At 53.4% G+C, this 55,642-nt stretch carries 59 protein-coding genes and 1 tRNA gene (1 of these 60 cut by a window edge); 21 read left to right on the top strand and 39 right to left on the bottom strand.

What is annotated here, in order from left to right:
* A protein-coding gene (locus tag NXT01_RS05895) for an N-acetylmuramoyl-L-alanine amidase (protein WP_259078564.1) crosses the window boundary here: on the top strand, positions 1 to 1,474 show its 3' portion. It extends 404 nt beyond the left edge of the window; only the last 1,474 of its 1,878 coding nucleotides appear in the window; its start codon lies off the left edge, out of view; the stop codon is at positions 1,472 to 1,474.
* A 305-nt stretch (positions 1,475 to 1,779) separates the two neighbouring features.
* Here the strand turns inward: NXT01_RS05895 and NXT01_RS05890 are convergent, their stop codons facing one another.
* Genes NXT01_RS05890 through serS form a run of 3 tightly spaced genes read right to left on the bottom strand, consistent with a single transcriptional unit; the run spans position 1,780 to position 4,904 of the window.
* The gene (locus NXT01_RS05890) at positions 1,780 to 2,592 is read right to left on the bottom strand and encodes an HAD family hydrolase (RefSeq protein ID WP_259078562.1); all 813 of its coding nucleotides are present in this window, start codon (positions 2,590 to 2,592) and stop codon (positions 1,780 to 1,782) included.
* 44 nt (positions 2,593 to 2,636) lie between these two features.
* On the bottom strand, positions 2,637 to 3,626 hold the full coding sequence (locus tag NXT01_RS05885; protein WP_259078561.1) for a 1-acyl-sn-glycerol-3-phosphate acyltransferase: 990 nt from the start codon (positions 3,624 to 3,626) through the stop codon (positions 2,637 to 2,639).
* A gap of 18 nt (positions 3,627 to 3,644) precedes the next feature.
* Complete coding sequence (gene serS, locus NXT01_RS05880; protein WP_259078560.1) at positions 3,645 to 4,904, bottom strand: serine--tRNA ligase; 1,260 nt, start codon at positions 4,902 to 4,904, stop codon at positions 3,645 to 3,647.
* Between the two features lie 102 nt (positions 4,905 to 5,006).
* On the opposite strand from serS, the gene NXT01_RS05875 reads away from it, so the two are divergent.
* On the top strand, positions 5,007 to 6,023 hold the full coding sequence (locus tag NXT01_RS05875; protein ID WP_259078558.1) for a septum formation family protein: 1,017 nt from the start codon (positions 5,007 to 5,009) through the stop codon (positions 6,021 to 6,023).
* 16 nt (positions 6,024 to 6,039) lie between these two features.
* A complete protein-coding gene (locus NXT01_RS05870; protein WP_259078557.1) occupies positions 6,040 to 6,384 on the top strand; it encodes a metallopeptidase family protein in 345 nt (114 codons plus the stop codon).
* An 8-nt stretch (positions 6,385 to 6,392) separates the two neighbouring features.
* On the opposite strand, the gene NXT01_RS05865 is transcribed toward NXT01_RS05870, so the two are convergent.
* Entirely contained in the window at positions 6,393 to 7,058 is a 666-nt protein-coding gene (locus NXT01_RS05865) for a histidine phosphatase family protein (protein WP_259078555.1), read from the bottom strand.
* Between the two features lie 52 nt (positions 7,059 to 7,110).
* Positions 7,111 to 8,028: a prephenate dehydratase gene (gene pheA / locus NXT01_RS05860; RefSeq protein WP_396124763.1), complete on the bottom strand. Its 918-nt coding sequence runs from the start codon at positions 8,026 to 8,028 to the stop codon at positions 7,111 to 7,113.
* 82 nt (positions 8,029 to 8,110) lie between these two features.
* Between pheA and NXT01_RS05855 the strand changes: the two genes are divergently transcribed.
* Genes NXT01_RS05855 through NXT01_RS05845 form a run of 3 tightly spaced genes read left to right on the top strand, consistent with a single transcriptional unit; the run spans position 8,111 to position 11,173 of the window.
* The gene (locus NXT01_RS05855) at positions 8,111 to 9,271 is read left to right on the top strand and encodes an amidase (protein ID WP_259078551.1); all 1,161 of its coding nucleotides are present in this window, start codon (positions 8,111 to 8,113) and stop codon (positions 9,269 to 9,271) included.
* Positions 9,268 to 10,008 carry a CPBP family intramembrane glutamic endopeptidase gene (locus tag NXT01_RS05850; RefSeq protein WP_259078549.1) on the top strand — a complete coding sequence of 247 codons (741 nt, stop codon included), beginning with the start codon at positions 9,268 to 9,270 and terminating at the stop codon, positions 10,006 to 10,008. Before NXT01_RS05855 ends, NXT01_RS05850 begins: the two co-directional genes overlap by 4 nt.
* Before the next feature lie 37 nt (positions 10,009 to 10,045).
* Positions 10,046 to 11,173 carry an LCP family protein gene (locus NXT01_RS05845; RefSeq protein WP_259078546.1) on the top strand — a complete coding sequence of 376 codons (1,128 nt, stop codon included), beginning with the start codon at positions 10,046 to 10,048 and terminating at the stop codon, positions 11,171 to 11,173.
* 38 nt (positions 11,174 to 11,211) lie between these two features.
* Here NXT01_RS05845 and NXT01_RS05840 read toward each other — a convergent pair whose 3' ends face one another.
* The 6 genes from NXT01_RS05840 to NXT01_RS05815 all read right to left on the bottom strand — a co-directional run bounded on the left by NXT01_RS05840 (position 11,212) and on the right by NXT01_RS05815 (position 19,381).
* Entirely contained in the window at positions 11,212 to 12,717 is a 1,506-nt protein-coding gene (locus NXT01_RS05840; RefSeq protein ID WP_259078544.1) for a sodium:alanine symporter family protein, read from the bottom strand.
* A 313-nt stretch (positions 12,718 to 13,030) separates the two neighbouring features.
* The gene (locus NXT01_RS05835; RefSeq protein ID WP_259078542.1) at positions 13,031 to 13,936 is read right to left on the bottom strand and encodes a DUF5926 family protein; all 906 of its coding nucleotides are present in this window, start codon (positions 13,934 to 13,936) and stop codon (positions 13,031 to 13,033) included.
* A 5-nt stretch (positions 13,937 to 13,941) separates the two neighbouring features.
* A complete protein-coding gene (locus tag NXT01_RS05830; protein ID WP_259078541.1) occupies positions 13,942 to 14,667 on the bottom strand; it encodes a glycerophosphodiester phosphodiesterase family protein in 726 nt (241 codons plus the stop codon).
* A gap of 64 nt (positions 14,668 to 14,731) precedes the next feature.
* Complete coding sequence (locus NXT01_RS05825) at positions 14,732 to 15,682, bottom strand: L-lactate dehydrogenase (protein ID WP_259078539.1); 951 nt, start codon at positions 15,680 to 15,682, stop codon at positions 14,732 to 14,734.
* A gap of 343 nt (positions 15,683 to 16,025) precedes the next feature.
* The gene (topA, locus tag NXT01_RS05820; RefSeq protein ID WP_259078533.1) at positions 16,026 to 18,947 is read right to left on the bottom strand and encodes a type I DNA topoisomerase; all 2,922 of its coding nucleotides are present in this window, start codon (positions 18,945 to 18,947) and stop codon (positions 16,026 to 16,028) included.
* Positions 18,948 to 19,177: 230 nt separating this feature from the next.
* Positions 19,178 to 19,381 (bottom strand): cold-shock protein, encoded by a 204-nt coding sequence (locus NXT01_RS05815; protein WP_259078531.1) that lies wholly within the window; start codon positions 19,379 to 19,381, stop codon positions 19,178 to 19,180.
* 391 nt (positions 19,382 to 19,772) lie between these two features.
* Between NXT01_RS05815 and NXT01_RS05810 the strand changes: the two genes are divergently transcribed.
* The gene (locus tag NXT01_RS05810; protein WP_259078530.1) at positions 19,773 to 22,118 is read left to right on the top strand and encodes a DEAD/DEAH box helicase; all 2,346 of its coding nucleotides are present in this window, start codon (positions 19,773 to 19,775) and stop codon (positions 22,116 to 22,118) included.
* On the opposite strand, the gene NXT01_RS05805 is transcribed toward NXT01_RS05810, so the two are convergent.
* The 7 genes from NXT01_RS05805 to ssd all read right to left on the bottom strand — a co-directional run bounded on the left by NXT01_RS05805 (position 22,089) and on the right by ssd (position 26,460).
* Complete coding sequence (locus tag NXT01_RS05805) at positions 22,089 to 22,400, bottom strand: Rv3654c family TadE-like protein (protein WP_259078528.1); 312 nt, start codon at positions 22,398 to 22,400, stop codon at positions 22,089 to 22,091. The genes NXT01_RS05810 and NXT01_RS05805 overlap by 30 nt on opposite strands.
* A complete protein-coding gene (locus NXT01_RS05800) occupies positions 22,393 to 22,725 on the bottom strand; it encodes a hypothetical protein (RefSeq protein WP_259078526.1) in 333 nt (110 codons plus the stop codon). The genes NXT01_RS05805 and NXT01_RS05800 overlap by 8 nt, the downstream gene beginning before the upstream one ends.
* Positions 22,700 to 22,882 carry a DUF4244 domain-containing protein gene (locus NXT01_RS05795; RefSeq protein WP_259078524.1) on the bottom strand — a complete coding sequence of 61 codons (183 nt, stop codon included), beginning with the start codon at positions 22,880 to 22,882 and terminating at the stop codon, positions 22,700 to 22,702. The genes NXT01_RS05800 and NXT01_RS05795 overlap by 26 nt, the downstream gene beginning before the upstream one ends.
* A 23-nt stretch (positions 22,883 to 22,905) precedes the next feature.
* Positions 22,906 to 23,475: a type II secretion system F family protein gene (locus tag NXT01_RS05790; RefSeq protein WP_259078522.1), complete on the bottom strand. Its 570-nt coding sequence runs from the start codon at positions 23,473 to 23,475 to the stop codon at positions 22,906 to 22,908.
* Positions 23,472 to 24,107 (bottom strand): type II secretion system F family protein, encoded by a 636-nt coding sequence (locus NXT01_RS05785; protein WP_259078520.1) that lies wholly within the window; start codon positions 24,105 to 24,107, stop codon positions 23,472 to 23,474. Before NXT01_RS05785 ends, NXT01_RS05790 begins: the two co-directional genes overlap by 4 nt.
* 152 nt (positions 24,108 to 24,259) lie before the next feature.
* Positions 24,260 to 25,411 carry a TadA family conjugal transfer-associated ATPase gene (locus NXT01_RS05780; protein ID WP_259078519.1) on the bottom strand — a complete coding sequence of 384 codons (1,152 nt, stop codon included), beginning with the start codon at positions 25,409 to 25,411 and terminating at the stop codon, positions 24,260 to 24,262.
* Positions 25,408 to 26,460, bottom strand: coding sequence for a septum site-determining protein Ssd (gene ssd / locus NXT01_RS05775; RefSeq protein ID WP_259078517.1), 1,053 nt, complete (start codon positions 26,458 to 26,460; stop codon positions 25,408 to 25,410). Before ssd ends, NXT01_RS05780 begins: the two co-directional genes overlap by 4 nt.
* Positions 26,461 to 26,785: 325 nt before the next feature.
* Between ssd and NXT01_RS05770 the strand changes: the two genes are divergently transcribed.
* Positions 26,786 to 27,628, top strand: a complete 843-nt coding sequence (locus NXT01_RS05770) for an HAD family phosphatase (RefSeq protein WP_259078516.1) — start codon at positions 26,786 to 26,788, stop codon at positions 27,626 to 27,628.
* Here NXT01_RS05770 and NXT01_RS05765 read toward each other — a convergent pair.
* Positions 27,625 to 28,263: a hypothetical protein gene (locus NXT01_RS05765; protein ID WP_259078514.1), complete on the bottom strand. Its 639-nt coding sequence runs from the start codon at positions 28,261 to 28,263 to the stop codon at positions 27,625 to 27,627. The two genes, NXT01_RS05770 and NXT01_RS05765, sit on opposite strands and share 4 nt — an antisense overlap.
* Positions 28,264 to 28,489: 226 nt before the next feature.
* Here NXT01_RS05765 and NXT01_RS05760 point away from each other — a divergent pair, with 226 nt between their 5' ends.
* Complete coding sequence (locus NXT01_RS05760) at positions 28,490 to 28,990, top strand: phage holin family protein (protein WP_259078512.1); 501 nt, start codon at positions 28,490 to 28,492, stop codon at positions 28,988 to 28,990.
* An 84-nt stretch (positions 28,991 to 29,074) separates the two neighbouring features.
* Complete coding sequence (locus tag NXT01_RS05755; protein WP_259078511.1) at positions 29,075 to 29,986, top strand: alpha/beta fold hydrolase; 912 nt, start codon at positions 29,075 to 29,077, stop codon at positions 29,984 to 29,986.
* On the opposite strand, the gene NXT01_RS05750 is transcribed toward NXT01_RS05755, so the two are convergent.
* From NXT01_RS05750 to nth, 4 genes are read right to left on the bottom strand one after another with little or no spacing between them, the layout of a single operon-like run.
* Positions 29,983 to 31,194: a MarP family serine protease gene (locus NXT01_RS05750; RefSeq protein ID WP_259078509.1), complete on the bottom strand. Its 1,212-nt coding sequence runs from the start codon at positions 31,192 to 31,194 to the stop codon at positions 29,983 to 29,985. The two genes, NXT01_RS05755 and NXT01_RS05750, sit on opposite strands and share 4 nt — an antisense overlap.
* Positions 31,191 to 31,952: a CoA pyrophosphatase gene (locus tag NXT01_RS05745; protein WP_259078508.1), complete on the bottom strand. Its 762-nt coding sequence runs from the start codon at positions 31,950 to 31,952 to the stop codon at positions 31,191 to 31,193. The genes NXT01_RS05750 and NXT01_RS05745 overlap by 4 nt, the downstream gene beginning before the upstream one ends.
* 6 nt (positions 31,953 to 31,958) lie before the next feature.
* Complete coding sequence (locus NXT01_RS05740) at positions 31,959 to 32,513, bottom strand: TlpA disulfide reductase family protein (RefSeq protein ID WP_259078506.1); 555 nt, start codon at positions 32,511 to 32,513, stop codon at positions 31,959 to 31,961.
* Between the two features lie 2 nt (positions 32,514 to 32,515).
* Positions 32,516 to 33,253, bottom strand: a complete 738-nt coding sequence (gene nth, locus NXT01_RS05735; protein WP_259078505.1) for an endonuclease III — start codon at positions 33,251 to 33,253, stop codon at positions 32,516 to 32,518.
* A gap of 442 nt (positions 33,254 to 33,695) precedes the next feature.
* On the opposite strand from nth, the gene glxR reads away from it, so the two are divergent.
* Positions 33,696 to 34,379, top strand: a complete 684-nt coding sequence (gene glxR, locus NXT01_RS05730; RefSeq protein WP_259078503.1) for a CRP-like cAMP-activated global transcriptional regulator GlxR — start codon at positions 33,696 to 33,698, stop codon at positions 34,377 to 34,379.
* Positions 34,380 to 34,413: 34 nt separating this feature from the next.
* Here the strand turns inward: glxR and NXT01_RS05725 are convergent, their stop codons facing one another.
* The 4 genes from NXT01_RS05725 to NXT01_RS05710 all read right to left on the bottom strand — a co-directional run bounded on the left by NXT01_RS05725 (position 34,414) and on the right by NXT01_RS05710 (position 36,358).
* Positions 34,414 to 35,244 (bottom strand): MBL fold metallo-hydrolase, encoded by an 831-nt coding sequence (locus NXT01_RS05725; RefSeq protein WP_259078502.1) that lies wholly within the window; start codon positions 35,242 to 35,244, stop codon positions 34,414 to 34,416.
* 59 nt (positions 35,245 to 35,303) lie between these two features.
* Positions 35,304 to 35,759 (bottom strand): RidA family protein, encoded by a 456-nt coding sequence (locus tag NXT01_RS05720; RefSeq protein WP_259078500.1) that lies wholly within the window; start codon positions 35,757 to 35,759, stop codon positions 35,304 to 35,306.
* A gap of 3 nt (positions 35,760 to 35,762) precedes the next feature.
* Entirely contained in the window at positions 35,763 to 35,918 is a 156-nt protein-coding gene (locus NXT01_RS05715; protein ID WP_259078499.1) for a DUF4177 domain-containing protein, read from the bottom strand.
* 101 nt (positions 35,919 to 36,019) lie between these two features.
* Positions 36,020 to 36,358 (bottom strand): WhiB family transcriptional regulator, encoded by a 339-nt coding sequence (locus NXT01_RS05710; RefSeq protein WP_259078497.1) that lies wholly within the window; start codon positions 36,356 to 36,358, stop codon positions 36,020 to 36,022.
* Between the two features lie 183 nt (positions 36,359 to 36,541).
* Here NXT01_RS05710 and NXT01_RS05705 point away from each other — a divergent pair, with 183 nt between their 5' ends.
* Positions 36,542 to 38,926, top strand: coding sequence for a transglycosylase domain-containing protein (locus NXT01_RS05705; RefSeq protein WP_259078496.1), 2,385 nt, complete (start codon positions 36,542 to 36,544; stop codon positions 38,924 to 38,926).
* Positions 38,927 to 38,957: 31 nt separating this feature from the next.
* Here NXT01_RS05705 and NXT01_RS05700 read toward each other — a convergent pair whose 3' ends face one another.
* Positions 38,958 to 39,419 carry a GatB/YqeY domain-containing protein gene (locus NXT01_RS05700; protein WP_259078495.1) on the bottom strand — a complete coding sequence of 154 codons (462 nt, stop codon included), beginning with the start codon at positions 39,417 to 39,419 and terminating at the stop codon, positions 38,958 to 38,960.
* Between the two features lie 71 nt (positions 39,420 to 39,490).
* Here NXT01_RS05700 and NXT01_RS05695 point away from each other — a divergent pair, with 71 nt between their 5' ends.
* Together NXT01_RS05695 and NXT01_RS05690 are read left to right on the top strand one after the other, a co-directional pair.
* Complete coding sequence (locus NXT01_RS05695) at positions 39,491 to 40,423, top strand: metallophosphoesterase (RefSeq protein WP_259078493.1); 933 nt, start codon at positions 39,491 to 39,493, stop codon at positions 40,421 to 40,423.
* A 96-nt stretch (positions 40,424 to 40,519) separates the two neighbouring features.
* A tRNA-Pro gene (locus tag NXT01_RS05690) sits at positions 40,520 to 40,593 on the top strand.
* A gap of 434 nt (positions 40,594 to 41,027) precedes the next feature.
* Here NXT01_RS05690 and NXT01_RS05685 read toward each other — a convergent pair.
* Positions 41,028 to 41,627, bottom strand: coding sequence for a superoxide dismutase (locus NXT01_RS05685; protein ID WP_259078492.1), 600 nt, complete (start codon positions 41,625 to 41,627; stop codon positions 41,028 to 41,030).
* A gap of 287 nt (positions 41,628 to 41,914) precedes the next feature.
* Between NXT01_RS05685 and msrA the strand changes: the two genes are divergently transcribed.
* The gene (gene msrA / locus NXT01_RS05680) at positions 41,915 to 42,577 is read left to right on the top strand and encodes a peptide-methionine (S)-S-oxide reductase MsrA (RefSeq protein ID WP_259078490.1); all 663 of its coding nucleotides are present in this window, start codon (positions 41,915 to 41,917) and stop codon (positions 42,575 to 42,577) included.
* Between the two features lie 6 nt (positions 42,578 to 42,583).
* Here msrA and NXT01_RS05675 read toward each other — a convergent pair whose 3' ends face one another.
* Positions 42,584 to 44,134: a TM0106 family RecB-like putative nuclease gene (locus tag NXT01_RS05675; RefSeq protein WP_259078488.1), complete on the bottom strand. Its 1,551-nt coding sequence runs from the start codon at positions 44,132 to 44,134 to the stop codon at positions 42,584 to 42,586.
* 85 nt (positions 44,135 to 44,219) lie between these two features.
* On the opposite strand from NXT01_RS05675, the gene NXT01_RS05670 reads away from it, so the two are divergent.
* From NXT01_RS05670 to NXT01_RS05660, 3 genes are all read left to right on the top strand, one after another.
* Positions 44,220 to 44,849 (top strand): DUF6474 family protein, encoded by a 630-nt coding sequence (locus tag NXT01_RS05670; RefSeq protein ID WP_259078487.1) that lies wholly within the window; start codon positions 44,220 to 44,222, stop codon positions 44,847 to 44,849.
* Between the two features lie 464 nt (positions 44,850 to 45,313).
* On the top strand, positions 45,314 to 45,640 hold the full coding sequence (locus NXT01_RS05665; RefSeq protein WP_259078486.1) for an Lsr2 family protein: 327 nt from the start codon (positions 45,314 to 45,316) through the stop codon (positions 45,638 to 45,640).
* 23 nt (positions 45,641 to 45,663) lie between these two features.
* The gene (locus NXT01_RS05660; protein WP_259078485.1) at positions 45,664 to 46,281 is read left to right on the top strand and encodes a serine/threonine protein phosphatase; all 618 of its coding nucleotides are present in this window, start codon (positions 45,664 to 45,666) and stop codon (positions 46,279 to 46,281) included.
* Here the strand turns inward: NXT01_RS05660 and NXT01_RS05655 are convergent.
* Both NXT01_RS05655 and NXT01_RS05650 read right to left on the bottom strand, forming a co-directional pair.
* A complete protein-coding gene (locus tag NXT01_RS05655; protein ID WP_259078483.1) occupies positions 46,276 to 46,914 on the bottom strand; it encodes a response regulator transcription factor in 639 nt (212 codons plus the stop codon). The genes NXT01_RS05660 and NXT01_RS05655 overlap by 6 nt on opposite strands.
* Before the next feature lie 62 nt (positions 46,915 to 46,976).
* Complete coding sequence (locus NXT01_RS05650; RefSeq protein WP_396124762.1) at positions 46,977 to 48,287, bottom strand: histidine kinase; 1,311 nt, start codon at positions 48,285 to 48,287, stop codon at positions 46,977 to 46,979.
* Between NXT01_RS05650 and NXT01_RS05645 the strand changes: the two genes are divergently transcribed.
* Complete coding sequence (locus NXT01_RS05645) at positions 48,253 to 48,807, top strand: DUF2020 domain-containing protein (RefSeq protein ID WP_396124761.1); 555 nt, start codon at positions 48,253 to 48,255, stop codon at positions 48,805 to 48,807. The genes NXT01_RS05650 and NXT01_RS05645 overlap by 35 nt on opposite strands.
* Here NXT01_RS05645 and NXT01_RS05640 read toward each other — a convergent pair.
* Positions 48,804 to 48,956: a hypothetical protein gene (locus tag NXT01_RS05640; RefSeq protein WP_259078480.1), complete on the bottom strand. Its 153-nt coding sequence runs from the start codon at positions 48,954 to 48,956 to the stop codon at positions 48,804 to 48,806. The two genes, NXT01_RS05645 and NXT01_RS05640, sit on opposite strands and share 4 nt — an antisense overlap.
* Before the next feature lie 3 nt (positions 48,957 to 48,959).
* Positions 48,960 to 49,763 (bottom strand): class E sortase, encoded by an 804-nt coding sequence (locus NXT01_RS05635; protein WP_259078479.1) that lies wholly within the window; start codon positions 49,761 to 49,763, stop codon positions 48,960 to 48,962.
* Positions 49,764 to 49,889: 126 nt separating this feature from the next.
* Here NXT01_RS05635 and yidC point away from each other — a divergent pair, with 126 nt between their 5' ends.
* Positions 49,890 to 51,011 carry a membrane protein insertase YidC gene (yidC, locus tag NXT01_RS05630; RefSeq protein ID WP_259078478.1) on the top strand — a complete coding sequence of 374 codons (1,122 nt, stop codon included), beginning with the start codon at positions 49,890 to 49,892 and terminating at the stop codon, positions 51,009 to 51,011.
* Here yidC and NXT01_RS05625 read toward each other — a convergent pair.
* From NXT01_RS05625 to NXT01_RS05610, 4 genes are all read right to left on the bottom strand, one after another.
* Positions 50,980 to 51,615, bottom strand: a complete 636-nt coding sequence (locus NXT01_RS05625) for a TetR/AcrR family transcriptional regulator (protein WP_259078477.1) — start codon at positions 51,613 to 51,615, stop codon at positions 50,980 to 50,982. The two genes, yidC and NXT01_RS05625, sit on opposite strands and share 32 nt — an antisense overlap.
* Positions 51,616 to 51,745: 130 nt before the next feature.
* The gene (locus tag NXT01_RS05620) at positions 51,746 to 52,009 is read right to left on the bottom strand and encodes a GlsB/YeaQ/YmgE family stress response membrane protein (RefSeq protein WP_259078475.1); all 264 of its coding nucleotides are present in this window, start codon (positions 52,007 to 52,009) and stop codon (positions 51,746 to 51,748) included.
* A 139-nt stretch (positions 52,010 to 52,148) separates the two neighbouring features.
* A complete protein-coding gene (locus tag NXT01_RS05615; protein ID WP_259078468.1) occupies positions 52,149 to 53,045 on the bottom strand; it encodes a universal stress protein in 897 nt (298 codons plus the stop codon).
* A 116-nt stretch (positions 53,046 to 53,161) separates the two neighbouring features.
* Entirely contained in the window at positions 53,162 to 53,350 is a 189-nt protein-coding gene (locus NXT01_RS05610; protein ID WP_259078467.1) for a hypothetical protein, read from the bottom strand.
* A gap of 143 nt (positions 53,351 to 53,493) precedes the next feature.
* Here NXT01_RS05610 and NXT01_RS05605 point away from each other — a divergent pair, with 143 nt between their 5' ends.
* Entirely contained in the window at positions 53,494 to 54,489 is a 996-nt protein-coding gene (locus tag NXT01_RS05605) for a pseudouridine synthase (RefSeq protein WP_259078465.1), read from the top strand.
* A 56-nt stretch (positions 54,490 to 54,545) separates the two neighbouring features.
* Here the strand turns inward: NXT01_RS05605 and NXT01_RS05600 are convergent, their stop codons facing one another.
* Positions 54,546 to 54,812: a hypothetical protein gene (locus NXT01_RS05600; RefSeq protein ID WP_259078464.1), complete on the bottom strand. Its 267-nt coding sequence runs from the start codon at positions 54,810 to 54,812 to the stop codon at positions 54,546 to 54,548.
* Positions 54,813 to 55,642: the final 830 nt, after the last annotated feature.

The raw sequence follows: 55,642 nt of genomic DNA, 5'->3' as shown, positions 1-55,642 counted from the left end.
CTACGAACGCCAAGGCACCGAACCCATCTATGTGGAACCGACTAAGTCTGTGCAGGTCTCCATCCTCGGTGTCGATCTCTTTAATCCTGAGGAAGCTGCAAAGCTCGACGCTGTCTTTATTGATGGTGGCGAATCCCCTATCGTCGATACCCAGATCACCTTGGCTAATGACGCGGTTGGCTTGCCGCGCGTGATTTCCCGTAAGGGCTGGGGCGCCGACGAATCGATTCGTTGCAAATCGCCAGAATACGCTGATGGGGTATCAGCGGTTGTCGTGCACCACACAGCTGGTTCCAATAACTACACCGAAGCCCAAGCTCCAGGCATCGTGCGTGGCATTTACCAGTATCATGCCCAGCAACTCGGCTGGTGCGATATCGGATACCACGCGCTCGCCGATAAATACGGAAACCTCTACGAAGGTCGCTACGGCGGACTAAACAAAGCCGTCATTGGTACCCACGCAGGCGGCTTTAACCAAAATACCTGGGCCATTTCAATGCTCGGCAACTACCAAACTGCTCAGCCCACTGCCGCAATGCTGAAATCAGTCGGCGAATTGGCTGGCTGGCGCGCTAAAGTTGCGGGTTTTAATCCGTCTGGCAATAATACCCACTATTCCGAGGGCACCAGCTATACCCAATACCCCTATGGTACCGCTGTGCAATTGCCCAATATCTTCGCCCACCGCGACGTTGGCCTCACCGAATGCCCCGGCGACTATGTATACAACAAGATGGGCACCATCCGTCAGATCGCTCAAGCTAAATATGATCTGCTTACTTCCAACGCTGTTCGACCTAACCCACAGCCAAAGAACACCATTCCACCGGTTGTTCCGCAAACGCCGAACCGACCAATCCAACCGAGCCAACCAAGTGCAACCGGTAGCTCGTCCGAAGGAGCGGACCTTTTCACCAAGCTCTTAAGTTCCAATAATGGTGATGCAACTACGATTATTGTCTCGGCAGCCTCGCTCATCGTGCTCGGCATCGGTGTCGCTGGCGCTCTTGGTGTACTGCCTGAAGGCGGTATTGAGAGGATTGGCAATATCGAGGTAGTCAAAGGCTTGAAGCTGGAGAAGATCCCGGCGCTCATTAGTGCTTCAACTCAGCTGTCCTCCGACTCGGAGTTGAGTCGACTGTGGAACCAGCTCTCCCCAATCTTGGGCAAACTGCGCTCTGGTACGATTACCTACAGTGGCGCCGATGGTCGCGATGTGACCTATCAGCTCTTCGACAACGGGATCATCGTCGATTCCGAGACCACTGGACCCCAGGCGCTGTGGGGTGTCATTGGTGACACCTGGGCTGCTCAGGGCTTCGACTTTGGGCCGCTAGGACTTCCCATTAATATGGAGCACCCCGATAACGGTAAGATCCGCGTCGATTTCGAACACGGCTATATCACTTTCGATCCTGCCACTGGAGCTGTTGATGCCCAGGCTTATGAGCCTGCTCCCGTAGCTCCTTAATAATCTTGGCGCGGGGATATTCTCCCAGATCCCCGCGCCATTTGCCGCCCCAAGCCACCACAGAAAGTGGTGGCTTTTCGCATTCGGGGCACGTCGAGAAAGAAAAACTGGTGCTGTATCTTTTCTCCCCGTAAAGGTAAGCGCTCACCTATATTACCGCTAGCCACAAGGACCGTAACGACAACGAGAGAGTATTAATCACCCTCGAGAGAAAGCACACTCCCTTCGACCTCTCTGAAAACCACGTCTGAAGGGCCGCCCGCAGTTTCGCCTTCTCTCTGGCGGTGGGGTATCGAGCCTTAATTCTACTGGCCAAAAACCCTCTCGAGAATCCGCGCGACACCGTCATCATCATTGCTCGCGGTAACTTCATCAGCGCAAGCCCGCAGCTCTTGTTGGGCATTAGCCATGGCCACTCCGTGGCCCGCCCACTCGATCATTTCGCGATCATTACGCATATCGCCAAAGGCGAGGACATCTTTAGCGGCGATTCCCATATCATCACAGAGCTCTTTCAAGGTCTGGGCTTTGGTGATATTCGGTGCGGATACTTCAAGTAAACCTTCATTAATCGAATAAGTGATGTGAACCAGATCGGTCGGGATCGCCGGGCGAATCAGGTCAAAAAGCTCCGGCGCTGTTAAGGCTTCATAACGCAGGAGTAGTTTCACTGCTGGTTCAGCAAGTGCGGAATCCAGATCCACGACGCTGTGTTCCGTAGAATCCCACGCGTGGGCATAATCCTCGGTCACCACATAACAGCCCTGGTTAATATCTAATACGGAGGTGCCACAGCGCTCTACAGCTACCCCAACGGGAAGGACTTCTCGCGCTTTACTCACCACAGCACGCAATACCTCCGCCTGAATACTGTGGTTTTTTATAATACGATCGCGAGCCGAATCATAGACAACAGCTCCGTTAGCGCAGATGCACACAGGTTTGAAGGGTAGTTGATTTACCAGTGGAATTACCCAGCGGGCAGGCCTACCAGTAGCTATGACAAAGTGATACCTGCCACTTGTGCACTCAAGTGCACGGTAGAGCCGAGGGCTAATCCGCTCGGCGCTGTTAATGAGCGTCCCATCCACATCGCTGGCGACCAACTTATATGTCATATCGTCTATCCTAGCGATCCCTTTCCGAGATGCGGACCGGCGATTTAGGAATCTTTCCACTTAAAGTAGATGACCTTGAGCTTCTCGAAGAAGGAAAGTTCCTTGGCTACAAGGAATTTTAATTCGCGTCTCTTTTCGCGGCGGTGCCGACGAGCCGCGCGACGCTCCCGCTTCGCAGCTTTCTTAGCCTCCTTTTCGGCGCGCTTGAGGCGTCGTTTTTCGCGGATCGCTCGAGTTTTAGCGGCAGCCTCTTCGCTGGTAGGAGCACCCCCACCGAGTGAGGCGGGTCGCCAATTCTCACCGCCTGGGAACGGTCCGTTGAACTCCTCGTATGCTGCGCGCACCTCGTCAAGAAGATTGCTAATCGCTTGCTCGAGGCGGCGGGTATCTTCATGGATATCGCCAGTTCTCACGACCGGTTCGCCCACCTTTAGCCACACAGGAAAATGGTTCCTACCTAAACGTTTAGGGAGGTCCTTGGCCCAGATCCGTTGAGAGCCCCACAGTGCCATGGGAATGAGCGGACAATCGGCTCGATTAGCAATCCTGGCCGCGCCCGTTTTAAACTCCTGTAATTCGAAGCTCGGAGACGTGGTTCCCTCGGGAAAAATTCCCACAAGGTTACCGTCCCTGAGACTCGCCACAGCTCGATCGAGAGCACTTCGGCCAGCGAAGCGATCTACCTCGATATGTTTCATTCGTGCTAAGAGCCGCCGCGCTCCTGGAATATCAAACAGCTCTTTCTTAGCCATAAAGCGCACCAATCGGCGGCCTCTGGAATAAGCGGAGCTACCCACGAATATGAAATCGTAATAGCCCATATGGTTACACGCCATGAGCGCCGGGCCCTGGGTTGGGATATTCTCAGCCCCAAAAATAGTGACCGTAATTCCTTGGGCCTTCAATAGGGCCTTCACCCCCACGATGATGCGATTATAAAAACTCTCGCGGCTATCGGGATGGAGGGGAACGTCCTCGACTGAATCCTCTACGAGGAAAATATCTTCAACGCGGTGAAAACCTGGGCGGCTCATGGCTTATAACCTCAGTTCTTAGTTTTTCGGTTCCAAGATATCCTTGCCCACAAAGGGCCTTAAGGCCTCAGGAACAACCACGGAACCATCAGCTTGCTGATTATTTTCCAAGATGGCAACCAACCACCGGGTTGTCGCTAGCGTGCCATTGAGCGTCGCGGCGATCTGTGGCTTGCCATTCTCGTCTCGATAGCGGGTGTGCAAGCGGCGGGCTTGGAAGGTCGTGCAGTTCGAGGTTGAGGTGAGTTCTCGGTACGTATGTTGGGTGGGCACCCACGCCTCGGTGTCGTATTTACGCGCCGCGGAGGACCCGAGGTCACCCCCAGCGACATCGATAATTCTATAAGGGACTTCGACGGCGGAGAGCATATCGCGCTCCATATCTAACAAAGCCTGGTGCTGGGCTGCGGCCTCCTCTGGTTTGCAATATACGAACATTTCCAATTTATCGAATTGGTGAACGCGCAAAATACCGCGTGTATCTTTGCCATAGGAGCCAGCCTCCCGGCGAAAGCACGACGACCAGCCGGCATATTTCTTCGGCCCCTGCGTGAGGTCAATAATTTCGTCTTGGTGATAACCAGCTAGCGCTACTTCGGAGGTGCCCACTAAATAGAGGTCGTCCCGTTCGAGGTAGTAAATCTCGTCGGAGTGTTCCCCAAGAAAACCGGTACCGCGCATGACATCGGGGCGCACTAAAACTGGCGGGATCATTAATTCAAAGCCAGCGGCACGAGCCTTCTGGGCAGCTAATGTGAGCATACCTAGTTGCAAGAAGGCCCCATCACCAGTGAGGTAATAGAAACGGGCACCACCAACTTTAGTACCACGTTTAACATCAAGAAGCCCTAAGGATTCGCCCAAGTCGAGGTGATCTTTAGGTTCGAAATCAAACGTTGTGGGTTCGCCTACATGCTCCAGCACGATAAAGTCGTCTTCGCCACCGGCCGGGGCACCCTCAACGATATTGCCCAATTGCATCTGCAAGGAGTTCACTGTCTCCTCTGCTGCCTTCTGGGCCTCCTCCGCTTCTTTAACCTTAGCTTTGAGCTGGTTGGAGCCAGCTAAAAGCTGAGGGCGCTCGCTAGGATCGGCTTGTCCGATCTTCCGCCCAAAGGTTTTTTGCTCGCTGCGCAGCTCGTCAGCTCTTTGGATTGCTTGTCGCCGGGCTTCGTCGGCTTCGATGAGAGCATCGACAAGCTCAGGTGACGCGCCGCGGGTGCGCTGGGATGCGCGGACGATATCAGGATTTTCGCGGAGGAATTTTAGATCAATCACGATCTTTAGCCTACCGCTAATCCTTGTAATACTTAAAGAATACGGGCCGAGAAAACGTAGTACGCTGGGATCAACATAGCGATACGAGTACCTGAGGTTGAGATGGAGATAGAGTTTAGATCCGCCACGGCAACGCGGATTATATTAGTAGCCGCCCTCTCGGCATCATGTGCCATGGGTGCCTATCAATATCAGCGAGCCCAATTAAGTTCTCCACTCGTCACCCCCGTCGACATGACCACCAAGGTACCGGCCGCATCTACCGCTTCTTTTACCACCGCCGATGTCGGCTCGTGCGTGACGTGGACTGTTATCGACGGCACCGTTAGTAATTTTGAACAGGCAGATTGTGCCAGTCTGCACCGTTTTGAAGTCTCCTCCCGCGAAGATCTTGGCACCTACCCCAGCAGTGAATTTGGCCCTAGTGCGGCTATGCCTAACCAGACGCGGCAAGCGCAATTGCGAGAAGAACTATGCTTAGCGCCTACAATGCGCTACCTTGATGCGAAATTCGACCCCTTGGGCAAGTATTCCATCGCCTCAATCCTGCCACCCCAAGAGTCGTGGGATTTGGGCGATCGTACACTTTTGTGTGGGATTCAGGCCACGAATGAACTCGGCGAGGTCATTGAAACCAAAGGCAGAGTCCAAGATCAAGATCAGGCCCGCATCTCACCCGTAGGAACGTGCCTAGCTCTCGACGCCTCTAATTCCACGAAGCAGGTTGCCTGTGGAAAGCCGCATCAGATGGAGATCACCGCCGTTATTGATCTGCTCCCGGTTTTTCCGCAGTCGATCCCGTCGACCGAGGAGCAAGATAATCATCTCAGTCGTGTATGCACCCAAGCGGCCCGTGATTATCTCGGAGGCGATGATCCTCTGTATTTCTCCACCCTTAAGCCTTTTTGGACGACGATTGCCCCCAGCTCTTGGGATACTGGCTCCCACAGTGTGAATTGCTCGCTCGTCTTCCCCGTTGATAATCGCTTTGCGGTGCTCGAGGGCAGCGCCAAGGGCGACTTCACTATCAACGGGAACCCCCCTGAGCAGCGCCCCGAACGCGCCCCCATTATTAATCCCGAGGCTCTTGATGGTGTGGCTCCACCGCCACCACGCTAATCACTAGACTTGATATATGGTTGAGATTTCTGAAGCAGACTTTGCGGATCTAGTTGATGCAGCACTGGCTACAATTCCCCCCGAATTTCGGGATCATATGAGAAATATAGCCATATTGATTGAAGATCTGCACCCTTCAGGACCTGGAGTGCTCGGGCTGTATACGGGTATCCCACTTCCGGAGCGTCAATTTGGTAACGCCGGATACTTACCCGATACCATCACGATTTACCGTGAGGCATTAAAGCGTTTTTGTACCTCTAGGGAACAATTAGCAGAACAGGTGCGCATTACGGTGATTCACGAAGTGGGTCATTATTTTGGCTTCGACGATGAGGAGCTACACGCTCGCGGTTATTAGGGTCGCTCCTAGGGTACTGGTTGATCGGCAAAATACTTGCACGTCCAGGTACCGAAAGCGCCGCGGGGTTCGATGATACTCAAGGAGCCATTGGCGATATAGCTCTCGCGAACATAATCACCGTCAAGTGTTGTCGCATGCAGCCCAAGGATGCGGATAGCCGCCCCATGGATAACCATTAAGCTATCTTGGTTGGTGTCGTGGCAGCGTTGAGCAACCGCTTCTAGGATGGGGGTCGCTCGATTGAGATAATCCTGGGCGGTCTCTCCACCCGGCATTCCCGCATGTAGATCGCCCTCATTCCACTGCTTCAACGTCGCAATATAAGCATCGTGGGCTCGATCATCACTGCGCCCCTCGAGATCACCCGCTCCCAGTTCGTGGATGCCTGGCAGCACCGTCATAGTCATTTTTGGCTGGGCGATCTGAGGCACCTCACCCTCGTCCCCACAATATGCGGCCACCGCGAGGAGCATGGACTGCTGGGCCCGTAAAGCCTGGGAGCTCGCAGCGTAGCCTACGTTATCGCTAAGCGTGCGCAGCCTGCGTCCGGATTCGCGTACTTGGTGTCTGCCTATAACCGATAATTCCGCACCAGGTAGCTGAGTATCAAAAATTCCGCGAGCATTAGAATGCGTCCGGCCATGGCGCATCACAATAATTCGACCACTCATAGATTCCCCTCTTGTCTTACTCAGTTCATGGGTGCTGATCCACGAGCATAGTCTAGCCCACTGGTGTGCCTTTCAATAAGGACTGAATCCACGACTGAGCACTCCGATAACGCGGCTCTTGGTCAACGCGGTCTATGGGGGCATCAATACGCGGCCATGAACCTAGAAAGATAAGATCAGTGGCGCGGCGGTACAGTGCCGCGAGGGCCTCTTGGATATCCGGGTCAGATATATGCCCATGAAGATCCACGTAGAAGCGGTAGCTACCCAATCCCTGGTGCAGGGGGCGGGATTCAATACGGGTTAAGTCCACACCCCGTACCGCACATTCATTTAAAGCCCCTACCAGAGATCCCGGGGTATTCGGCAGCGTGAACGCTAAACCTGTACGATCATGACCGGTCCGTGGGGTGGGGACTCCAGGGAGACCGACGAGAACAAATCGGGTCATGGCATGGGCCTGATCTGCCACGTGAGTGGCCTTGATCTCTAATTCGTAGATCTCGGCCGAGAGGGCTGGTGCGACTGCAATATCTGCCTCACCTCTAGCTACTGCTTGTGCGGCAGCAGCATTCGAGGATGCGGGGAGAAATTCGTGCTCACCAATATGATCTTTTATCCACACCTTCGTTTGCTGGTATGCCACCGGATGCGTGCTTAATATTGGGCGCTTGCCATAGCTGTGGTGAGGGCGAGTCATGAGGGCGAAAGAGATTTCTAGGTCGTACTCATAATAAATTTGCACCCCCCTCGTTAGCGCGTCAAAGGTGGCTGTAATGGGCCCATCAACCGAGTTTTCCAAGGCTACACATGCATAATCGGCCTGGCGATCAAGCACAGCGGAGATAGCCTCGCTGGGAGAGTCAGTAGGGAGGGAATTGCTTTGAACCCCAGAAAAATGCGCACGTCGAAATTCGGCGAGAGCCATCTCAGTGAAGGTCCCCGCTGGTCCAAGATAGGACATTGTCACTGGCTGGTTCACCGCGTACTCCCATATATGCTCATGATGCTCGATGCTACCGCAGCCTAGGCGGACTCGGTACGCTAATCCTATGGTTGTTTCTGCAGTCTCTCAGCTGGCAAGCCAGCTACAGGCACTCACCCCTAAGGATCATGGGTTTTCCTATTTTGACCCCCACGCCCGCGCGCATGCTCACGGGCGGCTAAGTGGTTGGATTATTCCTGCCAAAGACTTAAGCGATATAGCGGGCATGCCCACTACTTTGGGCAATATCAACCGCACCTATATGGCCACAGAAACGGATGCCTTCCTCGCCTCTATCCTCAGCCAAGGGGCTATCATCCCTGGCAAATCTCTCACGCCGGAAATGGGACTATCTGCCTATACCGAGCCGGTGGGGCAGGCGCGCCCCGATAACCCACTCTTGCCCGGTCACACGCCTGGCGGTTCCTCGGGCGGAGCGGCTGTTATGGTGGCTCGCGGGCTGGTACGAGCGGCCCATGCCTCTGACGGGGGCGGTTCGATTCGCGTTCCTGCAGCGGCGACGGGGTTGATAGGGTTTAAGCCAGCACATTCCACCGCGGGAGCAAATCCCGTGGTGCAAGGTTTCCTCACACGCACGCTTGCTGACGCCGCCTATGTGCATGCAATCAGGCCTGTGACCCCACCTCCCCTGCACATTGGGGTGCTCACCCAACCGCTCCACGCCGAGACCCCCGTGGCCGATATGATGCTTGAAGCAGTCGATAGCGCTGCGACGCAGCTAAGTCAGAAGGGTCATAAGATCTCGGTGCTTGCTCGGCCTTATGGCGATTCCCCTTTTGAGGCCTTTAGCACTATTTTGGCCTTGCGTGCTCAGCGTATTCCAGGCGCAGCCTCTTCATTGGTGGAGTGGCTGCGTGAGCGTGGAGCACAACTATCACAGGCCTCCAGACGGCAAGCGGTTGCGGAGTTTATGTCGGTGAAGGATCAAATCCTCCGCGCTTGGGAGGTTGATGTGGTGCTCAGTCCCACCTTGGCATTTTTGCCCCCAGTCCACGGCTATTTTTCCTCTTATTCCCCCGAGGAGGATTTTTATCGGCAGACCCAGTGGACTCCTTGGGCGACAACCTACAATATGGCGGGTCTCGCGGCTTTATCCTTGCCCCACCTGTCGCCCTTGAGTTCTATCCATCTCGGAGCATTACGAATCAGTGCGGCAGAACTTTTTGGCCTCGCCATGCAATTATCAACACCTGGAGGTTCCACATGAGCATATCTGCAACTCAGTCTGAGCAGCGTCCGTGGGAGCCTGGTCTAGGGGCAGAGATTGTGGTGGTGCTCCTTGCTACCTTTGGTACTTCGGGGCTGAGAGCACTGTTGAATTTGGCCCGCTCGTTACTCGACACCAAACCGCTGAATGCGCAGCAGGTCGCAATTGTTCCCTCGAGGGCACCATTGCCACTGATCGATATCGGTTTTCAGCTCACCTCCATCGCTCTGGTTTTTTCCTGGGGCTTCTTGTGCCTCTACCTCCTTAAGATTCGGCTATGGCCAGTAGCACACCTCGTCTATTCCGCACGTTTAGGGGTGGGCCTGGCCGCGCTTATTGGGATTCCGGGACTGCTTTTCTATCTAGGTGCCCTGCATCTAGGCCTGAGTAAGCAGGTTATACCGGTTCCAGCTGATAGCCCGTGGTGGCATATCGGATTAAGTGTGGGATTCGCTGCCGCAAACGCTTTTAGCGAGGAAGTAGTAGTGGTGCTGTGGTTGATGACGCGCCTGAAAAGCGCTGGGGTCTCGCAGGTAAAAGCGATAGCTTCTTCGGCTCTACTCCGCGGCTCTTATCACCTCTACCAAGGCATATCCGCTGGGGTGGGCAATATTATTATGGGGATAGTATTTGGGTATGTCTACCACAAAACGAATAGAGTGTGGCCGCTCATCTTCGCGCATTTCTTTATTGATCTCGTGGCATTTGTTGGATCTGTATATCTGAACCTTAAATAGTTTCAAGGCCTCAGCTGTTACTACTACTGTTAAAGCTATGACTAACCAGGGCAACCATATCGAGTATCTGCGTGATGCTCAGGGCAGGATCGTCACTGATCGTTTCGGTCGCCCCGTTCGAGCGCGTCCTAGGATGCAGCCCCCACCACAGCGCCCGATCCAGCGACCTTCACGTACCGACCCTATAAGACCACGCCAAGAATTACCCGTTCAGCGTCCAGCTATAATTCCACAGCCGCCTCGTCGCTTAGCCCCGCGGCGCTCTCCGGCACGACGATTCTTCAAATCGTTGAGTCTGATTCTGGCCACCATTGTGGTGTTTTCCTTGGTGTCAGTGCTGTGGCTGGATATGAAGATCAATCGCACTCCTTTCGCCTCCGCGGCGCCCATCGCGTCTACGTCGGGAACGAATTGGCTATTGGTGGGTTCAGACTCTCGAGCTGGGCTTAGTGAAGAAGAAGCGAACCGTTTAGGTACGGGTGGTGATATTGGTTCCCGGCGCACAGATACCATTATGGTCATGCATATTCCGCTGCGTGGACAAGCCACCTTGGTCTCTATTCCGCGTGATTCCTATGTCAATATTCCAGGTTACGGGATGGATAAAATCAACGCCGCATTTACCTATGGATCCGCGCCGCTCCTTACCCAAACAGTGGAGGAATCAACAGGCTTAAGTATCGATCATTATGCGGAGATCGGAATGGGTGGCTTAGCCCATGTGGTGGATGCACTGGGGGGCATTGAGGTATGCCCCGATCAGCCCATTGAAGATCCGCTCGCGCAACTCAATATAGGGGCAGGTTGCCAACTTGTCGACGGTCCTACGGCCCTTGGTTATGTGCGCACCCGCCAAACAGCGATGGGTGATCTCGACCGCGTGCAGCGGCAGCGGGAATTTTTCTCGGCATTAGTTAATAAAACCACCGACTTAAGTATCATTTTCAACCCCTACCGTCTGATACGCACAATTCTTACAACCGTTGATAGTTTCACGGCGGGTTCGGGTGATCATCTATGGCATCTGCTCCGCGTGGCTTTTGCTATGCGCTCTGGGGTGCGAACTGAGACGGTACCAGTTGGTGGCTTCGCTGAATATGATGTGGGTAGCGTGGTGCTGTGGGATGAAGCGGGAGCAACGGCATTATTTGATTCTATGCGTTAACAAAAAAGTGGGCCTATATAGGCCCACTTTTTTCCTATTTAGACGCGAGTTGTGCGCTTTCGGGTGCGCTCTTCCCAGAAGTCTGCGTTTTTAATGCCAATAGCTGCGGGGTCAAATTGGGGATCCACTCCAGCTTTCTTCTGTCGTTGATAATCACGCAGTGCCTTGTGGGCTGGTATCTGCAGGATCAGAATAGCGATGATATTTAACCACGCTGTCATTCCCACTCCGATATCTCCAAGAGCCCATGCGGTACCTGGGGTAGTCATGCCACCAACAAGGACCGATATAATAATTAACGCACGCAGTGCCCACACCATGGTGCGACGGATGACGGAAGAGCCAATCCAGCGATTGAAGTAGGCGATATTGGTTTCAGCCATATAGTAGTAGGCCAGTACCGTGGTGAAGGCGAAGAGCATAATAGCCACGGCAACGAAACTTGGCCCAACGCCACCGGCGAAGCTATTAAGACCAGCTTGAACAAATCCTGGGCCTACCGGAATACCCTCGGCTAAGGATCCACTGTAGATAACTGCTCCCTCATCGGAGCCGCCTTCAAAGACTTTGTACATATCGGTCGAGATGATAATGAAGGCAGTTGCCGAACAGACAAAGAGCGTATCAATATAGACGGCGAAAGCCTGAACGAAACCTTGCTTAGCGGGGTGGGATACTTCGGCCGCCGCTGCAGACTGGGGGCCGGTACCCTGTCCTGCTTCGTTGGAGTAGATTCCGCGCTTAACACCCCACATAATCGCTACGCCGAGCATACCCGCGAAGGTGGCGTCGAGACCGAAAGCAGATCGAATAATGACCATGAAGACATCATCGATTTGATCGTAATTGGCAAAGAGGATTGCAAGCGCAACGATGATGTAGATAACAGCCATAAACGGGACGACGAAGGAGGCGAAATTAGCTATGCGCTTGACGCCCCCGAAGACAATGATAGCCAAGGCCACAGCGAGGATGATCGAGGTGATCGTCACATCGGTACCCCATGCATTCTCGACTGCGGCGGCTACTCCGTTGGCTTGGATACCTGGGAGGAAATAGGAGGTAGCGAGCACCATGGACACAGCGAAAATAATGGCATAGATCTTCATAAAGGGCGCAGCTTTGGTTCCGCGATAGGCCTTTTCAATATAGTAGGCTGGCCCACCACGGTATTCGCCGGTATCGCGGTCTTGTTCTTTGTAAATCTGCGCGAGGGTACATTCTATAAAGGACGTGGCGGAGCCGAGCAGTGCGACGGTCCACATCCAAAAGACAGCACCCGGGCCACCAAAGGCGATGGCAGTGGCTACACCTGCAATATTACCTACGCCCACGCGACCTGCGAGTGAGATCATCAATGATTGGAATGAGGAAATACCGTTTTCGGATTTTTCTCCATCGCGTAATTGCTTAAGCATATCGGGAATACACCGGATTTGGAGAAAACCGGTGGCGATGGTGAAATAAACACCGGCGCCGAGGCATAAGAAGATAAGTGCCGGTGACCAAATAACCGACGTTAGAAAATTAATGAACGCTTCCATTTAGGGGTCCCTTCATATTGTTGACTCCACACTAGAAGGAAAGCTGTGATAACAATCACTTAAAATGAGGTTTGTTCCCAATTCTGCACGAGCCAGACCGCAATTGCCACTATGAAATTATGGGCACGGTTTTAAGTCGCGAATAAGAAAGTCTCAGAAACTAGGAGAAATCTGCAGCTAAGCGGCAGATTTACTAAACCAATACCTCTCGGTTACTACCCGCTTTTCCTACCCCCACCTACTGCCCCCTCTTTCGATCAACCTATAGAAAATAGATCCAAGCTCCCACTCGAAAGAGCGGGAGCAAGTGAATCTAGCGCAGCGTGACTTGACGAGATTTAATATTCTCCAACTGACGGCGCTCATCAGCGCTCAGCGGAGCATCATTATCAATCTCGGCGCTAATCTTGGCATCCAAAGCCTCCAGATCTGCCGCATAGCTAGCAGACTCCCGATGCGGATCGAGATCCCACACCGGCACCACAATGCCATGAGTACGGAATGCGCCAGCGAATTTGGTCTCTGCACCCAATTTCAGCTCGCCACGCGCAGCAATACGAGCAAGAGCGTACAACACCTGATCCTCAGCCTCAGGGCGCACCCACCGAATGTGGGCCTTCGTCCCTGGATTAATCCACCACGCGGTGCCCGAAATCTTGGCCTCTACCTTAGCGCTCGGCAGAACACTCTCGTTAGCAGCCTCAATAGCCTGCAGATGCTGAGGGTCGGACTGGGCCGCCTCGGGGAGCCACCAATTGAAATTGTCATGCTCGTCAAAGACGATGTCTTGGGTGGGATCGAGGATCTCAGTCAAAGCCGGCTCAGTACCATCCGCATGGCCATTCTCCAAGGTTGCACCAGGGTGCGCGGACACAACCCACGCCAGCGCATAAGCAAGATCACGATTCGGGTTACGCGAAGGGGTGCGATGTTGGAGGGCTACCAGCGCCTCCCCATCCTCGCGCACAATTGCAGCCGCGCCACCAGGTAAAACTGTGCACAATAGCACCTTGCGGTCGGTTCCGGTAACAGAGATGGGAGCGAAAGCGGAAGGGACAAATTCCTGAACGGCGATAAGATCAGTTTCGTCCTTCACATCTCCGAAGGGACGAGGATCGCGCTCGAACTTAGCACGTTCTGCGGCGCGGGCCTGTAATTTCGCCTGCCGACGGCTCAATCCATCGGTTCGTTGGTTGTCATTCTTTTTCTTCTTAGCCATGCAGATCAATCTACCGCAGTCATCGCACGCGGGGGAAAATCAGTGGCTATGATCGTCACTTTATGGTCTCGACACCATATGAGATCTTCCACCTCATTGACCGTGAAGACATAGCTGGGCGGAACAATATAATCGGGTCGCAATTTAGCCCCGAGGATCGAAAGCCCCAAACCTTTAGGTTGAGACAATCCGAGTCTCGAGCTATCAAACCAACGTTCCCATTCGTGGCGTAAATAATAAGTGTCAAGATCAGGCACCCGAGCCCGTATACGGCGCAGAGCGGCGTGCGAAAAAGAAATGATATGGATACGATCGCACTGATCAAGGCCACGCTGCTGAAGGAGATCAACGAGATAGATATCGACTTTACGACGCGCGCATAACGGCTGTTTCGTCTCGATAAACAAGTGCTTATCAGTAGCGAGAACCAGATCGATGAGCTCCTCAAGCAGCATAATGCGCTGCGGCGGATATGGCGCGGTTGAGATATTGAGCTTGCTTAGCTCCTGGTAGGTCGAGCTTTCCACACGCAGCGGGCTGCCCGCCGTTCTGAGCATCGTAGGATCGTGGGTTAATACCAGACGGTTATCGAGAGTGAGCCGGACATCGCATTCCACACCAAAAAGACCAGGAAGCTCGAGTGCCTTTTGAAAAGCCAGGCGCGACATCTCCGGATACTGGCCGCTAAAACCGCGGTGGGCGACAATTTTTGGCGTGATATGTGCGCTCATTATTCCTAGCCTACAACGGAGAAAGCCCCACCCCAAGATAAGGGGCGGGGCTTTTTTAGCAGCATTAGTCTTGGAAGAACTTCTCCTGGATAGCGCGCAGCGTATCAGCAGAATGCTTGAAACGCTCGGCTTCATGGTCGTTCAGCTCCAGCTCAACAACGCGGCGAATACCCTTGCGATGGATGATCGCTGGGGTGCCGATATAGATATTTTCTTCGCCATACTCACCGTTGAGTAGCGCCGAAACAGGCAAGGCCACATCTTGGTTACGCAAAACAGCCTTTGCTATGCGGGCAAGACCCATGCCGATACCATAGGAGGTGGATCCCTTAGCATCAATAATCGTATAAGCGGCATCGCGGGTTTCTTCGAAGATCTTCTCTAGCTCCTCCTCCAGCCCCGGAGTCTTCTCCAGCTGCTTACGCATAGAGACACCTGCAACGGTAGCGGAGGAAAGAACAGGCAGCTCAGTGTCACCGTGCTCACCAATAATATAGGAGTGAATAGAGGTCGGAGCCACTTCATAGCGCTCACCGAGCATATAGCGGAAGCGAGCGGAGTCTAGCACAGTGCCGGAACCGATAACGCGGTGCCAGTCAAGACCGGAGTAGCGCCATGCAGCATAGGTGAGAATATCCACTGGGTTGGAGGCGATCAAGAATATGCCATCGAAGCCTGCACCCATCACGGAATCGACGATGGACTTCATGATCTTCATATTTTTATCCACAAGCTGCAGTCGAGTCTCGCCTGGCTTCTGGGGTGCGCCTGCGCAGATGACAACCATGGCTGCATCTTCGCAGTCAGCGTAGGTACCACGGGTGACCTTGGTGCGTGAAGGAGCCCACACCACGCCGTGGTTGAGGTCCATGACGTTGCCCTCAAGCTTCTTCTCATCAATATCAATGATGGCGAGGTGATCACAGGTACCCTGATTGACGAGGGCATATGCAAAGGCGACTCCGACGTCGCCGGCACCAATGAGAACTACTTTATTTCCAACCGTTTGCTTCATAACGCAATGCGCCTTTCCCTTGAACCTTGAACTCTGGATAGAGTATGAGAAAATATTCGCGGTGCACCTCGTCTAAGCAGGCACTTTAGGCGCGGCGCCCCAGTATGTTGAATATGCTTTTAATTATGCCCGATAAGTTCCGTTTTAGCCCGTTTTGCGGGAAATTTGTGGGGAATATCGCACCACGTTTCTCCTGTCCGATATCTAACGAGACATCTGTGACGGGTACATATTATAGGTTGCCCATCTGTGCTTGAGTGCTCGGCTGCAGAATACCTATTTCTGCCTGAGGTGGTCTCATTGGTATATGGGTGCGAACGCCAGCCCCCACCCATATATCGGACTACTTCTTCTTTGCACGTCCTGCTTTAACGACTCGTTTTGTCGTTTTCGCAGGCTTCTTCGTGGTCTTTTTAGTCCCAGAGCGCTTCTTTGGCTGAGCACCGCCATCAGCTAAGTCTTTGGCGCGGCGTTCGGAGATTAACTCATTCGCTCGCGCATCGGTCAGCGCTTGCGGATCGTCGCCGCGTCTTAAGGATGCATTCGTTTCCCCGTCGGTAACATACGGGCCAAAGCGGCCATCTCGGACAGTCATCGGCTTCTCTGAGACGTCGTTATTGCCCAGTTCCTTAATGATCGACTGCGAGGCAGCTCGACCGCGGCGCTTCGGCTCCGCATAAATCTTCACCGCTTGATCGAGCGTGATACTAAAGATTTGATCCTCACTTGAGAGCGAACGGGAATCCGTCCCCTTCTTCAGGTACGGGCCGTAGCGTCCATTTTGAGCAGTAATCACCTGATTATCTTCGGGATCGATACCCACTTCGCGCGGCAGAGAGATAAGTTTAAGAGCCTCTTCCAGGCGCACCGTGCTGGCCTCCATCGAAGAAAACAGCGAGGCGGTTTTAGGTTTGAGGGTCTCTTCAATAATCTGATTAATACGCTTCTCTTTAGCCGCCAAAGCAGTCTTGGTTTCCCAATTCTTCTGCCGCTTACCTTCGGCGGCGCGCTGTGCATCTTCGGCGGCGCGCTCCTCGGCGACGATTTCTTCTGCCTTGGCGGCTGCTTTCTCCTTCTCATCCTCACCCATGATCTCGGTGACATAGGGACCAAAACGTCCTTCCTTCACCACGATCGTGCGACCGTTATCGGGATTGCTACCCAATTCTCGTCCCGACTGAGGGGTAGCAAATAATTTCTCTGCAAATTCCAGCGTCAATTCATCTGGGGTGGTGCTATCCGAGAGATTGGCGCGCTGGTATTCCGGCTCACCGTCTTTTATCCCCACCTGTCGTTCGAGGTAGGGGCCGTACCTGCCCACGCGCACATATACTGGACGCCCTTCGGCATCATCGAAAAGCGGCAGAGAATTAACGGAGCGAGCATCGATTTGTTCTAAGTTATCTCCTACCAATGCTTTGAGCCCACCTTGGCGCGCAATGGAATCTGCCATCGCATCCGAAGCCTCGGCGTCGCCAAAATAAAAACCGCTCAGCCACTCACTGCCAATCTGGGTGCCAGTTGCGATATCGTCAAGCTCATCCTCCATCGAGGATGTGAAATCATAATCCACCAATGCCCCGAAGGATTGCTCCAAGAGCCCAACCACGGCGAAGGCAACCCACGAAGGCACCAGCGCATTGCCGCGGGAATACACATAGCCACGATCCTGAATGGTCTTGATAATGCTGGCGTAGGTAGACGGGCGACCGATACCGAGCTCTTCCATCTTCTTAACAAGGGATGCTTCCGTATAGCGCGCCGGCGGGTTTGTTGTGTGACCATCAGCAGCCAGTTGATCCGCCTGCACGGGGTCACCCTCGCTCAAACGTGGCAAATATTTCTCAGCATTATCTGCAAGATCGCGACCATCTGACAGTTTGGTGGACTCGACATAGGCGCGGAGGAAACCTTGGAAAGTAATCGTGCGCCCGGTAGCGGAGAATTCAACGGCTGTGCCATCATGGGCGTTACCGCCAAGGGTGACCTTCATCGAGGTGCCTTTGGCATCTGCCATTTGGGACGCGACGGTACGCTGCCAAATCAGCTCGTATAGGCGAAATTCTTCGGCATCCAGGCTTGACGCCAATTGACCTGGAGTAGCAAAACTCTCACCGGCGGGGCGGATGGCCTCGTGCGCCTCCTGAGAATTTTTCACCTTACGGTCATAGGTGCGCGGGCTGGGAGAAACATAATTCTCACCATAGAGCGCCAGAGCCTGCTCGCGAGCTGCCTGTAAGCCTTGCGCAGACAGTGCGGTGCTATCAGTACGCATATAGGTAATATGGCCGTTTTCATAGAGCCGCTGTGCGATACGCATGGTGCGCTCAGAAGTATAATGTAATTTTCGTCCAGCCTCTTGCTGCAAAGTGGAGGTCATAAACGGAGCATAGGGCTTACGTGTATAGGGTTTTTCCTCAACTCGAACAACAGCCATCTCAGTGCCCGTGAGGTCCTCGACGAGCTGTTCCGCACGTACCTGGTCGATCACATGTGCCTGCGATGTCAACTGTCCGCGGTCATTAAAATCGCGACCGGTTGCCACGCGCTGTCCGTCGACACTGGTGAGGCGGGCCTCAAAAGCACTCGGATTACCGTCGTTGAGGTTTTTGCCTGAATCAAATTCCCCTTTGATATCCCAGTAATCAGCGGAGATGAAGGCCATGCGCTCACGCTCACGCTCGACAATGACGCGCGTAGCCACTGACTGCACCCGCCCAGCCGATAGCCTGGGCATGACTTTTTTCCACAGCACAGGAGATACCTCGTAGCCGTAGAGACGGTCGAGGATACGTCGGGTTTCTTGGGCATCGACCAGATTATTATCTAAATCGCGGGTATTTTCAGCGGCCTGCAGAATCGCTGGTTTTGTGATCTCGTTAAAAACCATGCGGCGCACGGGCACGGTAGGTTTGAGAGTTTCCAATAGGTGCCAAGCAATGGCTTCACCCTCGCGGTCGGGGTCGGTCGCAAGGAGAAGTTCGTCGACTTCCTTGAGTTTCTTTCTTAAGTCTGCGACCTTCTTTTTCTTATCGGCGCTGACCACATACAGCGGCTTGAAACCAGCATCAACATTAACACCAAGCCGTGCCCATGATTCTTTTTTATATTTGGCTGGAATATCAGCAGCACCCCGTGGTAAATCACGGATATGACCGACTGAGGCCTCCACAATATAATCATCACCAAGATATGGCGCGATCTTTTTCGCTTTCGTCTGGGACTCGACGATCACAAGTCGCTTTATTCCGCTGCTCTTGGCCATAAGACGAAGAAACCTCAATTTCTAATCAAACAAGTTTAACTGCTTACCCTATCAAGCATGTGCGCACTAAGGGTATATCACACGAAGGGAGAACGTTAAGCACACGGGTATTCATGCGAAAAAGCCGCCGATCCCTTTTCCTTAGCATTCATTCCACCATAGTGATGAGGAGAAAGCGGGAGACAAGGTTCCAGCGGCTTGAAGCTAGCTACCTAGTGGTAGCTATGAAGTTAGATCGCGCGAACGGAAAGAGCCTGTGGGCCCTTGGCGCCGTCGCCGATTTCAAACTCGACTTGTTGGTTTTCTTCGAGGGAACGGAAACCGTTTCCTTCAATTTCAGAGTAGTGAACGAAGACATCAGCAGAACCATCTTCTTGAGAGATGAAGCCGAAGCCCTTCTCAGCGTTGAACCACTTTACAGTGCCCTTAGCCATGTGTATATCCTTATTTCTTTAAAACTATATTGAACACCGCATCCCTCAGATACATGTGAGACGCAAGCATTTAGCAAGCGATCACCCGTAAGAGAACTAACAGACCCTGGTGTAAAAGAGCCCCGCGGTTGCCCCAGAATGAGGAAACCGTGTGAAACTAGCAAGCTAGAATCAGATACGTATGCTTGAACGAGAGTAGGTCAAGGAAACTCTTCATAGAAGAATCTCCAGTTTTTATGCCCAATGGCTCTAAGAAACAACATCCGCCCCGTAAGGACGTGAGGAAGGTTCACTACCGTTTTGCAAAAAATCATTAAAAACTTTAACGAAGACCTACCCCTAGTGTGTCACAGATCTAAGCCCATGCCAAGAGCTACCCCCAGGAGCGCTCATGAATCAGCCCGCCGGCTCCCCTAATGATCACCCTCGTGTCGGCGCCGAACTAGCTGCCATTCTTGCCGACGTACTGGAAGCGCCGAGTGCTTGCCACACCGAATATATACCCCCCCAGACTGCCCGCTACGGCTCGTGGCCCGACTGGGCTTACCCACCCCTTGTGGAGTATTTCTCCGAGCTTGGCATCACTCGCCCTTATGAGCATCAAATACTTGCGGCCGAGAGTATTTACCACGGTAAACACACCGTGATTGCGACGTCGACTAGCTCTGGAAAATCTCTCGGATATCTACTGCCATCTCTCAGCGTTTTGGCAGATGATAAAACGGCAACAGCCCTTTATCTCACACCCACAAAAGCCTTAGGCTCCGACCAATTACGCTCTCTTATGAAGCTTACGAGTAGCACTCCAGGCTTCGAATCGATCATTCCCGCGCCCTATGACGGTGACACTCCCATTGACGCTCGCGCGGATATTCGGGCTCGATCTCGCTTCATTTTTTCTACCCCCGATATGCTCCATAGTGGCATTCTGAGCAACCACCATAAGTGGCGTCATTTTTTGAGCAACCTTCGCTTTCTCATCATCGATGAAAGTCACGTGTATCGCGGGATCTTTGGAGCCCATATCGCCCTAACCTTACGGCGTCTGCTGCGCATAGCGCACCACTATCAAGCGCTCCCCACCGTGGTCCTTGCTTCCGCTACCCAAGCACAACCCGAACTCAGCGCAGCGGCACTGATCGGAGCCCCCGTACAGGCGATCAGCTCCGATACCGCACCTCATGGCGCACGCACCATACTATTATGGGAGCCAGGGATCAGCGACGAGGCAGGGAAAAATAAACGCCCTGCGCTGGGCGATTCTGCCTTGATGATGGCCACGCTTATCAAAGAGGGAGCCAGAACCTTAGGCTTCGTCCGTTCACGCGGCCAAGCTGAACGCTTAGCACTGCGAGGAAAAGAATTGCTTGCCAGCTGGGGTCGCTTTGATTTAACCGAGCGACTAAGTTCTTACCGCGCTGGCTACCTAGCTGAGGATCGTCGCGCATTAGAAGCCGCCCTCAGTAGTGGGGATCTTTTAGGTGTTGCCAGCACGAATGCCTTGGAATTAGGTATCGATATTGGCGGGATTGATGCGGTTATTACTACTGGGTTTCCCCGAACTATCTCAAGCTTCTGGCAACAAGCTGGACGCGCAGGGCGTCGCGGGCAATCGAGCTTAGTGATCTTTGTTGCCTACGATGACCCACTCGATACCTATCTGGTTAGGCACCCCGACAAGCTCCTATCCGCCCCCGTGGAACGCACCGTTTTTGATCCCTCCAATCCCTATATCCTCAGTGATCATCTACTCTGTGCCGCTAGCGAAAAACCCCTTGATGAACACGATATTGATTATTTCCAGGCGGGTGCAATCCTGCCGGCTCTAATCCACAAGGGTCTCTTACGCACACGCCCCTCCGGCTATTTTTTGGCTGCACAACCAGGGTCAGAAAGCCCCCATCAGAGGGTTTCCCTGCGCTCGACTGGCAGTCAGATCATGATCTTTGCAGATTCTCAGCTCTTGGGTACCGCGGGCTCAGCCCAGGCACCACGACAACTGCACCCAGGTGCCGTTTATGTTCACCAGGGCGAATACTACGTGGTGGATTCGCTTGATCTCGAGCGTCGGCTTGCTATCGTGCACCCGGAGAATCCGGATTACTATACGGTGGCCCGCAACCACACCGATATTATGATCACCGCTGAACCCCAGCAGCTCCAGCAGTTACACCCTGGGGTTTGGTTAAGCAGTGTGGAGGTCGAGGTAGTCAATCAAGTCACGGGCTATTCCACCTATAGTTTCGATAGGCAATTGATTAGTTCCCAGTCCCTTGATCTACCCTGCCAGCGTTTAATGACTAAAGCCTGTGCCTATACGGTAGATCCACTCGTGCTACGCGACCTGGGTATCAACAATATTCCTGGTACTCTTCACGCTGCCGAGCATGCTGCAATCGGGATGCTCCCGCTTATTGCCACCTGCGATCGCTCTGATATTGGTGGTGTGTCTATAGCACTGCACCCAGATACCGAGTTGCCCACGGTCTTCGTCTATGATGGAGCTCCCGGCGGGGCCGGTTTTGCCGACCAAGGCTATGAGCACTTCGCCCAGTGGATTCACGCCACCTACGAGACTGTGCGAGACTGCGCCTGTGATCAGGGCTGTCCGTCCTGTGTCCAGTCGCCCAAGTGTGGCAATGGTAATGACCCTCTCGATAAGGAGGGGGCCATGATCCTTTTGGAATTTTTAAGCCAAGTGGCTCATTCACACCCGCCCGGCGCGAGCGCGGGCTAACTGAGTACCCATTCGGACTTGAATATAAATATCACCATCGATCTCCCGACATCCACGTGGCTCGGCCTCGTGAAGCTGGACGATCTCCACCGCGCGGGGGCACCCAGGGTGCCCGGTGGCAAGCTCATAAGCCCCTGCGACCGCCGCGAGGTCGGCAGCATTGCGTGCCTGATGAGCCTCAACCATGATGGTGAATACGTGGGCTAAGATCCCCACGATGACAACGATCATTACGATCATTCCGGCACTCACGATGGTGGTGGAGCCTTCTTCATCATTCATAGCTACTTCCTTCAAGGGCGAAAATAGCCTGAGCCCGCATCGTACCGAAGAGACTAGGCACTTCAGCGGTGGCCGTAGCCAGTGTGCCGGAGGTAGTGATATGCACGTGCCCTCGAGCTGGTTGATAGTCCACCCCGATCACATAGCTACGAGCGGCAGCGCCAGCGATATCAATAGCGCTGAGATAGCTAGCTGCCGATAGGATTGCCCCCACTGCCACACCCAGTACCGTCATGAGGCTAGCTATCCCTATCGCCGTTTCAATCGTGGTGGATCCGTCTTCGGCGCCGAGGACGCGTCTAAGCGGGGACTTGATTGAGCGCATTGCCGATAATGGACTCGATACCCTCAGCAACGGCGCCAGAACTCGCCACCATATAGAGAGCGCCAGCTAAGGCAGCCGCGGCGAGAGCGCCCATGGCATATTCGATCGTAGTCATACCTTCGTCATCGGATAGCTGGAGAAAGAAGTTGGAAGACATAAGGATTGGTCCTTTTCTTGTGTTTAGAAGGGGAGGATGGTTTGTCCCAGACTCAGTACTAGGGGCACGAGGCCTAGCAGTATAAAGGCTGGGAGGAAACATAGGGACAAGGGCACGGCAATGGCCACTCCAGCTCGCTGAGCCCGCGCCTCTGCGCGATTGTCTATCTCGGCTGTGAGTCTGGCGCTGAGGCACTCTAGCTCAGGAGCTAGGCTGGCACCCGAATGCGCTGAATTTTTCAATGCGGAACCGATGTCGTCGAGTTCAGCCCACGCCCGCTCGGGGGCGACACCTAGATCGAGAAGATCTGCCGCACGCAGCCATTGCAAAGATCCACCGCTAGCACCTAAGGCCCTGGCAGCGGAACTGTGACTCAAGCCGGTACGAATTAGTGCTGCAAATAATTCCACATCTTGAGCCTGTGCACGCGCGTGCATATGCGTGCGACGATTTCCACGGCGGAAATATTTAGGCCCATCTCTAGGGTTGACGCCACTCATACCATTACTACCAAGGCGCGTTATGGACACAGGGTAGGGGTGGATGGCAAGTCCAATAAGTGCCAAGACTAATGCCAAAAGGATCCAACTCATTCTGCACCTCCTGTCATAATGCGATGAGTGAAGAAAATTCCCAGAGCTTGTGCAGTAATGCCAAGGAAAAAGACGAGCTGTCCTAAGCTATTGCTCACGTAAAAGGCGAGAGTATTAATGCCCATGGCACCACCCATGGCCACTCCAATGACGGGCAGGAAAGCGAGCATCCACCCAGAAAGTACGGGTCCTTGCATTGCGGCGTGGGCTCGCTCTGCGGATTGGTGCCTATCCTCGAGCATCTTTCGGATACGCGCGGTTATCTCGGTCAGTGCGATACCGTGGTGCAGCGATAAGGTCCACGCGGTGGCGAGAGTGATCAGAGCTGGATTCTGCGAGTCGGCTAACTCTTTGATCCCCTGATTAATATCCATGGCAGCTCTGGATGCTGCTAGTTCCAAGGTCGTACGGAGCTGCTCGTCGCTAGGCTCCGCGGCACCCGCTGCCAGTGCTGCCGCTGGAGTAGCGCCTGCGGATAACTCCGCGGCGATAGTGCCCAGGACGTGGATAGTGGATTGTTCTGTCTGTTTGCGCAGAAATCTTAGGCGATAATCGTGGATTACCCATCCGAGGCTGAGGCTTATGATGACTAGAGCCGCCATGACTAGAAAATATCCTCGCGCGATGCTCATAGCCGCGCCCACTCCCCCGACAACAGCGAAGCATTTTGGGTGTATCAAAAAAGAAGTGTAGGAGCCCTGAGACGAGGCGATGCGCTCGATAGGTCGCATGAGGGGAAGAGAAAAGGCAATGAGTATTAGCCCTAGAGAGCTCACAGTGGTAGTCATCGCGGTTGCCACCCCGCTACACTCATAAGCTCTTCGGGAATCATGGCTCTCCTGTGGTCCCATAAAATATCTACCTGCGGCGGATGGGAATGAATCTGAGCAATCTGCGAGAGGATACGAAGACGGCCTTGGCGCGCAGTACACAAGATAACTGGTTGGGCGGCGGCGAGCTGGGAGTGCAATGCGCTGGTGTCAAGGCCACCCATTGCAGCTAACGCCTCCAGGCGAGCCGGCACTTCCTGGCTGGTATTGGCATGTAGGGTGCCGGCTGATCCCTCGTGCCCGGTATTTAGAGCGCTGAGCAAGTCGATTACTTCCTTGCCCCTAATTTCCCCGATCACTATACGATCGGGGCGCATTCTTAGAGCTTGTTGCAAGAGAGTGCACATACCAATTTCACCCCTGCCCTCGGTATTCTTCGCACGGGTGATGAGATGAACGGTATGAGGGTGGCGGGGTTTTAGCTCTGCAGTATCCTCGATGCAGATGATGCGTTCAGCCTGAGGAACCTGCTCTAAAAGGGCACCCAGGAGAGTAGTTTTGCCACTGCCCGTGCCACCAACGACAAGGAAGGACCGTCGGGCCACGATTAGGGCGTCGAAGACGCGGCGCATTTGAGGTGGGAAACTGCCGCTTTCTTCTAGGTGTCTGAGATTTGCGGTGGCACTGTTTAAAACCCGGATGGAGATGAGTGGACTTGTTTCCGCGGGTGGGGACAAAATGGCGTGGATACGCACATGAGTTCCATCCTCTCGGGCGATTTTTCCGTCCCCATAACTTTGGGCTCCGTCGAGGCGGCGACCGGCGACATGGAGAAGGCGGGTGGCAAGCCGACGTATATCGTCGTGGGTTGAAAAACTCACCGTGGCTTTTTCAAATCCAGCCCCGCGATCGAACCACACCTGATCGAGATCATTAACCACGATATCGGTGATCCCCCTCAGTGCGAGGAGAGGTTCGAGCACCCCCAGTCCCACGGTATCGTAACGCAGTTGGCGCATAATGGTGAGAACATCCACATCACTCACAACCCCCGAGGACTCTGCTCGGATGAGAGTAGCGATCTCCTGGGGAGTCAATCCTTGAGGGTGCTGGGCTATCTGGCGTTGGATAGTGGGGATGAGATCAGCGGCGACGTTGGAATTCATTGGTCGTCCCCCTGGGCTATCCGCATGGCTGCACGTCGGATCCCCCGCGGCAATTTCTGAAATGTTCCAGCGAAACCGGAGGTTTCCTGGCGTTTATTCATGCCAGGGTCCATGGGTACCTCTGCACTGAATGCCGGTTGAATCAGACGCTCCATTTCTTTTCGCGTCAGAGCTGACCACCCGCGGTGATTGATCACAGGGTGCGCCCGCACCGGAAAATTTCTTAACTCTTTGAGCAATTCACAGGCAGCAGCGAGCACGCGTACCTGTGGAGTCATGACTACAACGCAGTGGTCACTGCGCTCAAGTACGGCGTCAAAATAGGGGGCAGACCATGGGGTATCTATGACAATGGAATAATTGCTACGGACAATGTCAAGGACATTATTAAGCTGATTTTCTTTCTGTTGTGACCGCCCGACTCCACGTTGAGTGCTGATCACTCCCAGGCCTGATTCTGTATGAGGTAATGCTTGGTAGAGAGTAGGAGCTGGAGTGCTGCCATCGTCGAGGTTGATATCGGGCCATCGAATCCCGGCAGTATCTTCGAGCCCTAGAACGAGATCGAGTCCAGCCGAGAAGGGGTCGGCGTCGACAAGTAGCGCAGGATCATGATCGTGGAGGGCAAGCGCGAGAGCTGCAGCCACACTACTGGTGCCCACACCCCCAGCGGCCCCCGTAACGGCCCAGATGGGGTGAAATTTGGAGCGTGATTCTGCACTGCGAATATGCCCGAGATAGGTGAGAAGTTCTTGGGCTTGCGCTGGCAAAACATAGGCATCACGGATGGGGGTGCGGGCGACGAACTTCCAGTCTATATGCGCAATATCGGCACAGACTAGGTAAATCGGAACGGTGGGAGCTACCTGAATCACGTGCGCGGCGATGGTGGGATCGACAAGGATGCAGTGCGCCTTTTTAGCCCAGCGTATAATCGAACGCGGGTCGGTGGTATCGATAGTTTTTAATCCGGTTGCAGCTGCGACGGCGATAGCTTCAGGATGCACGACGGGATCCGCGACGGCTACGAGGATGGACGTGGAGTTCATATCCTCAGTGTGGGCGTGTTATGCAGCGGGCTCAACGGGTACGACGTCAGGCGAAGTAAATCTGTGGATAACGGATAATCAGCTGTCCGTAGAGTATAAAGCGGCAGCTCGCGCAAGGGGGGTAATGAGCGCGAGCTGCCTACCCGGCCATTAAAGGGGGGTTCGCTGGCCGGGGTGTGCCGGCCGCACTGTATATCGGGGCCTGGCTATTGCTATTATGACATATAATCCCAGTCCTGCCAATACTTAAGTGCCCAGCTTATTGCGCCCTTTGGCAGGTAGAATTGAGGGGTGAGATTGGCGTCCAAGCTACAGTTAAGAAATTATGAGAGTTCCCGATTCGTCCCCCAGTGCGGCAATCCCCAATGCCTTGGAGCAGGATGCGATGCACACCACCATAGGGGCTTTCTTCGATCTCGATAAAACCATCATCGCCACCTCTTCGGCCCACGCTTATGGTAAGGAATTTCTCTCCTCAGGTTTAATTTCGGTGCCGAAGGCGGCGCGCCTTTCTCTCCAAAAAGTACTTTATTTATGGGATGGTCTCTCCCGCGACCAACTACACCGCACTCGCAACCAGCTAGCCTCCATGATTAGCGGCTGGGAGGTGGGCGAGGTCGAGCGCATTGTTAATGAGTCTTTTCATACGGTCTTGTGCCCCACGATCTATGCCGAGGCACGGGAGCTCATTCGATGGCACCGCAATCAGGGTCACCGTGTTGTCATCATTTCGGCAAGTGCGGATATCCTGGTGCGACCAATTGCCCACGAACTGGGAATCGACGATATTATTGCCACTCAATTAGCTCAAGAGAACGGGTGTTTTACCGGTGAGATTCTCTTTTTCTGTCAAGGCGAAGCCAAAGCCGACGCTCTTCACAGATGTGCTGAGCAATTCAGGCTGGATCTTTCTCAGTCCTTCGCATATTCAGATTCCTTCACCGATGTACCCATGTTGGAAAAAGTGGCTCATCCTGTAGCTGTCAACCCTGATAGGGCTTTACTAGCCACGGCACGTGATCGAGGGTGGACAATCCAGTATTTCCATCACCCCATCCCTTTAATCCCTCGCCCTTCCTTTAAGGAGCTTACGGTAGGGACCGGAGTGATTGCCGGGCTTGCGGCGGCTACTATAGGCGTGCGCTGGTGGTTAGGCAGACACAATTAGCCCTCGGCTACCATCCGAGCGATACCTTCTGCCTCAGCGGCCCCGGCCAGGCACGCCTGAAAATAAAATTCTGGCCACTGTGAACTATGCGCTGATATCAGATCGTGATACTCCCGCTTATGCCGGGAAAAATACACCTCAGGTACCCCTAGTCCAATGGGATCGAAGCCAGTCACCATGGCCGCGAGACGCGCGGCGATCGCCGCTATGAGATCGCTGCGTGCTCCGAAAAGCTGCGGGGCTGCGATCGCAAGAAAAGTGTGAGCCGGTACCAGTCCCATATGTGCGTGAGGATCGCGCAGCGCGCGCAGATGGGAAAGGGCTGGACCTGGCGCTCCGACGGGGCGACCACTGCCGCCCACAAGCGTATCAAGCCGCGCGAGAACCTGAGCCGGAGCCCTCTTGAAGAGGGCTGCCGTTTGTTCGCGTTGCTTTGGCCCCAGCATGCTAAAAGCACTCAATGCTTCCTCTATAGTGCACGCGTCGGAGCGAAGCTGATACATGAGCTTAGCGCCTCGAACTGCGGATTCGCTGGTGGTGACGTTATTTTGGCGAAGATTAACCGGCCTGCGGTATACCCGCCGTAGTGCTTCTAGGGCTTGAGTGTAGGTGGGAAAATCTGCGACGGCGTCCATGAGGGTTATCAGTGTAGTCGGGGGTTGACCGAGCTTGAAAAAAATCTGACTCTACTCAGAAAAGTCCCGCTTATTCGGGGGGTTTCTTTCACACAGGTAGTCAAACTGTTAGGATTATGGGAAAGGTCAGCGTATTGCTTCATCCCAGTTTGGTCTGCACCGGAATGCCTGTCATTCCAGCGCTGTCTTAAATAAATGTGAAAGAGAAGAAAGAGGATAGGCACACGTGAAGAAAGAAAACGGGCTATTTACTGAAGGCCCTGAAACCTTCGAGCCACAGGTAAGCTCCATTCCCCTGGCGGCAGCTGATAGCGATATCGAAGGATCCTTCGGCAACTTGGTCAGTAATGCCACCGAACAAGTTTCGTCATTAGTGCGCTCCGAGATTGAGCTAGCCAAGACGGAGATTACTCACGAGGCCAAAAAAATTGCCTTCGGAGGTGGCCTTTTCGGCGTGGCCGGAGTTATCGCTCTGTATAGCTCCTTCTTCTTTTTCTTCTTCCTCGCGGAGCTGCTAAATATCTGGCTCGACCGCTGGGCATCTTTCCTCATTGTCTTCCTCGGCATGATTATCGTGGCCGCTATCTTGGCCCTTATCGGTTGGAAGAAGGTCAAGAGTCTCAAAAAGCCCAAGAAAACTATCGAGAGCGTGGGCGAGCTCAAGAATATAGTTCAGAAGAAGCAGTCACCGGCCGTTGAGCGTCGGCATTCCGGACTTTATAGTTAGCCCTTCGCACGGATCTTTTCAGCCCTCCTAATAGAGTTAGGAGGGCTGATAAATTTTTTACTCATAGAAAGACTTTCTTCAAGGATGCGCGCAGCAAGTCCCAGCACGGTGGCTCTTCACGGCCCGTTTACCCATCACGATCTTTATACGCGTGGGACGCGGCTCCATGCGGCCTGCGCTGGAGAGGCTAGCTCACCTCTAATTATCTTGATCCATGATTCTTTTAGCTGTTGGATCGACTTCGCTGAGGTGATACCCCTCCTTCATGAAGCGGGATTTCATGTTGCCGCTCTCGACCTGCGCGGCTACGGAATGTCAGATAAGCCGCCTCACGGCCATGACCTGAGAACCCTGTGCGGGGATCTTAATGGTGCCATCCAAACCTTAGGCCATAACTCCGCCCATCTGGTGGGAGTGGGTATCGGCGCCACCCTAGCTTGGGCACTTGCCACCTATGAGCCCAAAAGGGTCGAATCGATTAGCAGCTGCGGTTTTATCCATCCCACCGATATGCGGCGCTCCGTTATCCGCTACCCCTGGCTTTTTTTAAACCTCATCGCCTTTAAAGTCTTTCTCGCCCTTCCCTCAGGAGTGCTTAAGAGATTGTCTTTCTTGCTGCCTCGAATCACAGCCCATGATCTGAAGCGCACAACCGTGAAGGAATTTCACTCTTCTCCTGGTTTTATGCGCAATCTGACGCGCCGCTCGACCGCGCTCGCCATCAGTAATACCTTGCCGGCCGTGGTGAGGTCGTCACGTTTATCAGTAGTATCTACTCCGCTCGCGTGGGCGGACCGCACTATTACATGCCCTGTTCTCTTCCTGCCGGGGGAAAAACCCTCACGCCAGCAGCGGGTACTAGAAAGAGCGGCCCGAGAGCGCACCCTCGGTGCTATCCGCACGGTTCGGATCCCCCACACCAAGTACCGCCCACATATAGAAAACCCTGATGATTTTGTAAATACCGTAGTGAGATTTATTCGCGGACTGAGCTAACGTAAAACGCATTCTCCTGTACCTACTGGGGTACTAAGTACGCTGAGATCGCCAACAGCCTCGCGCACTTCCCGAGCACTGAGAACGTAGCCAATATCGGATTCGTCTGAGCTAGCGCCAAAGATCACCCCGATAACCTCGCCGCGCGTATTAATCATCGGCCCTCCGGAATAACCTTGGCGAATGGATCCTCGCACCGTATAGGCTTCGCGTTCCACGCGCTGGTCAGCATAGATATCGAATCCCGTTATAGTTAAGCGATTATTTACGCGCGCAGGGGCTGCCTCGAAGGGGCCGGACTCAGGAAAGCCCATGGAGATGGCATCGTCGCCACTTAAAGCGCTCTCTTCAGCCCATTTCAACGGCTCAATATTCATATCTGGGGATTCTAGAACCGCGATATCGAGTTGGGGGTTATAGTAGACCACCGTGGCTGGGTACGTACCCACAAGCGTATCGAGATTGACGCTATTAGCACCTGCAACAACATGGGCATTCGTGATCACGTGATTACTATCGACTACGAAACCCGAGCCCATGAGCCGTCGAGCGCAGGAATCGGCGGTGGAAGAAAGATGGACCACGCTGGGGCGCAGGGCCTCCACAAGAGCAGTATCTTCCACCAGAAGAGCTGGGGCCTCCACCGTGACGTTATCGGGATTGAGAAAGGGCGATACTAAAGGTGGCAGGCCCGATTCCGAGAGCATGGCGGACACTTTAGAAGGCAGCATGGCCAATTGCTGCGGGGCCCGGTGGTCCACCGCGCTCAAAATCTTGGAGTTACGTACCTGGTGGGCTATATTGCCGGGCAATGCCGTCACCAGAGGAATGGCGACCAACCAGGTAACGATTAAGACAGTGAAGGCTTGAAAGATGGCGCCGATCCCTGAATCGAGCCTTAAAGAGCTGCGCCAGCGCATATGGGATCGCAATCGTGTTCCCAGTACCCCACCGGTGAGATTACCAATACCTACCAGCATGGCCATTGTTGCTAGGGCGAGGAGAAAGCGCAAAGCCACATGGTCGGTTAATTGCATGGCAAAGGGGGCCAGTGCTACTCCGCAGATGAGGCCAGCGACAACCCCGACGGTCGAGAGGATGGAGGCGAATGCTCCTTGACGCCAGCCAGTGTAGAGAGCAATGATGAGCACCACTACGATCGTGGCGTCGGCATAGAAACCCGGTGCGGGGTCAGCTAAGTAGTTCATGCTTCCTTATACTGCTGAGATATTTCGCTGTTTCTTGAGGCCCGCAGGGCGGCCTTGAGATCCAAGGTATGGGAGTGATCCCACGGCCGCTCCCACCCTGCACGATGGATAACGAGGTGCAGGATCTGGGCTGTGAACCCCCATATTATATAGTCACGAATGCGAAATGCCGGCCCTCGCCACTTTTCACCGGCTAAGTGGAGGCGGTTGCAGGGATCAATCAGTTCCTTGAAGGGCACCATAAAAACCTCATCGACTTCGACGGGGCTTGCCACTGTGACGTCTGGAGGCGTGGGGGCGTAGGCAAGAATAGTATGAACGGGGGCACCCGTTGCCCCAATAAAGGTGCGGCCGATATCAGCCAAGGGTGTGACCGCTGCTGCGTCAAGCCCCACCTCCTCACGAGCCTCTCTTAATGCAGCGGCCAGAGCATGGGAATCCTCCGGATCGATGCGTCCACCCGGAAATGCGATCTGCCCCGAGTGCTGGCGCATGGTGGGGGAACGATGAGTTAATAAAACTGCCGCGTCATCAGGGAGCCGGGAGCCAGTCTCTGCTCCTGTCACCAGCATGAGCACGGAGGCGGCCTTGCTATCGTCTATCGGGGCACGTTGGGCCACATCTTCGTGAAACTGTTGGCGCAGCTGCCCGCTGCGGGCAGCTTTAGTCACCGGTGCCAACCATCTAGGGCCAGGCCAAGATTCGAATTTGGGCGCCTGATATTCGTCCACCATTCCCCTATTCATACGATTATTCATACGATGTTAAGCAACTTTTTCTCTCTCAACCTCTTTGACGACGGCAGAGATAGCCGAGTCAAGATCTTGCTGAGAATCAAAGACCTGCGGAAATATCGCTATGCGCTGAGTCCCTGAAAATACCAGCGTAATCGGAACTACCTTGGGAAGGCCTAATTCAGCGGCAAATACGCCCTGGGTATCGCTGAGCGTGGGAAGCTCTAGACCCAATTCGTCGATAAATTTCGCTCCCGCTGCTGAGTTGGGATCTGCGTGGACACTCATCACACGCCACTGCGGGTGTTGGTGAGCGAGAGTGTCGAAATAAGGTAATTCCTTGCGGCATGGGGCACACCAGAAGGCCCAGATATTGACCACGGTAATCTGGTCGGAGTTTTCCTGGCCCACCTGTCCATGAAGGCAGGGGAGTTCAATGCCACCTACCTGTGCTGGCGGGCACATGGGTTTACTGGACTGCGGCCTATGAGCTGGGGTATCAGGGGGTGCACTAGTCAGCTGCCAGCCAAGGAAGCCCAAGGCCACAGTAAAGATGAGGGCCGAAAACGCCAGAGCACTACGCACCTTTACACCTCCATTTCTGCGCGTAGGGCTAGAAGATGCTCTTTTTCACTGGGGATGGCTTTAACCAAGTCTTCGGCTACAGCGGGGTTCATCTCCCCCTCACCAGAGCTGGGACAAAGTTTTATAAGATAACAGGCGCCACATGCTGGCCTACGGCTATGGCAGATTCTGCGACCGTGGAAGATGATGCGGTGGCTAAAAAGCGTCCATTCCGGCTCCGGTATATAGCCGGCTATTTCTGCCTCGACTTTCTCGGGGCGGGTCTCGGCCGTGAGCTTAAACCGGCGCACTAGACGTCCGAAGTGGGTGTCTACGGTTAAGCCTGGGAGACCGAAAGCATTGCCACGTACGACATGGGCTGTCTTACGCCCTACGCCGGGAAGCGTCACTAGATCGGCTAAATCCCGGGGTACTTCGCCCTCAAACTCAGAGACGAGCACCTGGCCTATTTCTTTAAGATGGCGCGCTTTGACCGTGTAAAAACCAGTGGGTCTTATGATCTCTTGGAGTTCCACCTCGGCCGCTTGAGCATAATCGATAGCATGAGGGTAGCGCCGAAAGAGCGCAGGGGTTACTGCGTTAACCCGTTTATCCGTGCACTGAGCGGACAAGACAGTAGCTATGAGTAATTCGAGCGGGGTGTCGAAATCTAATTCACAGTAAGCATCGGGGTAGCCGCGCGCGAGTTCCCTATGAAGCGCTCGAGCGCGCCGTTTTTTCGCCAGCGGGGTAGTTTTCATATGCTCTAGCCTAATTGAGAGCGTTCCCTATAAAGTCGAGGACCACCACCCAAACCTATTTTAAGGCTTTCTTATCTTCTATTCAGGAGTCATCGGGGGCACCCAAGAGCGATTGGCGCGCAGCTCCTTGTGGCACTTCGTGAGTTCCAGGCCGCGAGTATTTTCTATGGACTACTAGAAAATGTGCTTTTAGCTCGCAAAAGGGAAAACGATATAAGAAATGACCGCTGCCCCCCGCTAACTACCCCCACAACACAGGGCGAGTTAAGTTTCCCGTTTCCGAGGTGTGATAGTGACGTATTCCATAGTAGGATAACTAATGATACCCATAGAATTCAACGATTAGGCCAGCTTCATTTGTCAGCAATCTCCCTGCGGAGTTTCCCAGCAACGCACCTAAGATTGTCCAGACTCACACGAACTAAAGAGGAGTACGTTTCAGGTGGAAGGCGTTCAAGACATCCTGTCCCGAGCCGGAATTTTCCAAGGAGTAGACCCAGTGGCGGTGGCCAACTTGATTGGGGACCTTGAATCCGTCCGGTTCCCCCGCGGTACTACCATCTTTGAGGAAGGCGAGCCTGGAGACCGGCTCTATATCATCACTGCCGGCAAGGTGAAGCTAGCTCGGCACGCCCCAGATGGTCGCGAGAATCTTCTTACGATTATGGGACCATCCGATATGTTCGGAGAGCTTTCTATCTTCGATCCCGGCCCTCGTACCTCCTCAGCAGTATGCGTGACCGAGGTCCACGCGGCAACGATGAATTCCGAGGTACTTCGCCAGTGGATCGCAGACCACCCCGAAATCTCGGAGCAGCTCCTGCGCGTTCTTGCCCGCCGCTTGCGTCGCACCAACTCGGCCCTTGCGGATCTCATCTTCACTGACGTACCGGGGCGTGTGGCCAAGACTTTATTGCAGTTGGCTAATCGCTTTGGCACCCAAGAAGGTGGCGCACTGCGCGTTAACCATGATCTCACCCAAGAAGAGATTGCCCAGCTTGTGGGAGCCTCCCGCGAAACAGTCAATAAGGCGCTCGCCACCTTCGCCCACCGCGGGTGGATTCGTCTCGAGGGCAAGTCGGTGCTGATTGTCGATACTGAGCATTTAGCTAAACGTTCTCGGTAGAAAAATCCCAACCTCTTGTGAGGTTGGGATTTTTCTAGATATTCGGATGATACTCCCCGGTGCGCTCAAGATATCGCAGTGCTACCCGCGTCGTTTGCTCTGCCGCCCCACGTAAAACAGGATCGACTTTGTCATAGATTTCATCGACGAGCTGTTTTAGGCCGATATCGTGACCGTTTTTATCTAAAGCTTCGCGGATCTGATCAAGTCGCTGTTCCCGGCGGCTAAGATACCAAGCGGCATATTTGGAAAGATCCTCTCCATCAGGCCCATGACCGGGGAGGAGATGGACACCCTTACCACGATCTTCTAATAAGTGTAGGGTCTTAAAATAATCACCGAGATCTCCGTCAGTTTCAGAGATCATCGTGGTGTGGCGGCCCGCGATAGTGTCGCCGGTAATGACACCTTCTAAGGTGGACTCATGCGGGGTACCTGACCAAATAAAGAAGCTCACGGAATCACCGGTATGACCTGGGGTATGCACCACTTCAATATGTGGGCTCAATCCATCTAAAGTGATGATCTCACCATCTACAAGCGCCTCGCCGTGATGACAGTAAGCCTTTTCAAAGGCTCTTACCGGAGCACCAGTGAGCTGCCGAAAACGATGCGCCCCATCGGCGTGATCGTGGTGACGGTGCGTAAGTAAAATGAGACCCACTTTATGCGCCTTGGTATTAAGAACATTAAGGTGACCCTCATCCTCAGGGCCAGGATCGATCACAATACTTACCGGATCATCTTCAGCGCGGATAACCCACGAATTGGTTCCCTCTAAAGAGGCATAACCGGGATTCATACACAGCACGACGGCTGCAGACGGGGTAACGGGCCGCAATTGGCTATAAGCAGGATGCTTCATGGTTTCTTAGCTTAGCCGATCGCTGGGGATGGTAAGGAGAAATATAGCCAATTTGTCTGCTAGTCGAGCTCGAGATAGAGCTCTACTTCCACTGGCGAATTAAGTGGTAGGTCTGATACCCCGACGGCGGAGCGTGCGTGGATACCTTGATCACCAAAAATATCGCCGATCATATGCGAGGCACCGTTAATGACCAACGCCTGATCGGCAAATCCCGGCGCGGAGGAAACAAATCCCACCACTTTAAAGACACGGCGAATACGGTCGATTCCAACTAGAGCGTCGGCGGCTGAGAGAGCATTTAAAGCACTAGTCCGCGCCAATTCATAGGCTTCGTCAACGCTAAGGTCAGCTCCGACCTTTCCAGTTCTTGGTAAGACCCCATCGACCATTGGAAGTTGTCCGGCGGTCCACACCTGATTACCTACCTGAACCGCCGGCACATAGGAGGCTAGCGGGGGAACTACCGCTGGTAGGCTTAATCCGAGCTCCGCGAGTTTTTCGCTGACCCGCATCGGCTAAACGACCTCGCGCTTCAGATAGGCGACTACATTTTCTGGATTCATCCCTGGCACGACGGTGACCAGCTCCCAGCCGTCTTCACCCCAGCTGTCGAGGATTTGCTTGGTGGCGTGTACTAATAGCGGTACGGTTGCGTATTCCCATTTCTTCATAACTTCCACCTTAAACTAGCTGAGACTAGATAGCTCGCGTAAAACTGAGAAAAACTGAAGGGCTCACTGCAATGAGTGCGCCCTTTTGCAACTTGATGATTTTAAATACCGTGGAGTTCGCCGCCATTGGCAATATAATCAGCCCATGAGGTGATGTCGGGGTTCTTGCGCAAAAGTGCGCGGCGCTGTCGTTCAGTCAAGCCTCCCCATACCCCGAATTCCACGCGGTTATCGAGGGCATCCACACGGCATTGGAGGAGCACTGGACACTGCCTACAGATCGCCGCAGCACGGCGTTGTGCTGCTCCACGGACAAAGAGGGCGTCAGGATCTTCATTCCGGCAATTTGCGTGCATTACCCAATCGCCACGGTCGATAGAACCGAGTCCACTGGGGTCCAGGAGCGCATTGTTCTGTGGGTTCGCCAGAGATGTTGTCATCTTGGTTGTCCTCCTGAGGGAAACTTATTGAGAAACTGGTCAAATTGACCGGCATTTCGGTCTATACTGATCCGTTGGTCATGTGTAAGTCTATTCACACAACCTAGTGAATGTCGAACGAGTCACACATTAAGGGGGTCTGATTATTCCCACTTTCACACCGTCCTCGGTAATGTAGGGGATGTGTCCCTCTGGAAATCTGTGAACCAATTCATTGGCGCCACGCTCGCAGCTGGTGTGGTGGGAGCCGTTGCGCTCTCCCCTCTCGCTGCTATGAGCGCCCTCGCCATCCAGCGCACCAACGACGTCATGCAGTCGAATATTCAGGATCTCAACTCAACTGAGACCCCAGGGGTGACCACAATGCTCGACAAAGATGGTCATCCCTTCGCATGGTTTTATGCCCAGCGTCGCTTCGAAGTTCCACCTGACCGTATTGCCCAGTCCATGAAGGACGCGATCGTGGCCATCGAAGATCGCCGCTTCTACGAACATAATGGCGTCGATATCCAGGGAAATTTCCGCGCGGTGGTGCGAAATCTCCTCGCTGGTGGGGTGGAACAGGGAGCCTCAACTATTGACCAGCAGTATGTAAAAAACTATCTGCTCTATGTTCGCGCCTCTACTAGTGACGAAAAAGCTGCTGCTGTCGAGACTTCGATCCCCAGAAAATTGCGCGAGATGCGCATGGCTTCTGGAATTGAAAAAGTTTTGAATAAAGACGAGATTCTCTCCCGTTACCTCAACGTTATCCCCTTCGGTAACGAGGCCTTTGGAATCGAGGCTGCGGCTCAAACCTATTTCGGAATCCCTGCCGCAGAGCTCACCATCCCACAATCGGCCATGCTCGCCGGTATGGTGCAGTCCACAAGCTACCTTAACCCCTATACCAATGCTGAGGCCACGATCGCCCGCCGTAATACCGTTCTCGACGCAATGGTCGATGTGGGCACAATTTCTACTGCAGAAGCTGATGCCTTTAAAGCTGAACCCCTGGGAATTTTAGAGGTTCCCCGCGGCCTGCCTAATGGCTGCATCACTACTGGAGATCGCGGTTTCTTCTGCGATGAAGTTCTCAACTACCTGAGCGATAAGGGGCTTAGCCTCGATGATCTACACAAGGGCTCGTATACCATCGAAACGACCCTAGATCCAGTGGCCCAAAATATTGCCCACGAAGCCGTTGTTCAACACGTCAACCCGCGTGAGCCTGGAGTCTCCGAAGTTCTTAATCTGGTCGAGCCCGGCAAGGAGTCAAGGCGCATCCTCGCGATGACCTCCTCCCGCGATTATGGTCTCGATCTCGAAGCTGGTCAGACTGTTCTCAATCAGCCCGCCACCTTAGTAGGTAGCGGCGCCGGGTCGGTCTTTAAGCTCTTCACCGCCGCCGTCGCTCTCGAACAGGGCTATGGCCTCGATACCCAGCTCGACGTTCCCCCACGTATAGAGGTGTCCGGCATGGGCGAAGGGGGAGCAAAGAACTGTCCACCAGGCAAATACTGTGTGGAAAATGCCGGCGTCTATGCCCCCACCATGAGCCTGCGCGATACCTTAGCGCAGTCGCCCAATACCACCTTTGTGAGCCTTATCGAGGATGTGGGCGTGCCTGAGGTAGTGGACATGGCCGTAAAATTAGGTCTCCGTTCATATACCCAGCCCCAGACCTTCGATGTTGATAACTCCATCGCTGATTATATGAAAGATCATAATCTAGGATCATTCACGCTTGGGCCGGTAGCAGTAAACCCTCTTGAACTGTCAAATGTGGCAGCAACGCTCGCCTCCGAAGGAGTGTGGTGTGAACCCACACCGGTTAATCGTGTACTCGATCGCTTCGGGCGCGAGGTATTTATTGATAAACCCGCGTGTGACGAAGCCCTTGCCCCCGAAGTGGCCAAGGCCTTAAGCGCTGGCTTAAGTCTTGATGCTACGAAGGGCACGGCAGCTGATGCTGCGCGGGGCGCAGGCTGGAATGCTCCTATTGCGGCCAAAACAGGAACGACCGAGTCCCATCAATCGGCGGCTTTTCTAGGATATAACGACCGCTTTGCTGCAGCTCCTTATATCTACAACGATGGCACCACGATTACACCATTGTGCACCGTACCAGTGCGTCAGTGCCCCGACGGCAATCTCTTTGGCGGTTCTGAACCTGCACGCACCTGGTTTGCGGCAGCTTCTCGCCTCAATGCCTTCGAGGGAGGGTTACCGGAATATAATCCGCGGTTCAATGCTGGTACCTCAGCCACCTTCGGTCAGGAATATATTGGTCGCAAATACGGCGATGTTAAAAGAGAACTGGTGGCCAGGAAATTCAACGTATTACAACAGATCGTGGCCGGCAACGGTGCCGAGAAGGGAACGATCGTCCGCGCCAGTGCCGATCTCCCACTCAAGAAAGGGAGTACTATCATTCTCTTCGTTTCGGATGGTTCTGCCCCTCCCCCACCACCAGCGGTTAATCAGACTCAACCGCAACCAAGAACCGCCTTTAATGAAGAAGATCAATTTCGTTCGGACGTGGAGGAATTAACCAACCAGATTCGCGATCTTCTGCAATCGCCATAAAAAGTGGGGCCGTTATCGGCCCCACTCCTTGTTACTGCAACGCAGCTCGGACCGCGGTGGATAAGCGTTTGCCGTCCGCAATGCCGGCGGCTCGTTCGGTAACGACCTTCATAATCTGACCCATGCTCTTCATATTGATCTCAAGTCCTTCGCCGTGTAGCTCTTCGATGGTTTGGGCTACTAGGGCTTGGATTTCATCATCAGAAAGCTGCTGCGGGAGGTACTCGTTGAGGACAGCGGCCTCAAGGAGCTCCTGATCGGCCAATTCTTGACGCCCATTGGCGGCATAGACTTCAGCAGACTCCTTCCGTTTTTTAATTTCACGTGCTATTACCTTGAGAATTTCTTGGTCTTTCAATTCGTGCTTTGTGCCAGAGGTTTCTTCAACCTGTATGGCAGCGAGCAGCATTCTGAGAGCTCCGGTGCGCTCTTTTTCTCGCGCCTTCATAGCAACTTTGATATCGTCTCGAATTTTTAGCTTCAGTTCACTCATAGTGTCTCCATTCTACTCGGATCGCATCCTCATAGAGCTACCTGTGCGCTGAAGCAGGTAAGGTCTAAAGGATGAACAAGGATTTCACATCTTCATGCCCGCGTTGGGCATCTCAGCTTCTGAAAATCGGTAGTCTGGGAGCTATAGCTGGTACCGCAGCACTCTGGTGGGGCTATAAAGAGTGTGAACGCTTCGAACTCGAAGAAGTCGAGGTACCACTCCTTTCGCCCGGCACCCTTAGATCACGTGAAGCTTTTAGAATTTTGCACATCTCGGATATTCATATGGTGCCAGGGCAAAAGAAGAAGCAGGAGTGGATTGCAGATCTGGCGCGACTCAAGCCCGATCTAGTGGTCAACACTGGCGATAATCTCTCCGATCTCCATGCAATCCCGAGCCTGCTTGCCGCTATTCAACCTTTGTTCGCTTTTCCCGGACTCTTCGTCTTTGGATCCAATGATTACTTTGGACCCAAGCCAGTCAATCCTTTTCTTTATCTGGTTGGCAGGAAGCGAAAAGTATCACGTGTAGAACTACCGTGGAAAGATATGCGCGCAGTATTTTTAGAGCATGGTTGGCGAGATGCCACACATCAAAGGCACGAATTTAAGGTTAGCGGCCTCAAAGTAGCGGCCTCTGGGGTCGACGACCCTCACCACGATTTAGACGACTATGAGAGCATCGCGGGAGCGCCTAATCCTCAGGCCGATATGAGTCTTGCCTTAGTGCATTGTCCCGAGCCGCGGGTACTCGCCCGTTTTGCTGCTGACGGTTACCAGCTTTCCCTTTCTGGGCACACTCACGGCGGACAAATTTGCTTGCCTGGATCTATAAGCTTGGTAACTAATTGCGGTATTGATCGAGCGCGGGCCAAAGGTTTGCACCAGTTTAAACACATGGCGATGTATGTGTCCAAGGGTCTAGGAACTAGCAAATTTGCCCCTATACGTCTCTTCTGTCGCCCCTCAGCTACTCTGCTAAAAATTACCGAAAAGTCGAGCTAGGTTACCGTTTCTATCTTCTAAAATAGGGCGCTTGAAATGTCGCTATAAGAGGACTAACATCTGTTGATGGTTGTTCGGTAGTTATCGACACGCCACCGGGATATAGCGCAGCTTGGTAGCGCACTTCGTTCGGGACGAAGGGGTCGCAAGTTCAAATCTTGTTATCCCGACGATTAAACCCCCTTGCTGTACAAGGGGGTTTAGTTTTTATGTATCTTTGGCAGAATTACGTTGTCATCTCTCAACTGCAACGGCCCCGATATCGACCGGGCGAACTACGGATGGAATACGTATCCTCTTCACTCGGTGACGCTCCTAGATTGCCGCGAATGGTACTTCCCGCACCTATTGAAACTCATATTAAGATGCGACAGCGATCAACGAGGCTCATCACAGTTCAACCTTTTAGCGATCCGCCACCAGGGCTACTCTCAAGCGGGAAGAGAATCTATCAGGGGCGTTTCTCAGAAGAATCTTTAATCCTTATCCATAGATAGACAAAACCCCTGCTAGCAAACCCACACTTATTCGTTCAATGGGGTTAGCTAGCAGGGGTTTAATTGCCTACTGCTTGCTACTTAGGTCACCTAAGTTCAGTGGCTTCCTATAGGGCAGCTTCCAAGCGAGCATTTACTTCGTCCCAGTTATATACATTCCATGCGGCCTTAACGTAGTCGGCCTTTACATTCTTGTACTGCAGATAGAAGGAGTGCTCCCACATATCAAGAAGTAATAAAGGAGCAGCTTGGTGCGGGTAATTATTCTGGTGATCCTCAATCTGTTCCACAATCAGGCGGTCACCGATGCGGTCATAAGCAAGCACAGCCCAGCCAGAGCCCTGGATGCCAAGAGCCACAGCAGCAAAATGAGCCTTGAATTTATCGAAAGAACCAAAGTCGCGGTCGATGAGCTCAGCAACTTTACCACTAGGAGTGCCACCACCATTGGGGGACAGGTTCTTCCAGAAGAGGCAGTGGTTAGTGTGGCCGCCGAGGTGGAAGGCAAGATCCTTCGACAGGCCGGTTACTACAGAATCAATGGTGCCATTCTCGCGAGCGGCCTCCATCTTCTCTAGCGCCGCATTGGCACCAGCTACATAACCAGCATGGTGCTTGGAGTGGTGCAATTCCATAATCTCGGCGCTGATATGAGGCTCGAGAGCGTCGTAGGCGTAATCTAGTTCGGGAAGGGTGTACTGTGCCATGTGAAATGGGATCCTTTCATAGGGGGTTAATTTCTTAGTGTGAGCTTCGCAACTCTTATGCTCAATGATAGGCAAAAATTAAATTTGCGCAATAGCTTAATAAGTTATCTCCGCATAACCTGCGCTTCTAAGGGTGGACTTATCCTCAGCTCCGTGCCCCTATCTGCCCCCTGCACGTCGCTTGTTCAATTACCGCTAGGATTAACCTCAATCAGATGCCGCTGCCAACAGCTCGGGTACCCTCCATCGAAGCTTTCGCCAAATATGAAGTCACAAGGAGTATCACTATGGGTTTTCTTTTTTCTAAGCCACAGTCCCTCGTCGCAGAAGAGACGGCCTTAAAGGGTGGCAATCACCCCGTTCTACCGAATCCCAAACAACACTATGTTCTGCATACCCCAATTACGGGCACATGGCAGGATACTCAAGAGGTTGTCTATGTGGCACTGGGGTGCTTCTGGGGTGCAGAAAAATTATTTTGGGAAACCCCTGGCGTGGTATCAACCGCGGTAGGCTACGCCGGCGGTGTGAGCACTCACCCCACTTACCGGGAGGTATGCACAGGGAGAACGAACCACACCGAGGTGGTCCAGGTGGTTTTCGATCCCGCTGTTGTTAGTTTCGATGACATCATAGTGAAAGCGATGGAAGCCCACGACCCCACGCAAGGATTCCGCCAGGGCAATGATGTGGGAACCCAGTATCGTTCTGCTATTTATACGCGCACCCCTGAACAGGCAGCACGGGCCCGCGAGATTGTCGAAGCCTATGCTGTGCGATTAAAAGCAGCTGGATATGGGGATGTTACTACTGAAATCAAGCCGCTAACGAGCACTCCAGCGGCTACTTTCTTCTTCGCCGAGGACGAGCACCAGCAATACCTCGCAAAGAATCCTTCCGGCTATTGCCCCCATCACTCGACTGGGGTGGCCTGCTCGCTTGAGTCCTAAATGGTCTTAACTTTCAAGTTCCCCTAAACGTAGCCCAGGAATACCCGGCGCGCCGCGGTGGAGGAATTCACGCACTGCGGCGGTGGCTCGACAATCGTCGCCGTTATAACTCAGCAGTGCGGCCTTAGCAGTATCAGAAGCGGGCGCTAAGGCAGCGACTCCTATAGCCTCAAGGTAAAGGTTGACTGAACCCTCCCCATCAAGATCTGGTACCTGCCAGTGGTAGCCAGTTATTGGTGCCACCACTTTGAGTCCGAGCCCTGCGGTTCCCTCGAATTGGGCTCGGACGAGGGCAAAGATGTCGATCCATTCGTGGGAATCGATAAAAGCCTCAACTTCCGCTGGGCTAGGGAGCCCGGGGATTTCCTTATGATAAGCGGGATAGAAGCGTGTCGCACTGGAGCGCAGCCAGTGATTTTCACCGTGTTGGGAATAGCAGAATACCCCAACACTTAAGCCTTGCGACTGAGCGTGCTCACGCCTGCCTTGTAACCATTGCCAGAAATGAGCAAAATTTTTGGCCTCTGCTACCCCTCCGAGGTCTTCCCACGTGACAAAGGGGCGGTATTCATCACCGTCGAACGCACCCCAGAGATATGCTCCCTGATCGAGGTACGCTTCGACGTCGATGTCTATCTCAACGTCGAAACGCGGTGCAGATGTGACAGGCACTTTTTTCATCAGAGCTTCACCGCGCTGCCAGCACTGAGCGATTTGCCCATCCACGCTTGTTGGCTGGGCGTTAATGAGTCCGGTGACCGTGGTGATACCTGCTTCTTTAAAGCGGCGTCCTTTATCGCCAGAGAACACTAGTGAGATATCGTCTCGGTGCGTTAATTCTGTATGGCATAGCCGCCAGAAACGACATCCGCCACATTCCTTAACGCGATGCGCCGATTGCGGTATCGGTTGGGCGAGAGCGTGGTCGAGGCCTTGCTGGAACAGCTCGGTATTCACAATAAAACCTAAGGTGCGGTTCTGACCGATGATGATACCGCGGGCGATATCGAGTCCGAGATCATCAAGAGCCCGTGCAGCCAGCGCTAATTGGTAGGAGTCCGTTGAATGCGGCTTTAATTTATACGCTTGTGTATGGGGAAGACCCAACCCAATTCGGCGGGTGTCAATTGTTTTGACGAGTTTATTATGTGCCTTGCGAGCAACGCGGTGATTACTCACAATCAATGGCATATAGGCATCGCCATGGCGCACGAGGGCATCGACTTCCACTCCAAATTCCCTGCCCGCCACTACGGTGGTGAGATAGGCACCGGTGATGAGGGTCGCCTGAGAGGCGAGGGCCTCGAGGGTTGAAAACCAGCGGGTCTCTTCATCGTCTACGAGGTCGATGCGGGTGAAGTATTTATTATCAGCAATCTGAGGGCGGGTAGGCAGTAGCGCGAGTACGTCGGCTCTGGCATAGTCCAGACGCAGTGCTCGCGCCTTCGCAGCCGCGGTGGCTTCCCAATCGGGGTGGGAGGTTTTTTGGCGTCGCCGATAGCGGCAACCCACTAGATCATGGGGGCGCCAGAGGGGCTTATTCGCTGCAATCTCCACAATTAAACTAGCCTAAGGCAGGAAGCAAGGTAGTGTGGAATCGACAAGAATTTTTAAGAATCACTGAGGATTTAAAGGATTACCGATGGGCTTATTCAGATCCCTGTTCAAAAAACGTGCACAGCGCAAGGCTGAACTCAAGGTAGCCAAGGCGCGCGCTCGCGCCGAGGTCAAGACCTCTGCGAAGATGAAGAAGCGTCTCCACAAGCGTCTTGCGCGCGAGGAGAAGAACCTGCTCAAAATGGAGCAGAAGACCTTAAAAAAGCGCGATAAGCATCATGAGAAGATGGCGAAGCTCAAGCTCGACCAGCTTAAAGAGGGACGCTTCAATGCCAAAAAGGTACTCCGCTACGCCACCGCATTGCGGGCGCTTGCCCCCTTTGCTTTGCCGGTTATCTACCGTGGGATCGTAGCATTGCGGGACAAGAGTTCCGAGAATCGCGCTCGCCAACTGGGTGTAAAAGTCGAAGATCTCGCGGAATTCTCCGGGCACGGTGCTGAACTACGTGCGAAGATTGCTCAAGTTCGTAAAGCTGCTGAGCAGTTCAAGATCCCGGCAGGCTTGCAGCACGATATTAACGAGCGCTTGGATGAGCTCAATGCGGCAGTTCATAATGCCGAGTTGATGACTCCCGAGCCGCGCTCACGAGCCCACCGCTCTATTGAAAACGATATTGACAAAGTCAATAAAGAACTTTTAAAGAATATCGTTTAGCACCACGTCGAGCTTCAAATCCCCTTAACTTATCGGTCACATACCGCCGGGTTGAGGGGAATTTTATTTTACTATCAATACTACTTCCTAGTTTTCTCCACCATCGAGCAGGGTCTTTAGTGGGAGTATTGATAAACTGTTAAATTTTAGGGATTTTAAGAGGCTATGGTGAGCGCTATTTCTTATATATGTGCGGGTTAATCTTTTACTGCTGATAGCCGCCAGATTATAGAGCATGCGTCGATGATCGAAACCGTAGGTTCTCGAATACCACCCGCATGATTAAGTTCGGCTAGAGTTGGCGTAGAGAGATATAACATGTGATAGTTAAATATTTAAGGCCTACAGTTAATACCTTCATTGGGTAGTTCATTGTCTTCTTAATGGCAAGGACATACTGGTAATTGTGGTCATTAAAAATATTTATTCTAATGCTCTAGACAGCTTTCTATGAAGGAGAAATCATGGCGCGCCGAGAGATTACTCAAATAACTGACGACTTCGATGGCTCGATTCTTAGCGAAAATGAAGTGCATGTCATTCGCTTCAGCGTGGACGGATCTAGCTACGTAATGGACGTGTCTAAGAAGAACCGCGAGCTCTTTGAGCAATGTATTGCAGACTTCATTCCTAAAGCACGCAAAGATAGTTCCCCCGCTGGCGCAACAGCGAAATACGACGCCAAGAAGGTTCGCGAGTGGGCTCAGGCCCGCGGCCTGCACGTTGCTGAGCGGGGCAAGATCTCCCAGGAGATCATCTCCGATTATCTCGCAGCCCACGGGGGAGTTTAAGCTCTTTTCTGTGAGCACACCATATGCAGAACTTCTTTATCTCCGATCCCCACTTCGGTCACAGTCTCGTCTCTGAGCTACGAGGCTTTGCCAGCCCCCACCTGCACGACGAGCAACTGATCACCGCATGGATTACCGCACTTCCCGCGAATCGCGAGATAAATATGTGGATTTTGGGCGATCATTCCTGTGGCCCCATGTCTGCGGAAGATAGAGCCCTCGAAACTCTAGCTCACTTCCGCAATACCATGCTGCACAAAAAGCAAACACTCGTCCATCTTCACGGTGTGCTCGGCAATCACGATAGCGCTCATCCTATGCGCCCGCACTCAATCCGAGAACAACGACGGTTTACCAACGTCTACGACAGCATTCACACCAGCAATCTCGTGAGCATCGCGAAGCAGCCAGTACTGCTGTCTCACTTCCCCTACGATGCTGATAGCCGAGAGTCCGATCGGCTCAATCAGTGGCGACTAAAGGATTTAGGCACACCCCTTATCCACGGCCATACACATGCCACCGAGCCGCTAAGCTACTCAGCTCAAGGAACTCTCCAAATATGCGTGTGCGTAGAAGCCTGCCCCGACTTCGCACCCATATCCCAGACAGATATCGCGCGAATTATACGCCCCTCATAGCACGCCTTGTTCACGAGCAGCTGCTACTGCAGAGGTGCGAGAACGCACTCCTAATTTGTCATAGATATGCACAAGATGGCTCTTGACCGTGGCCTCCGAGAGCAAGAGGATTTGCCCAATATCGCGGTTAGAGGATCCAGAAGCTACTAATTTCAGCACTTCCAGTTCGCGTGGAGTCAGCGATGTGCGAGGAGTACGTACTCGTGTCATCAGGCGATTGGCCACCGTTGGCGAAAGAGTGGAATCCCCCTCTGCTGCGGAACGTACGGCGGCGATTAATTCCTCAGGCGGGGCATCTTTTAAGAGGTAGCCTAAGGCTCCCGCTTCAATGGCACCTAAGATATCGGCGTCGGTATCATAATTAGTTACTACCAATACGTGTGGCGGGTTCTTCATTGTGCGTTTGATTTCTGCGGCCGCATCGGCGCCCGTTGCCAGCCGAGTACCTTCCACACCAGCTCCGAAGCGCAAATCCATCAGAATCACATCGATACCGCCAGCCTGCGCGGCAGCAATGGCAGCCTCCGCTGTGGCCACCTCACCGATCACTTCGATATCGTCGGCTCCTTCTAAGACGGCTCGCAGACCGAGGCGCACTATTTCGTGATCGTCGGCAAGGAGAACGCGAATCATATTGAAGCCTTTCGAAGAAGAAGACAGGTAACCTTTAGTATAGAAGATTTAAAAATCTTAGCCTAGCTCACCGGTATCCCCACGCTGACCGCCGTTCCGCGGCCAGGTGCCGACTCCACGCTCACCGAACCTCCGAGCTCCTTAGCGCGCTGGCGCATCGCATTGACTCCAATATGACCGAGTCCCACAGGCCTATCAGCCAGCTCATTGGGATCAAATCCGCTGCCATCATCGACAATATCAAGGCGCACTTCCTCCTCGGAATAGCTTAATGTCACCGCGCATCGCGTGGCGTGAGCATGCTTGGCCACATTGCCCATTGCCCCCTGCGCGATCCGCAAGAGTGCCGCCTCCACCTTCATGGGTAATTGCCGCTCCTCACCATCAATATGGATAGAAAATTCTGGTCCCACAAACGCTTCCGCCACTCGGTTAAGTGCCCCTTCAAGAGATGTTTTACTCAGTGCAGCCGGCTGAAGGGCAGCGATCATAGCCCTAGCCTCTTGGAGGTTATCGGCAGCGGTCTGCCGCGCCAAGCGCATATATTCTAAGGGCTTTAATTGCTCGTGCTGGCTGATCGACGAACGCTTGACCTCTCGCTCCGCCACATTTAAGAGCATTTGAATACTCGAAAGTCCCTGTGCCAACGTGTCGTGAATTTCGTGCGCAATGCGTTGACGCTCCTCCGCGATACCCGCCGCCCGTTCCGTTTCGGCCAACTGATTACGGGTAGCCATGAGCTCAGCGATAAGAGCTTCACGCTCCCGAGCACCGCGCCAGAGAGCTTGAAAAGCCAAATGAATGCCTATGACCACTAGCGCTGAAACCGCCGGGCCCATCACAGCTCCGAAGGTGAGATTGGCACGATAACTCAAAATTGCCACCGCTGTTGCCCCAATAACGGCAACGATGCCCCGGTAATCAGGCAGCACCCGTAGGTAGAGGAAGAAAAGCGGAAAAACCAGATATACACTGACGGGAATGACCGGCAGCATCACTACCCAGATGAGTGTAAGGAAGCTAACCCAAAACAGTTTCCACCTTAATCGGTCATGAGCACGTGTGACGGATAGTGCATAAGCAAAGCCAAAAGCCGTGCACAGTAGCACCGCGATAACTGCCTCATCTCGATGAAGTCTCGCCGCGCCGACAAGGGCCACGGCGAGCAAGAGTGCGGTGATCACGGTCATGGCACGTCGATAGGCGGCAGCACCTGGTTGAGAATCGTAGGTGGCCACATCTCCGATAGGGATATTAGTGAGATCCCCTGTTTTTTTCGCAGGTATCGGGGCGGGCTCTAAGCTAGGCTTCATGAACTTGACTTTACCTGGCCCAAAAATGCTCGCAACGCTGCTTGCTCCGGCATTATTCATCACAGCCTGTACCGCGCAACCGGCTAGGGAACCCCAGTTATCAACTCAAGCGGCCGAGATGCCGAATGAGATGCCTGGTGAGTTTCCTAGCGACGGTCTCGCCCCCGATGCTCACCCTGAGGTACCTCGAGAAGCTCAGGACCCCTGCCCCTATCTCGATACTGAATGGTTAGCACGAACCAATGGACAAAAGGTCACCTCGATGGGGGTGGATTCACGATTTGTCACCCCAGCATGTGTGTATTGGTCCTACCCACCTGAACCTCAGGCAAGTATTGTGGTGCGGCATATGCCCACCGTAGACCAAGCCATTGAGGTGGTTGACATCGCCGCACCGATCGCCGACACCGAGCCCGTGGATACTACCGATGGATGGTCGGGTGGACGTGGAGGAGGCCCCGAAGGAGCCGTCTACGCAGTACAAAAAGGAAGCATCGCCCTTGTAGTGAGAACCAATCAGCCGCAATCAGTGAAGGCGGAACTCATAGCTGAGGAGGTCATCCGCCAACTCGCACTCTAAACCGCGACGTCGTTATACGGGAGCTGGCTCGAGATCCATGGGAAGACAACATTCATGAGCAGGAAAAATACCGCGATAAGCAACGCCAGCACTATAAAGAATTTGAACCACCGAGGCCCAGGCAACAATTCCCACAATAACGCGTACATTAATTACCGTCCTTCCAGAATTGGCGGGATATAGGAGCCATCCTTCGGATGGGAATCTGCGAGCATAGCGTGCACAATCATGCGCTCAGCATTGGAAAATTGCGGGTGGCAGGTGGTGAGAGTGAGAACCGGCTCCATGTCTGACGTGGCTTCTTGCCCAATGATCCCAGGGCGAGCGCCGATAGTGGATACGTCTGAAGGAACAGTAATGAAGCGACCGCGAAGATCTTGGTAATCGCCCTGTGCTAGGCGGTCGACTTGCTCCGGGTTCAAGCAGTGTGCGGCCTCCTGCCGACGCTGATCCGGATCGGCTGCCATGGGGGCGACGCGATAGGTATTCCACGCATCAGCTGTCTCAATAACAATGGCATCGCAACTGCGCAGGGCCCCAAGATCGTTAAACGGCGCACCCTTACCCACTCGGTGTCCCGCAACCGCAAAATTGCCTGGTTGACCCGGCATCTGAGTATCTGCATAATGGCCGGGACCCGCAAGAAGTGAGGCATCATCGGTGCCTTCGATGATGGCAAAAGAAAAATCCGAGCCGAAACTGGGGATATGCATTTTAGCGAAGGCGGTACCCAGTTCGGGGCGGAGCTTTTGCCTCGGATTGACCCTCTCGGCCGCTGAGTTCCAGGTATCGTTTAACTCAGTATTAGCCTCAGCCTGGAGTTTAGCTGATTCGATATTGGTCCAAAACGATTCATAAACGGCGAAGAGGAGAATCAAGATACCGACCGTCAGAAAGAGCTCACCGATAACCCCAAGAGCCGTTAGCCGTGGGTGATGCCGCTGTGCATGAGTCATCCTCTAGCCTCGTTTTCCAATCAGAGCCCCATATCAAGCACTCATTCTAACAGTGTGACACGATTGCCCACTACGCTGGCATAGGATAGGCTCACGGTTTTTAAGCTTTACTATAAGGATAACCAATTGCTTGAGATATTCATCTACCCTGTTTCCGCTGTGATGAAATTTTGGCATTATTTCCTCCACACGGTCGTCGGTTTCACCGACTCCCAAGCCTGGGTATTCTCAATTTTTGGGTTGATTGTAGTGGTACGTGCTCTCATCGCCCCCACCCAGTGGTTCATCCTTAAATCAGGTCGTATTAGTACGATTATGCGCCCGCGTATCGTCGCCTTGCACGCCGAATACGAGGATGAAGTGGACCCCGCCAAACTCAAAGAAATGGCACGGCGCGAAAGGGAAATCCAGAAGGAGCTAGGATATACGAACGCCGCTGGTTGCATCCCACCGCTTATTCAGATTCCCTTCTTCATTGGCCTTTACCAGGTACTCCTCAGAATGGCGCGACCCAAGGAGGGGCTGGACTCCCAGCTTCATCAGCCCATTGGATGGCTAACGAGTAATGATGTTTCCAGTTTTTTGAGTGCCCGCTACGGAGATGTGGCGCTGCCTGCTTATATATCGATGTCTTCAGAACAATTACAAAGACTAGAGACAACATACGAGGCGGTGATCCAATTCAACGTGCCACTCATCTTAGTCGCCGGTATCATTACCTCCATCAACCTCACGATTTCCACTGTGCGCAACCGCTTTGCCATGGATCATGAGTCACGGGTGGCTGAGGTTTTACTAAAGTGGATGGCCTGGGCTATTCCGCTGGTTCCGCTGCTACTCTTGCAGGCAGGGGTCACGGGCCCGATCCCGGCCGCTATCGCTATGTACTGGGGTGCTAATAACCTATGGACCCTCGTTCAAAATGCCACCATCTACCTCATCCTCTATCGGGTCATGCCTTATGGAGAAGACGTTAAGCAGCATCAGTACACTAAGAGGGAAGAACGTTTAGAACGACAGCGTATCCGCCGCCGGATGCGCTGGAGAAGAAGATTAGCATTAGTTGGCTTCATCGTGGCACCGTGGAAATACACCAGACACGCTGAGGCTCTCAGCCAAGCGAATAATTATTTCCGCGAACAAAAAGCTGCGCGCAAAGAGAGGAAGCTGAAGCGGAAAGAACTGAAGACCAAACGCATCCAGGCACGCCGGGAAGCTAGATTGCGTAATCAGCAGGAGGAGCACTAAGTAACTGCACTGCTACCTCACGGGCACGATATAAAGGCTCCGTACTGCGACTAATCCGCGCGGCCTGCAATCCGCCGTCGAGAAGCAGAAGTAACTGCTGGGCTTGGCTATTGCTGGGATAGCCGTTCATGGAGTTGAGAAGACTCGTCAGCGTTTGCTCGCGCCACTGGAAGTGATCTCGTACCGCCTCAATGATGCCGTGCTCGGCCTCAGTATCAGGACGCGGAAATTCGGTGGCAGCGTTATGAAAATGAGAACCTCGGAACTCATTCGCCTCTGCTCCATCGATGGCTTGATCAAAGAAGGTAAGTATTTTGCGGTCGAGGAGGTCATAAACCGCTAGATAGGAAGTCATCTCTTCGCGATAATCATTATCGAGGGATTTTAGATATGCGATCACGAGATTATCTTTGGATCCGAATAGTGAGTAAAGCGAGGCTTTAGCCACATCTGCTTCACGCAGCACACGGTCGATACCGATAACCCTGATGCCTTCAGTGGTAAAAAGTGATCGGGCGCTCTCGAGGAGGCGTTGCCGCGGGGTGGGGCGCTGACTGCGTCGATCCTTCGCAGTCGATGAGACCTGCTTCTTCCCTGCAGCCATGACACTCCTTCTGTGACGATCTGGATTCTTTCAATGAACAGACTAGTCTATTAAGTATAGAAAGCCTATTTCTTTCGCGCAGCAAAAAGCGGCACTCCCAGTAAGGGAGTGCCGCTTATTTTGCAGAACTTTATTTGTTCTTCATGATTAACTGCAGGATGCTGAGCAGGATAACAGCACCCAGAAGGCAGGTTACAAAGCTAAAGATGAGGCCGCCACCGGATACATCGAAGTTGAACAGCTGCAAGATCCAACCACCTAGGAGGCCGCCAACGACACCAACAACGATATTGAGGCCAACACCTTGGCTAGCATCAGTACCCTTTATTTTCGAAGCGATCCAGCCAGCTAGTCCGCCAATGATGATCCAGCCGAAGAAACCGAGGCCAAGCATGAATAAATCTCCTTATAGGTTATATATGATCGTAAATTCGGAGCAAAGCGCAGATATCTCTTAGCTTTTTCTTATAATCTCCTCTTACCACTATAGCGGGGAATCTGCAGAAAAACGACAACGATCCGATAACGAAAACCTAGGAGCTCGCCGGGCGCACAACGACCATGGGGCAGGGCGAACTTTGCAAAAGCGCCCGAGAGGTAGAGCCCAGTAACATGCCCCGGAAACCACCGCGCCCATGTGAGCCTACGACGAGCAATTGCGCATTCTCGGCTGAGTCAACCAACGCCCTTACTGGGCGATCGCGAGTAATGACCATCTCCACAGCCACATCGGGATATGTGCTTAAGAATGGCTCCAGATCTGACTGTACTTCTTGGATCTGGCGTTCCTCGACCGTCGCCCACTCGCGCTGCGCCGCAGCCAAACCAGCGAGTGAGGCCTGGACCTGCATATCCATCCACGTATGCACGGCGATAATGCGCGTTCCCCGGGCTGCAGCTTCACGGAAGGCGAATTCAACGGCTTTTTGAGAGACATCTGAACCATCGACGCCCACGACGATCGGCCCGTATTTGGTTGTTTCATTAACTTCGTTGTCTTCACGGACGACGACGACGGGGCAATGCGCATGAGAAACGACGGCTGCCGACACTGATCCCATTACCATCCCCGACAGGCCGCCAAGACCACGTGAACCCATCACGATCATGGTCACGGTTTCACTGAGTTCAAGCAGCATATCGATGGGGGTACCCTCCGCGAGGGTGTACCCTATATGGAGATCCGGTGCGACCTCTAAAGCTAGGGATTTTGCCCGCTCGATGATCTCCATGGTCTCTTGTTGGAGATCATCGTAGAGCTCCTGTAGGGGCATGATACCGTCGGAGTACAAAAACTGCGGCATGGTGTAGCTCGCTGCAATTTTCAGCGCTACCCCCCGCTTGTGAGCAGTATTAGCCGCCCAGCGCACCGCATTATCAGCGGCTGGGGAGCCATCAACGGCGACGACAACAATATTTTCTCGGGACATGGGGCGCTTCTCCTATGTGCACTGGGTTGAAACAACAAAGCTCTTATTGTTTCCTTATTTCTACACTCCAGTGTACTCGTCACACCTAGCCTTCAGTTGTGAGCCCAGCCACTACTTTAGCGGCGCACAGAATCGATGAGAGTGGAGGCAGCGTCGGTCACAGCATCAATTTTGTCCAATGTTGCCGCTGGGGCATTAGCCGGATAGAAGACCGCATAGAAGACTTTCACAATCGTCTCTATGATCTTGCCTATATCGGTAGCTAGAAATTTCATCAATGGTTCCAAGAGCGCGTTCATATCCATAAAAAATCTCCTCACATAGTCCTGACAATAAAACTATCGGGCGTGGGTCAACGACGTTACGCCACGATGGATAGGATACCGCGAGCCAAGAGATGGTCACCAATTTTCCCGCTGAGCCTTCTTGCTTTGTAGCATGGAATATTATGGAGTCAATCAGGCGCCCTCGGGCACAAAGGCCTCGTCCCCCTTTAGAGATCCGCGATGGGCTCAATCCGTCCCGCGCCCGCGTACCAGATAGCGCCCACGGCATGACCGCCTTCGATTTTGTATGGCATCTTAAGAGCACGCAACGGTACCGACACCCGGAAGATACCCGCGAGAACCTACTCAAAGAATTCCAGAGCGGGAATATTCGCCTCGGTCTGTGGCCTCGAGATCGAGAGCTTTCGGCGTCGTCCACGCTTAAAGCTGGTGAGGATATTTGGTTCTACCGCATGCCTGCAGAGGAAAAAGAGATTCCTTATGAGATCAACATTATCGACGAAGATGAAAATCTGCTCGTCGTGGATAAGCCCCCATTTTTATCTACGATGCCACGGGGGCGTCACATCAGCCAGTCGGCAACAGTTAAACTCCGTCGCCGCTGCGGCAATCCCGATCTCGCTCCAGCTCACCGCCTCGATCGGCACACAAGTGGAGTACTGATTTTTACTAAGAAGAAGGAGATGCGCTTTCCGTATCAAAACCTTTTTGCTACCCGTGCGGCCACTAAGATTTACGAGGCGACGGCCGAGTATACCGAGATTCCCCCGGGCGCCCAGTGGGCCCACCACTTGGAAAAGACACCCGGAATAGTGCAGGGACGCATTCTCGATGGTGAGCCTAATTCCTTCACCACCGTCTCGTCTGTGACCCCGTGCGATAAAGCGCGAATGGCTGAATTAAAGAAAATACATGGAGCTACTTTGGCTCCCCAGGCCATCTATGAATTGCGTCCCCAGACGGGAAAGACCCATCAACTGCGTTTACAGATGCTGGCGGCGGGTATTCCTATTCTAGGCGATCCAGCGTACCCAACGGTTCTGCCCGAGGATGAGGAAGATTTCTCCGTCCCTATGCATCTAACGGCCCGGGAGTTGCGTTTTATCGATCCACTCACGTCTAGAGAGCGACGCTTTCGATCACCGAGGGTGTGGTAGCAAAAAAGGGCTTGGATTGCTTAGACCAAGCCCTTTATAACACGTAATCTCGCGATTTAGCGGAAGGTAGGGAGACCTGGGGCTGGCTGCTGCCCGTGAACCCAGCCTTGGGCTAATGCGAAGTTGAAGACGGAACCCCAGAAGGCGTAGAAGAGACCGAATCCTACTACGGAGCTGAAAATATAGAGAATAATGCTAAGAGCTGAATCGGCTGCGAGCGAGGAGGTGGTTTGGGCATGCACGGCAGGGGTGGCGCAGGTGATCATAGCAATAGAGGTTGCGCCAGCAATAGCTGCACGGATAACCTTTTGATTAAGCTTCACGATGGTACCTTTCGGCTTCGGGGAGAGTGTAGATAAGTCGTCGCCTAAACACTGTTTAGTCATAGTGAATATAGCACTACTTGTGTGCGAACCTGAGAAAACCCTTGGAGAAACCTGTCAGCCGCATTAAATTACCCCAAATCAGGGTAAGAAAACCCAAAAACCGCCGCAGGGGCACGGGTGAAGCGGTGAATAGATATCTATTCCAGGTACGCGACAGGCATTGCTGCTCCACTTACCTCGGTGGGTTTATGAGCCGAATACACGCACATTGATCAGTGAGAGCCTCAGCCACAGAGGGGGCCAGCACGACACCTTTCTTAAAGCAGATATCAGAGGGACTCATTCACACCCGCACGAACTTGGAGCCTGATTTTCTCCACCAACGACACCGCGTCCACGATGCTTGGGCACAAGATACCTGCGCGGATAATATGCAACTAGAGAAATAACAAAGAGCGCCGACGGCTACAAGGGAGTACCCAGGGCGAAGGAGTACCGGGGATAACAAGTCAATCTAGGGCTTTAGGACTCTAGCGAACCACGTGGGTGAATAATCACTTAGACCAGTGCCTCTTCGGCACTTAAGTTCCGTCCGTACTACTTAATCTGTGCCGGCGGAGCAGCAATTCGGTTCTGAGGTAGACAGCAGCTTGAGGAGAAAACGAGTAGTCCTTAACTTGAAGATCTAGCTCCTAGGAGAAGCTGGGGTGGTTTGCATTTGGTTCCTCTTCCCTCAAACACTACAAAGCCTACCCACCCCAGACTACCCCAACCCCCACACACACCCCACACACACAAAAAAAGGGGGAGGGGATGCGCACAAGCAC

Source organism: Corynebacterium sp. ES2775-CONJ (assembly GCF_024814515.1).
Lineage (GTDB): Bacteria > Actinomycetota > Actinomycetes > Mycobacteriales > Mycobacteriaceae > Corynebacterium.
The sequence above is the reverse complement of the archived record's forward strand: the minus strand, read 5'-3'. Positions and strand labels throughout refer to the sequence as shown.

Excerpts from the sequence above, each read along its gene's own strand:
- NXT01_RS05890 (WP_259078562.1), bottom strand. The coding sequence starts at position 2,592 with ATGACATATAAGTTGGTCGCCAGCGATGTGGATGGGACGCTCATTAAC.
- NXT01_RS05885 (WP_259078561.1), bottom strand. The coding sequence starts at position 3,626 with ATGAGCCGCCCAGGTTTTCACCGCGTTGAAGATATTTTCCTCGTAGAG.
- NXT01_RS05875 (WP_259078558.1), top strand. The coding sequence starts at position 5,007 with ATGGAGATAGAGTTTAGATCCGCCACGGCAACGCGGATTATATTAGTA.
- NXT01_RS05870 (WP_259078557.1), top strand. The coding sequence starts at position 6,040 with ATGGTTGAGATTTCTGAAGCAGACTTTGCGGATCTAGTTGATGCAGCA.
- NXT01_RS05865 (WP_259078555.1), bottom strand. The coding sequence starts at position 7,058 with ATGAGTGGTCGAATTATTGTGATGCGCCATGGCCGGACGCATTCTAAT.
- NXT01_RS05855 (WP_259078551.1), top strand. The coding sequence starts at position 8,111 with ATGGTTGTTTCTGCAGTCTCTCAGCTGGCAAGCCAGCTACAGGCACTC.
- NXT01_RS05850 (WP_259078549.1), top strand. The coding sequence starts at position 9,268 with ATGAGCATATCTGCAACTCAGTCTGAGCAGCGTCCGTGGGAGCCTGGT.
- NXT01_RS05845 (WP_259078546.1), top strand. The coding sequence starts at position 10,046 with ATGACTAACCAGGGCAACCATATCGAGTATCTGCGTGATGCTCAGGGC.
- NXT01_RS05840 (WP_259078544.1), bottom strand. The coding sequence starts at position 12,717 with ATGGAAGCGTTCATTAATTTTCTAACGTCGGTTATTTGGTCACCGGCA.
- NXT01_RS05835 (WP_259078542.1), bottom strand. The coding sequence starts at position 13,936 with ATGGCTAAGAAGAAAAAGAATGACAACCAACGAACCGATGGATTGAGC.
- NXT01_RS05830 (WP_259078541.1), bottom strand. The coding sequence starts at position 14,667 with ATGAGCGCACATATCACGCCAAAAATTGTCGCCCACCGCGGTTTTAGC.
- NXT01_RS05825 (WP_259078539.1), bottom strand. The coding sequence starts at position 15,682 with ATGAAGCAAACGGTTGGAAATAAAGTAGTTCTCATTGGTGCCGGCGAC.
- topA (WP_259078533.1), bottom strand. The coding sequence starts at position 18,947 with ATGGCCAAGAGCAGCGGAATAAAGCGACTTGTGATCGTCGAGTCCCAG.
- NXT01_RS05815 (WP_259078531.1), bottom strand. The coding sequence starts at position 19,381 with ATGGCTAAGGGCACTGTAAAGTGGTTCAACGCTGAGAAGGGCTTCGGC.
- NXT01_RS05810 (WP_259078530.1), top strand. The coding sequence starts at position 19,773 with ATGAATCAGCCCGCCGGCTCCCCTAATGATCACCCTCGTGTCGGCGCC.
- NXT01_RS05805 (WP_259078528.1), bottom strand. The coding sequence starts at position 22,400 with ATGAATGATGAAGAAGGCTCCACCACCATCGTGAGTGCCGGAATGATC.
- NXT01_RS05800 (WP_259078526.1), bottom strand. The coding sequence starts at position 22,725 with ATGCGCTCAATCAAGTCCCCGCTTAGACGCGTCCTCGGCGCCGAAGAC.
- NXT01_RS05795 (WP_259078524.1), bottom strand. The coding sequence starts at position 22,882 with ATGTCTTCCAACTTCTTTCTCCAGCTATCCGATGACGAAGGTATGACT.
- NXT01_RS05790 (WP_259078522.1), bottom strand. The coding sequence starts at position 23,475 with ATGAGTTGGATCCTTTTGGCATTAGTCTTGGCACTTATTGGACTTGCC.
- NXT01_RS05785 (WP_259078520.1), bottom strand. The coding sequence starts at position 24,107 with ATGAGCATCGCGCGAGGATATTTTCTAGTCATGGCGGCTCTAGTCATC.
- NXT01_RS05780 (WP_259078519.1), bottom strand. The coding sequence starts at position 25,411 with ATGAATTCCAACGTCGCCGCTGATCTCATCCCCACTATCCAACGCCAG.
- ssd (WP_259078517.1), bottom strand. The coding sequence starts at position 26,460 with ATGAACTCCACGTCCATCCTCGTAGCCGTCGCGGATCCCGTCGTGCAT.
- NXT01_RS05770 (WP_259078516.1), top strand. The coding sequence starts at position 26,786 with ATGAGAGTTCCCGATTCGTCCCCCAGTGCGGCAATCCCCAATGCCTTG.
- NXT01_RS05765 (WP_259078514.1), bottom strand. The coding sequence starts at position 28,263 with ATGGACGCCGTCGCAGATTTTCCCACCTACACTCAAGCCCTAGAAGCA.
- NXT01_RS05755 (WP_259078511.1), top strand. The coding sequence starts at position 29,075 with ATGCGCGCAGCAAGTCCCAGCACGGTGGCTCTTCACGGCCCGTTTACC.
- NXT01_RS05750 (WP_259078509.1), bottom strand. The coding sequence starts at position 31,194 with ATGAACTACTTAGCTGACCCCGCACCGGGTTTCTATGCCGACGCCACG.
- NXT01_RS05745 (WP_259078508.1), bottom strand. The coding sequence starts at position 31,952 with ATGAATAATCGTATGAATAGGGGAATGGTGGACGAATATCAGGCGCCC.
- nth (WP_259078505.1), bottom strand. The coding sequence starts at position 33,253 with ATGAAAACTACCCCGCTGGCGAAAAAACGGCGCGCTCGAGCGCTTCAT.
- NXT01_RS05725 (WP_259078502.1), bottom strand. The coding sequence starts at position 35,244 with ATGAAGCATCCTGCTTATAGCCAATTGCGGCCCGTTACCCCGTCTGCA.
- NXT01_RS05720 (WP_259078500.1), bottom strand. The coding sequence starts at position 35,759 with ATGCGGGTCAGCGAAAAACTCGCGGAGCTCGGATTAAGCCTACCAGCG.
- NXT01_RS05715 (WP_259078499.1), bottom strand. The coding sequence starts at position 35,918 with ATGAAGAAATGGGAATACGCAACCGTACCGCTATTAGTACACGCCACC.
- NXT01_RS05710 (WP_259078497.1), bottom strand. The coding sequence starts at position 36,358 with ATGACAACATCTCTGGCGAACCCACAGAACAATGCGCTCCTGGACCCC.
- NXT01_RS05700 (WP_259078495.1), bottom strand. The coding sequence starts at position 39,419 with ATGAGTGAACTGAAGCTAAAAATTCGAGACGATATCAAAGTTGCTATG.
- NXT01_RS05695 (WP_259078493.1), top strand. The coding sequence starts at position 39,491 with ATGAACAAGGATTTCACATCTTCATGCCCGCGTTGGGCATCTCAGCTT.
- NXT01_RS05685 (WP_259078492.1), bottom strand. The coding sequence starts at position 41,627 with ATGGCACAGTACACCCTTCCCGAACTAGATTACGCCTACGACGCTCTC.
- msrA (WP_259078490.1), top strand. The coding sequence starts at position 41,915 with ATGGGTTTTCTTTTTTCTAAGCCACAGTCCCTCGTCGCAGAAGAGACG.
- NXT01_RS05670 (WP_259078487.1), top strand. The coding sequence starts at position 44,220 with ATGGGCTTATTCAGATCCCTGTTCAAAAAACGTGCACAGCGCAAGGCT.
- NXT01_RS05665 (WP_259078486.1), top strand. The coding sequence starts at position 45,314 with ATGGCGCGCCGAGAGATTACTCAAATAACTGACGACTTCGATGGCTCG.
- NXT01_RS05660 (WP_259078485.1), top strand. The coding sequence starts at position 45,664 with ATGCAGAACTTCTTTATCTCCGATCCCCACTTCGGTCACAGTCTCGTC.
- NXT01_RS05655 (WP_259078483.1), bottom strand. The coding sequence starts at position 46,914 with ATGATTCGCGTTCTCCTTGCCGACGATCACGAAATAGTGCGCCTCGGT.
- NXT01_RS05645 (WP_396124761.1), top strand. The coding sequence starts at position 48,253 with ATGCTCGCAACGCTGCTTGCTCCGGCATTATTCATCACAGCCTGTACC.
- NXT01_RS05650 (WP_396124762.1), bottom strand. The coding sequence starts at position 48,287 with ATGAATAATGCCGGAGCAAGCAGCGTTGCGAGCATTTTTGGGCCAGGT.
- NXT01_RS05640 (WP_259078480.1), bottom strand. The coding sequence starts at position 48,956 with ATGTACGCGTTATTGTGGGAATTGTTGCCTGGGCCTCGGTGGTTCAAA.
- NXT01_RS05635 (WP_259078479.1), bottom strand. The coding sequence starts at position 49,763 with ATGACTCATGCACAGCGGCATCACCCACGGCTAACGGCTCTTGGGGTT.
- NXT01_RS05625 (WP_259078477.1), bottom strand. The coding sequence starts at position 51,615 with ATGGCTGCAGGGAAGAAGCAGGTCTCATCGACTGCGAAGGATCGACGC.
- NXT01_RS05620 (WP_259078475.1), bottom strand. The coding sequence starts at position 52,009 with ATGCTTGGCCTCGGTTTCTTCGGCTGGATCATCATTGGCGGACTAGCT.
- NXT01_RS05615 (WP_259078468.1), bottom strand. The coding sequence starts at position 53,045 with ATGTCCCGAGAAAATATTGTTGTCGTCGCCGTTGATGGCTCCCCAGCC.
- NXT01_RS05610 (WP_259078467.1), bottom strand. The coding sequence starts at position 53,350 with ATGGATATGAACGCGCTCTTGGAACCATTGATGAAATTTCTAGCTACC.
- NXT01_RS05605 (WP_259078465.1), top strand. The coding sequence starts at position 53,494 with ATGGAGTCAATCAGGCGCCCTCGGGCACAAAGGCCTCGTCCCCCTTTA.